General features: G+C 53.1%; 51 protein-coding genes and 1 pseudogene (2 of these 52 only partly in view). 27 read left to right on the top strand and 25 right to left on the bottom strand.

Annotated elements, in window-relative coordinates:
- On the top strand, positions 1 to 444 hold the 3' portion of the coding sequence (locus ACXI0A_RS24755; RefSeq protein ID WP_476146386.1) for a TetR family transcriptional regulator. 165 nt of this gene lie to the left of the window's left edge; only the last 444 of its 609 coding nucleotides appear in the window; its start codon lies off the left edge, out of view; its stop codon occupies positions 442 to 444.
- 7 nt (positions 445 to 451) lie between these two features.
- On the opposite strand, the gene ACXI0A_RS24750 is transcribed toward ACXI0A_RS24755, so the two are convergent.
- Positions 452 to 901, bottom strand: coding sequence for a GNAT family N-acetyltransferase (locus ACXI0A_RS24750; RefSeq protein WP_476146387.1), 450 nt, complete (start codon positions 899 to 901; stop codon positions 452 to 454).
- Between the two features lie 95 nt (positions 902 to 996).
- Positions 997 to 1,218: a hypothetical protein gene (locus ACXI0A_RS24745; protein ID WP_058960781.1), complete on the bottom strand. Its 222-nt coding sequence runs from the start codon at positions 1,216 to 1,218 to the stop codon at positions 997 to 999.
- Between the two features lie 412 nt (positions 1,219 to 1,630).
- Between ACXI0A_RS24745 and fic the strand changes: the two genes are divergently transcribed.
- Positions 1,631 to 2,707 carry a protein adenylyltransferase Fic gene (gene fic, locus ACXI0A_RS24740; protein WP_476146389.1) on the top strand — a complete coding sequence of 359 codons (1,077 nt, stop codon included), beginning with the start codon at positions 1,631 to 1,633 and terminating at the stop codon, positions 2,705 to 2,707.
- A gap of 12 nt (positions 2,708 to 2,719) precedes the next feature.
- On the opposite strand, the gene ACXI0A_RS24735 is transcribed toward fic, so the two are convergent.
- Positions 2,720 to 3,367 carry a DUF1028 domain-containing protein gene (locus ACXI0A_RS24735; protein ID WP_476146391.1) on the bottom strand — a complete coding sequence of 216 codons (648 nt, stop codon included), beginning with the start codon at positions 3,365 to 3,367 and terminating at the stop codon, positions 2,720 to 2,722.
- A 159-nt stretch (positions 3,368 to 3,526) separates the two neighbouring features.
- Here ACXI0A_RS24735 and ACXI0A_RS24730 point away from each other — a divergent pair, with 159 nt between their 5' ends.
- Genes ACXI0A_RS24730 through ACXI0A_RS24710 form a run of 5 tightly spaced genes read left to right on the top strand, consistent with a single transcriptional unit; the run spans position 3,527 to position 9,377 of the window.
- Complete coding sequence (locus ACXI0A_RS24730) at positions 3,527 to 5,077, top strand: ABC transporter substrate-binding protein (protein WP_476146393.1); 1,551 nt, start codon at positions 3,527 to 3,529, stop codon at positions 5,075 to 5,077.
- 21 nt (positions 5,078 to 5,098) lie between these two features.
- Positions 5,099 to 6,046 (top strand): ABC transporter permease subunit, encoded by a 948-nt coding sequence (locus ACXI0A_RS24725; protein WP_476146395.1) that lies wholly within the window; start codon positions 5,099 to 5,101, stop codon positions 6,044 to 6,046.
- Complete coding sequence (locus ACXI0A_RS24720) at positions 6,043 to 7,830, top strand: ABC transporter permease subunit (RefSeq protein WP_476146397.1); 1,788 nt, start codon at positions 6,043 to 6,045, stop codon at positions 7,828 to 7,830. The genes ACXI0A_RS24725 and ACXI0A_RS24720 overlap by 4 nt, the downstream gene beginning before the upstream one ends.
- A complete protein-coding gene (locus ACXI0A_RS24715) occupies positions 7,827 to 8,606 on the top strand; it encodes an ATP-binding cassette domain-containing protein (RefSeq protein ID WP_476146399.1) in 780 nt (259 codons plus the stop codon). Before ACXI0A_RS24720 ends, ACXI0A_RS24715 begins: the two co-directional genes overlap by 4 nt.
- A 9-nt stretch (positions 8,607 to 8,615) precedes the next feature.
- Entirely contained in the window at positions 8,616 to 9,377 is a 762-nt protein-coding gene (locus ACXI0A_RS24710; RefSeq protein WP_476146401.1) for a GntR family transcriptional regulator, read from the top strand.
- Between the two features lie 81 nt (positions 9,378 to 9,458).
- Here the strand turns inward: ACXI0A_RS24710 and malT are convergent, their stop codons facing one another.
- Positions 9,459 to 12,161, bottom strand: coding sequence for an HTH-type transcriptional regulator MalT (malT, locus tag ACXI0A_RS24705; RefSeq protein ID WP_476146403.1), 2,703 nt, complete (start codon positions 12,159 to 12,161; stop codon positions 9,459 to 9,461).
- A gap of 280 nt (positions 12,162 to 12,441) precedes the next feature.
- On the opposite strand from malT, the gene malP reads away from it, so the two are divergent.
- Together malP and malQ are read left to right on the top strand one after the other, a co-directional pair.
- Positions 12,442 to 14,847, top strand: coding sequence for a maltodextrin phosphorylase (malP, locus tag ACXI0A_RS24700; protein ID WP_476146405.1), 2,406 nt, complete (start codon positions 12,442 to 12,444; stop codon positions 14,845 to 14,847).
- Positions 14,844 to 16,913, top strand: coding sequence for a 4-alpha-glucanotransferase (malQ, locus tag ACXI0A_RS24695; RefSeq protein WP_476146407.1), 2,070 nt, complete (start codon positions 14,844 to 14,846; stop codon positions 16,911 to 16,913). The genes malP and malQ overlap by 4 nt, the downstream gene beginning before the upstream one ends.
- Before the next feature lie 144 nt (positions 16,914 to 17,057).
- Here the strand turns inward: malQ and ACXI0A_RS24690 are convergent, their stop codons facing one another.
- The 5 genes from ACXI0A_RS24690 to malK form a co-directional block, all read right to left on the bottom strand.
- The gene (locus ACXI0A_RS24690) at positions 17,058 to 17,927 is read right to left on the bottom strand and encodes an ATP-grasp fold amidoligase family protein (protein ID WP_476146408.1); all 870 of its coding nucleotides are present in this window, start codon (positions 17,925 to 17,927) and stop codon (positions 17,058 to 17,060) included.
- A gap of 5 nt (positions 17,928 to 17,932) precedes the next feature.
- Entirely contained in the window at positions 17,933 to 19,168 is a 1,236-nt protein-coding gene (locus ACXI0A_RS24685) for an oligosaccharide flippase family protein (protein WP_476146410.1), read from the bottom strand.
- A 377-nt stretch (positions 19,169 to 19,545) separates the two neighbouring features.
- Positions 19,546 to 20,460 carry a maltose operon protein MalM gene (gene malM / locus ACXI0A_RS24680; protein ID WP_476146412.1) on the bottom strand — a complete coding sequence of 305 codons (915 nt, stop codon included), beginning with the start codon at positions 20,458 to 20,460 and terminating at the stop codon, positions 19,546 to 19,548.
- Between the two features lie 100 nt (positions 20,461 to 20,560).
- Complete coding sequence (locus tag ACXI0A_RS24675; RefSeq protein ID WP_476146414.1) at positions 20,561 to 21,862, bottom strand: maltoporin LamB; 1,302 nt, start codon at positions 21,860 to 21,862, stop codon at positions 20,561 to 20,563.
- 42 nt (positions 21,863 to 21,904) lie between these two features.
- Positions 21,905 to 23,014, bottom strand: a complete 1,110-nt coding sequence (malK, locus tag ACXI0A_RS24670; RefSeq protein WP_476146416.1) for a maltose/maltodextrin ABC transporter ATP-binding protein MalK — start codon at positions 23,012 to 23,014, stop codon at positions 21,905 to 21,907.
- Between the two features lie 364 nt (positions 23,015 to 23,378).
- On the opposite strand from malK, the gene malE reads away from it, so the two are divergent.
- The 4 genes from malE to ACXI0A_RS24650 all read left to right on the top strand — a co-directional run bounded on the left by malE (position 23,379) and on the right by ACXI0A_RS24650 (position 27,777).
- Positions 23,379 to 24,569 (top strand): maltose/maltodextrin ABC transporter substrate-binding protein MalE, encoded by a 1,191-nt coding sequence (malE, locus tag ACXI0A_RS24665; RefSeq protein WP_476146418.1) that lies wholly within the window; start codon positions 23,379 to 23,381, stop codon positions 24,567 to 24,569.
- A 76-nt stretch (positions 24,570 to 24,645) separates the two neighbouring features.
- The gene (gene malF / locus ACXI0A_RS24660; RefSeq protein WP_476146420.1) at positions 24,646 to 26,166 is read left to right on the top strand and encodes a maltose ABC transporter permease MalF; all 1,521 of its coding nucleotides are present in this window, start codon (positions 24,646 to 24,648) and stop codon (positions 26,164 to 26,166) included.
- 9 nt (positions 26,167 to 26,175) lie between these two features.
- Positions 26,176 to 27,066 carry a maltose ABC transporter permease MalG gene (malG, locus tag ACXI0A_RS24655; RefSeq protein WP_476146421.1) on the top strand — a complete coding sequence of 297 codons (891 nt, stop codon included), beginning with the start codon at positions 26,176 to 26,178 and terminating at the stop codon, positions 27,064 to 27,066.
- A 252-nt stretch (positions 27,067 to 27,318) separates the two neighbouring features.
- Positions 27,319 to 27,777, top strand: coding sequence for an OsmC family protein (locus ACXI0A_RS24650; protein ID WP_476146422.1), 459 nt, complete (start codon positions 27,319 to 27,321; stop codon positions 27,775 to 27,777).
- On the opposite strand, the gene ACXI0A_RS24645 is transcribed toward ACXI0A_RS24650, so the two are convergent.
- Both ACXI0A_RS24645 and ACXI0A_RS24640 read right to left on the bottom strand, forming a co-directional pair.
- Positions 27,778 to 28,863 (bottom strand): diguanylate cyclase, encoded by a 1,086-nt coding sequence (locus ACXI0A_RS24645; protein WP_476146424.1) that lies wholly within the window; start codon positions 28,861 to 28,863, stop codon positions 27,778 to 27,780.
- Positions 28,864 to 28,989: 126 nt separating this feature from the next.
- A complete protein-coding gene (locus tag ACXI0A_RS24640; protein WP_476146426.1) occupies positions 28,990 to 29,889 on the bottom strand; it encodes an EamA family transporter in 900 nt (299 codons plus the stop codon).
- Positions 29,890 to 29,986: 97 nt separating this feature from the next.
- On the opposite strand from ACXI0A_RS24640, the gene ACXI0A_RS24635 reads away from it, so the two are divergent.
- The 3 genes from ACXI0A_RS24635 (at position 29,987) to ACXI0A_RS24625 (ending at position 33,441) form a co-directional block, all read left to right on the top strand.
- Positions 29,987 to 31,321 carry an aminotransferase class I/II-fold pyridoxal phosphate-dependent enzyme gene (locus tag ACXI0A_RS24635; protein WP_476147141.1) on the top strand — a complete coding sequence of 445 codons (1,335 nt, stop codon included), beginning with the start codon at positions 29,987 to 29,989 and terminating at the stop codon, positions 31,319 to 31,321.
- A gap of 141 nt (positions 31,322 to 31,462) precedes the next feature.
- Positions 31,463 to 32,725 carry an MFS transporter gene (locus tag ACXI0A_RS24630; protein ID WP_476146428.1) on the top strand — a complete coding sequence of 421 codons (1,263 nt, stop codon included), beginning with the start codon at positions 31,463 to 31,465 and terminating at the stop codon, positions 32,723 to 32,725.
- Between the two features lie 2 nt (positions 32,726 to 32,727).
- Complete coding sequence (locus tag ACXI0A_RS24625) at positions 32,728 to 33,441, top strand: UTRA domain-containing protein (RefSeq protein ID WP_476146429.1); 714 nt, start codon at positions 32,728 to 32,730, stop codon at positions 33,439 to 33,441.
- Here the strand turns inward: ACXI0A_RS24625 and ACXI0A_RS24620 are convergent.
- Positions 33,438 to 34,637 carry an enolase C-terminal domain-like protein gene (locus ACXI0A_RS24620; protein ID WP_476146431.1) on the bottom strand — a complete coding sequence of 400 codons (1,200 nt, stop codon included), beginning with the start codon at positions 34,635 to 34,637 and terminating at the stop codon, positions 33,438 to 33,440. The two genes, ACXI0A_RS24625 and ACXI0A_RS24620, sit on opposite strands and share 4 nt — an antisense overlap.
- A gap of 270 nt (positions 34,638 to 34,907) precedes the next feature.
- Between ACXI0A_RS24620 and ACXI0A_RS24615 the strand changes: the two genes are divergently transcribed.
- Positions 34,908 to 36,275, top strand: coding sequence for a PTS transporter subunit EIIC (locus ACXI0A_RS24615; RefSeq protein ID WP_476146433.1), 1,368 nt, complete (start codon positions 34,908 to 34,910; stop codon positions 36,273 to 36,275).
- 42 nt (positions 36,276 to 36,317) lie between these two features.
- On the opposite strand, the gene ACXI0A_RS24610 is transcribed toward ACXI0A_RS24615, so the two are convergent.
- The 3 genes from ACXI0A_RS24610 to ACXI0A_RS24600 form a co-directional block, all read right to left on the bottom strand.
- Positions 36,318 to 38,156: a methyl-accepting chemotaxis protein gene (locus tag ACXI0A_RS24610; protein ID WP_476146435.1), complete on the bottom strand. Its 1,839-nt coding sequence runs from the start codon at positions 38,154 to 38,156 to the stop codon at positions 36,318 to 36,320.
- Between the two features lie 137 nt (positions 38,157 to 38,293).
- Positions 38,294 to 38,935 carry an aspartate/glutamate racemase family protein gene (locus tag ACXI0A_RS24605; protein ID WP_476146437.1) on the bottom strand — a complete coding sequence of 214 codons (642 nt, stop codon included), beginning with the start codon at positions 38,933 to 38,935 and terminating at the stop codon, positions 38,294 to 38,296.
- Positions 38,936 to 39,063: 128 nt separating this feature from the next.
- Positions 39,064 to 39,975: a LysR substrate-binding domain-containing protein gene (locus tag ACXI0A_RS24600; RefSeq protein WP_476146439.1), complete on the bottom strand. Its 912-nt coding sequence runs from the start codon at positions 39,973 to 39,975 to the stop codon at positions 39,064 to 39,066.
- 112 nt (positions 39,976 to 40,087) lie between these two features.
- Here ACXI0A_RS24600 and ACXI0A_RS24595 point away from each other — a divergent pair, with 112 nt between their 5' ends.
- Together ACXI0A_RS24595 and ACXI0A_RS24590 are read left to right on the top strand one after the other, a co-directional pair.
- The gene (locus tag ACXI0A_RS24595; RefSeq protein WP_476146441.1) at positions 40,088 to 40,528 is read left to right on the top strand and encodes an ester cyclase; all 441 of its coding nucleotides are present in this window, start codon (positions 40,088 to 40,090) and stop codon (positions 40,526 to 40,528) included.
- A gap of 195 nt (positions 40,529 to 40,723) precedes the next feature.
- Positions 40,724 to 41,641 (top strand): formyltransferase family protein, encoded by a 918-nt coding sequence (locus ACXI0A_RS24590; RefSeq protein ID WP_476146443.1) that lies wholly within the window; start codon positions 40,724 to 40,726, stop codon positions 41,639 to 41,641.
- Between the two features lie 40 nt (positions 41,642 to 41,681).
- Here ACXI0A_RS24590 and ACXI0A_RS24585 read toward each other — a convergent pair.
- Positions 41,682 to 42,732, bottom strand: a pseudogene (locus tag ACXI0A_RS24585) (NAD(P)-dependent alcohol dehydrogenase).
- Between the two features lie 110 nt (positions 42,733 to 42,842).
- On the opposite strand from ACXI0A_RS24585, the gene ACXI0A_RS24580 reads away from it, so the two are divergent.
- Entirely contained in the window at positions 42,843 to 43,274 is a 432-nt protein-coding gene (locus ACXI0A_RS24580) for a winged helix-turn-helix transcriptional regulator (protein WP_476146447.1), read from the top strand.
- On the opposite strand, the gene ACXI0A_RS24575 is transcribed toward ACXI0A_RS24580, so the two are convergent.
- The gene (locus ACXI0A_RS24575) at positions 43,216 to 44,040 is read right to left on the bottom strand and encodes an MmyB family transcriptional regulator (protein WP_476146449.1); all 825 of its coding nucleotides are present in this window, start codon (positions 44,038 to 44,040) and stop codon (positions 43,216 to 43,218) included. The genes ACXI0A_RS24580 and ACXI0A_RS24575 overlap by 59 nt on opposite strands.
- A gap of 103 nt (positions 44,041 to 44,143) precedes the next feature.
- Here ACXI0A_RS24575 and ACXI0A_RS24570 point away from each other — a divergent pair, with 103 nt between their 5' ends.
- Entirely contained in the window at positions 44,144 to 45,034 is an 891-nt protein-coding gene (locus ACXI0A_RS24570; RefSeq protein WP_476146450.1) for an NAD-dependent epimerase/dehydratase family protein, read from the top strand.
- Here ACXI0A_RS24570 and ACXI0A_RS24565 read toward each other — a convergent pair.
- Positions 45,019 to 45,933, bottom strand: coding sequence for a LysR substrate-binding domain-containing protein (locus ACXI0A_RS24565; RefSeq protein ID WP_476146452.1), 915 nt, complete (start codon positions 45,931 to 45,933; stop codon positions 45,019 to 45,021). The two genes, ACXI0A_RS24570 and ACXI0A_RS24565, sit on opposite strands and share 16 nt — an antisense overlap.
- Before the next feature lie 102 nt (positions 45,934 to 46,035).
- Between ACXI0A_RS24565 and ACXI0A_RS24560 the strand changes: the two genes are divergently transcribed.
- A complete protein-coding gene (locus tag ACXI0A_RS24560) occupies positions 46,036 to 47,211 on the top strand; it encodes an MFS transporter (RefSeq protein WP_476146454.1) in 1,176 nt (391 codons plus the stop codon).
- 93 nt (positions 47,212 to 47,304) lie between these two features.
- Here the strand turns inward: ACXI0A_RS24560 and ACXI0A_RS24555 are convergent, their stop codons facing one another.
- Both ACXI0A_RS24555 and ACXI0A_RS24550 read right to left on the bottom strand, forming a co-directional pair.
- Positions 47,305 to 48,126 (bottom strand): Cof-type HAD-IIB family hydrolase, encoded by an 822-nt coding sequence (locus tag ACXI0A_RS24555; protein WP_476146456.1) that lies wholly within the window; start codon positions 48,124 to 48,126, stop codon positions 47,305 to 47,307.
- 137 nt (positions 48,127 to 48,263) lie between these two features.
- Positions 48,264 to 48,902, bottom strand: a complete 639-nt coding sequence (locus ACXI0A_RS24550) for a TetR family transcriptional regulator (protein ID WP_476146458.1) — start codon at positions 48,900 to 48,902, stop codon at positions 48,264 to 48,266.
- An 81-nt stretch (positions 48,903 to 48,983) separates the two neighbouring features.
- On the opposite strand from ACXI0A_RS24550, the gene ACXI0A_RS24545 reads away from it, so the two are divergent.
- On the top strand, positions 48,984 to 49,655 hold the full coding sequence (locus tag ACXI0A_RS24545) for a class I SAM-dependent methyltransferase (protein ID WP_476146460.1): 672 nt from the start codon (positions 48,984 to 48,986) through the stop codon (positions 49,653 to 49,655).
- A gap of 32 nt (positions 49,656 to 49,687) precedes the next feature.
- On the opposite strand, the gene dksA is transcribed toward ACXI0A_RS24545, so the two are convergent.
- Positions 49,688 to 50,107 (bottom strand): RNA polymerase-binding protein DksA, encoded by a 420-nt coding sequence (gene dksA / locus ACXI0A_RS24540; protein ID WP_476146461.1) that lies wholly within the window; start codon positions 50,105 to 50,107, stop codon positions 49,688 to 49,690.
- Between the two features lie 72 nt (positions 50,108 to 50,179).
- Between dksA and ACXI0A_RS24535 the strand changes: the two genes are divergently transcribed.
- Positions 50,180 to 50,407, top strand: a complete 228-nt coding sequence (locus ACXI0A_RS24535; RefSeq protein WP_034822387.1) for a hypothetical protein — start codon at positions 50,180 to 50,182, stop codon at positions 50,405 to 50,407.
- Position 50,408: 1 nt separating this feature from the next.
- Here the strand turns inward: ACXI0A_RS24535 and ACXI0A_RS24530 are convergent, their stop codons facing one another.
- The 3 genes from ACXI0A_RS24530 to ACXI0A_RS24520 all read right to left on the bottom strand — a co-directional run bounded on the left by ACXI0A_RS24530 (position 50,409) and on the right by ACXI0A_RS24520 (position 54,257).
- Positions 50,409 to 51,599, bottom strand: coding sequence for a GTP-binding protein (locus ACXI0A_RS24530; RefSeq protein WP_476146463.1), 1,191 nt, complete (start codon positions 51,597 to 51,599; stop codon positions 50,409 to 50,411).
- Positions 51,600 to 51,780: 181 nt separating this feature from the next.
- Positions 51,781 to 52,992: a zinc metallochaperone GTPase ZigA gene (zigA, locus tag ACXI0A_RS24525; RefSeq protein ID WP_476146465.1), complete on the bottom strand. Its 1,212-nt coding sequence runs from the start codon at positions 52,990 to 52,992 to the stop codon at positions 51,781 to 51,783.
- A 158-nt stretch (positions 52,993 to 53,150) separates the two neighbouring features.
- Positions 53,151 to 54,257 carry an ABC transporter substrate-binding protein gene (locus tag ACXI0A_RS24520; RefSeq protein WP_476146466.1) on the bottom strand — a complete coding sequence of 369 codons (1,107 nt, stop codon included), beginning with the start codon at positions 54,255 to 54,257 and terminating at the stop codon, positions 53,151 to 53,153.
- A gap of 112 nt (positions 54,258 to 54,369) precedes the next feature.
- Between ACXI0A_RS24520 and ACXI0A_RS24515 the strand changes: the two genes are divergently transcribed.
- Entirely contained in the window at positions 54,370 to 54,576 is a 207-nt protein-coding gene (locus ACXI0A_RS24515; RefSeq protein ID WP_476146468.1) for a hypothetical protein, read from the top strand.
- Positions 54,577 to 54,629: 53 nt separating this feature from the next.
- Here ACXI0A_RS24515 and ACXI0A_RS24510 read toward each other — a convergent pair whose 3' ends face one another.
- Entirely contained in the window at positions 54,630 to 55,382 is a 753-nt protein-coding gene (locus ACXI0A_RS24510; RefSeq protein WP_476146470.1) for an IclR family transcriptional regulator domain-containing protein, read from the bottom strand.
- Between the two features lie 381 nt (positions 55,383 to 55,763).
- On the opposite strand from ACXI0A_RS24510, the gene ACXI0A_RS24505 reads away from it, so the two are divergent.
- Together ACXI0A_RS24505 and ACXI0A_RS24500 are read left to right on the top strand one after the other, a co-directional pair.
- On the top strand, positions 55,764 to 56,156 hold the full coding sequence (locus tag ACXI0A_RS24505; protein ID WP_224932814.1) for a RidA family protein: 393 nt from the start codon (positions 55,764 to 55,766) through the stop codon (positions 56,154 to 56,156).
- Positions 56,157 to 56,296: 140 nt separating this feature from the next.
- On the top strand, positions 56,297 to 57,109 hold the 5' portion of the coding sequence (locus ACXI0A_RS24500; RefSeq protein ID WP_476146472.1) for a transporter substrate-binding domain-containing protein. 24 nt of this gene lie beyond the right edge of the window; only the first 813 of its 837 coding nucleotides appear in the window; the start codon lies at positions 56,297 to 56,299; its stop codon lies off the right edge, out of view.

Genomic DNA, 57,109 nt, shown 5'->3' with positions numbered 1-57,109 from the left:
AAAGAGGCGTTGTTCCGTGAATGTGTGCAGCGCTATCTTTCATCTTTCGGTCAGGTGACGGAATGCTTGTGGGATACCAGCCTGACGGGACGCGAAGCCGTGGAAACCTCATTGCGTCGCTCTGCGCAGATGCAGTGCGAGCCAGGCCATCCAACCGGATGTATGGTCGGCCTCGGTGCCATGAGCGCCACCTCCGTCGAACATGCCGCCGTGACCGAACCGCTGACACGTTCACGCGATCGTACCCGAGCCGGAATCACCGCCTCGATCGAGCGCGCTGTTGCCGCGGGCGAACTGAGACAGGATGTTAATGTCCGCGCGCTGGCAGCATCCTTTAGCACTTTCATGTTTGGTTTATCGATTCAGGCGCGCGACGGCGCCAGCATTGAGGAACTTAACAGGGCAATTTCGCAGATGATGTGGATGTGGGATGCGAATAAATAACGTCAGATCAGAGTGTTTTGCTTAAACAAACGGATTCAGTTCGACCAACATAAGGGCCGTAGTTTTCAATCTTCTTAAAGCCGTGTTTGAGATAAAAATCCACGGCGCGACTGTTGATGGCCCGCGTTGAAAGGTTAATTTCTTCGTAGCCTACACTCACCGCCCACCGCTGCAAATGTTCCAACAGCGCCGCACCCACTCCGGATACGCTGCGGTCCGAATACATGCGTTTCAATTCAGCGATGTCATCCGCCAGCGGCCGCAGTGAAGCACATCCTACCGCTCTCCCCTGCTGATCTTTTGCCAACACCCAGTTGGATCGCTTTGCATCAATGGCTTCAGCACTAAAGTGACTTTTGCCGTTGTTCCCGGTAATTGCAGCCAACTCTGAAGAGAGCTGTTCAATCAGACGTTGAGAATCGGGAGCAAAGGGATCGGCGGACTCGATGGTGATCATGATGGGCGGTAAATTCCTGATGCGCGGCGATGACACTCATCGCCTCCGGTTAAACCTGCAGTCAACACGTTAAACCGGAAGCGCATGTCTACCAATTACTTTTGTTGCTGCTGTTTGGCTTCAGCTTCTTTTTGCTTTTTACTCGCCATATGATGGCCCACAACACAGCCTCCTACCGCACCCATCACAGCATGGTGCGCAACATGCCCTGCAGCGGCACCGATCATCGCGCCTTTCAGGCATCCTTGTGCTTCAGCCTGAGCGCTGACGGCTAAAAACAGGCCTAATGTGATAACCAGCTTTGACAGATTTTTCATACAACTGTGGTTCCGAAAAGGGATGAGGCTGAGTACGTTACCGATAAATAAGTCTGAATTCGTGCACTATTCGCTGCGGCGCAGGAAAGATTGAAGGCCGTTTATGAATGGTTGTTGATTGGGGTCTGCGTTTGGTTTTCTTCATTCGCCCATTCATAAACCACACAGGGCACATCGTAATAAAGTGGTCTAACTTTATCTCGCGATGTTACTACCGCCTGGCGAACACTTCCGAAGCCCGTCTGGGCAGAGATTATTTTTTAACGCAGCTCTGGATTTCGACATGTTTACGCCATCGACACGTTTTGACGATATGTCGATAAAATCGATTTTTTTAAACATATGGCCGTGACATGTTTATGGCATCGACATATTATGGCCATATGTCGATAAAACTGGATTTTTTAAACATATGGTCTGGAATCCTGAAGTCCCTTATAACGCATTGCCCTTGCTGCCGCCTGACCTCGAGATCATTGAAACTCGCAAGGTGTTAAAGGCTTGTATCACCGCTCGGGCTGCGGTGGCGGAGTTGAAAACCGCCGGGGAGCTGATTCCCGATCAAGGGTTGCTAATTAACATCTTACCCATGTTAGAAGCGAAGGATTCATCGCGCATTGAAAACATCGTGACCACCAGCGACCAGCTTTTCCAGTATGCGGATCATGATGAAAAAGCCGATCCCTCCACAAAAGAGGCGTTGCGCTACCGCACGGCCCTGTTCGAAGGCTTTACCCATCTCGATGCTTACCCGCTGTGCACCAATACAGCGATAGCGCTCTGCACCAAGCTGCGCGCCGTGCAAAGTGATATTCGCAAAGCTCCGGGTACGGTGTTGCGTGACCAACACAACAACGTGGTGTACACACCACCTGTGGGTGAAACCGCTATTCGTGATTTGATGGCAAACTGGGAACGCTTCATTCATGCCGATGATGATATCGATCCACTGGTAAAAATGGCGATTTCGCATTATCAGTTCGAGTGTATTCACCCCTTCCCTGACGGTAACGGTCGCACTGGGCGAATCCTCAATATTCTGTATTTGATTCAAACCGATCTGCTTTCGCTGCCCATTCTGACTCTCTCAAGGTTCATTTTGGAAAACCGAGACGACTACTACACGCTGCTGCGTGACGTTACCGAGCAGGGTAAATGGGAAGCCTGGATTCTATTTATGCTGGAAGCCGTGCGAAATACCGCCATTTGGACGACGCAAAAAATTGCCATTGTGCGTGCATTAATCACCGAAGTGTCGGCGTACGTACGAGAAAAACTGCCAAAAATCTACTCCCATGAGTTGATGCAAGTGCTGTTTGCACAACCTTACTGCCGTATCGAAAATCTGGTTGAAAGTGGTATCGCTAAACGTCAAACGGCATCCGCTTATTTGAAACAGCTTGTGGAAATTGGCGTGTTGGAAGAGAAAAGCTACGGGCGCGAGAAGCTGTACATGAATACACGCCTGTTGCAGGAACTTAACCACTAAATTGCCGGTGGATTAAGGACATTCTCCTTTTGGGATCCTGGCAAAGAAATCGGCATAACTGGCAGCCTGCTGATGCAGCAATATCTCCTCAAGCGCTGTCAGCGGGGTGTCGGACCAATCGACGCGGGCGTCTACTGAAGCATATTCGCGATCGTGCCAGATTTTCAGTGCCGCAGACTTCATTCCACGGCGATCCCCACCTGCAGTTGCACCCTGTTTCAGTGCCGCCAGCAGTCGCATCTCAAACCTTGTTTCTGGCTGATGAAAACCGACCAGCATGGCGTTGAGCGTCTGTGTGTTAGCCAGCAAATTCCCGCCCACCACGCACTCTCCCTGCTGAACAACACCTTCAAACTCACCACAAAATGTACCGCTCCAATGCGCAACGTCTCCCCGACGATCGATGATCATCACTTGCCGTCGCTCACATTCAATGTCCTGTTCAAGCAACTTCGCCAAGGTTTGATGGGCCGTCAGCCCCTTACGCAGCAAGGTTAAACCATGTAGGCCAAGCAGCGGGTTTGTCATCGCCTGCGTGGCTATTGCGCCCACACCTGCATCTCCGTGTACCACCAGCGCACCAACGGAAGGGCCGGCCGTGGCGGTTGCCACGCCGAGTGCCCCCGTCAGGGGATCTCGCGCCACAATTGAAAAGGTCATATCACCGCCATCTCACAGCCATAAGAAATTTGTAGGGATAAATAATTGGACTGATTTCTATTTATGCGCATAAATTAAATAAAGGCAACGTTGAAATTATCACCAGAGATGAATGGGGACGCTATGTTCAAGAGGCATATTTGGAAAACGTTCAACAGAATGGCTCTTCCCTTCTGCCTGGCGTTAAGCATCATTGGCCAATCACCCGCTCTGGCCGCAACACCTTCCGATGCTCTGCTAATGGGCCAGGTCGCCGAACCGCAATCACTTGACCCGCAGGTGGCGACTGCCGCTAATGATGCCCGTATTCTGGTGAACATTTACGATGGTCTGGTGCGTAACGGGGCCGACTCATTGGATATCGAACCCGCACTCGCCACGCATTGGACAATCAGCGCGGATGGGCTGACTTATCGGTTTGACTTACGTCAGGGAGTGACATTTCAGGATGGCACGCCATTTAATGCAGCAGCGGTGAAGTATACTTTTGAGCGCATGCTGGACAATAAACATCCCGCTCACAATACTGGCCCTTTCCCGCTTTCCTTCTTTTTTTCCTCGATAAAATCGATCGAAGTCGTTGATGAACATACCGTGGTGTTTCATCTCAAAGAGCCGTTTGCACCGCTGCTGTCCAACCTCGCTACGCCAACCGGCTTGATCGTATCCCCCACCGCAGTCGCGAAGTATGGCAAAGATTTTGGTCGCCATCCGGTGGGAACGGGCGCTTTCCGCTTTGGTGAATGGCAAGCAAACCAACGCGTGGTGGTCACCGCCAACAGTGATTATTGGGACGGTAAACCCGCAATACAAAACGTGGTGTTCCGGCCGATTACGGATAACAACACGCGGGTTGCGGAGATGCTTTCCGGCGGAATAGATGCCATGCCGGAAGTACCGCCGGATACCGTCAAACTTTTTGCAGAAAAACCCAATCGGTTTCGCCTTTATCAGACCACCGGTCCACACGTCTGGTACGTGATGCTTAACACTCGCAGCGCGCCGTTCAATGATGTGCGCGTCCGCCAGGCTGTCAACTACGCCATCAACAAACCCTCGTTAGTGGACAATATTCTGCAGGGTTCGGCCGATGTCGCAACTGGCCCTATTCCTTCAGCCTTTAGCTGGGCCTATAACAACGACGTAAAGCCCTATCCTTATGATCCGCAGAAGGCGCGTCAGCTGCTGAAAGAGGCCGGCGCCGAAGGGGCCACGCTGACGTTTTATGTCACTGAAGGCGGTTCCGGCATGTTGGATCCGCTGCCGATGGCCGTTGCTATTCAGGCCGATCTCAAAACCGTGGGTTTACAGGTCAAAATTGAAACCTATGAGTGGAATACCTATCTGGCAAAAGTGAACGCGGGGTTAACCCCTCAGGTACAGATGGCGGAAATGGCCTGGATGACCAATGATCCCGACACGCTGCCGTTCCTCACTTTGCGCAGTGATGCCCTACCCGATCAGGGCGGCTTTAACTCCGGTTATTACCACAATCCTGAAGTGGACCGTTTGCTGCAACAGGCACGCCTGACCACCGATAACGCGTCACGCGCCACACTTTATCGGCAGGTACAGCAAATCGTGCATCAGGATGCCCCGTGGATTTTCGTCGCCAACTGGAAGCAAAACGCCGTGACCTCAACGCGCATCGATCACTTCACGCTGCAACCCAACTTCAATCTGTTACTCAACCGGGTAACGAAACACTAACTGCTGATGAGGAGCCCAAATATGGGGCTTTACCTGCTAAAAAGGCTGTTATCGGTGATTCCGGTGCTGATTGGCCTGTCACTCATTGTGTTTTTGATTATGGCGATGATACCCGGTAATCCTGCACAGGCGCTGCTGGGCGCATGGGCCACGCCGGAAAACGTGGCGCGGATTAATCAGGAGTTGGGGCTGGATAAACCGCTGTATCAGCAATACCTGATCTGGGTCGGAAATATGCTGCACGGTGATTTTGGCCGCTCATATGTACTGAACCGTCCGGTGATTGATGAGGTGATGGATCGTTTCGGTGCCACGCTCATTTTGGGTGGGAGTGCCCTGTTAATCAGCAGCGTTCTTGGATTACTGGCGGGCGTGATTTCCGCCGTGCGTCAGTTTGGCTGGGCAGACAAAACCATCACACTGCTGGTGCTGCTGGGCATCTCCATGCCCTCATTCTGGATTGGGTTGCTGATGATCATGCTGTTTGCCGTGCAACTTCAGTGGTTCCCCGCCTCCGGTATGGTTGCTATTTGGGGAGGCGGTGGCCTAACCGACCTGCTGCATCATCTGGTTATGCCCGCTGTGACACTGGCGCTGGTCGCAACCGGTGTAATCGCCCGCCTTACGCGCACCGCAATGCTGGAAGTACTGCGCCAGGATTATATTCGCACCGCGCGAGCCAAAGGCCTATCGGAGCGCAAAGTCATCTGGCATCACGCTTTTCGGTCCGCGTTAGTTGCGGTTATTCCCGTCATCGGTATTCAGGCCGGATTCGTGCTCGGTGGCGCGGTGTATATTGAGACCGTTTTCCAGTGGCCCGGCTTGGGCGCGATGTTAGTTAAAGCAGTTGCTACGCGTGACCTGCTGCTGGTGCAGGGTGGCGTATTAGTGGCAGCCGCGGCTTACGTATTGATCAACCTGTGCGCCGATATCCTGCAGTCGCTGCTTGATCCGAGGTTAGCATCATGAGCCAGATAACCGTTTCCACACCGACTCGCCAGCGTCCTTCGCTGTGGCGGCTTTTGCTAGCCAACCGACTGGCCGCCATTGGGCTTGGGGTATTGCTGCTGATTCTGTTATTGGTCCTCGCCGCACCACTGTTGCCTCTGGCGGACCCGGATGCCACCGATTTACTGCATCGCCTGTTGCCTCCTTTCTCGCCGGGACATCTGTTGGGCACCGATCCTTTAGGTCGTGACCTGCTGTCACGTCTACTATGGGGGACACGCGTCTCCTTGATTGTCGGCGTAAGCGCGACCCTGATGGCTGCGGTCTTCGGCACGATAATCGGGTTGGTGGCCGGCTATGCAGGCGGTCGCACCGATAGTCTGCTGATGCGCCTTATCGATATGCTGATGGCCTTCCCTTATATCCTGCTGGCGCTGGTGATTGTTGCCGTGTTGGGGCCGAGTTTGATTAATGCGCTGTACGCTATTGCCATCGTCAATATTCCGTTCTTTGCGCGTAATATTCGTGGCTTAACCGTTGGCCTGCGCCAGCGTGATTTTATCCACGCGGCACGCCTGGCAGGTAAAAGCCATCTCAATATTGTTTTCACAGAAGTCCTGCCCAACGTATTGCCCGTTATCGTGGTCACCATGTCGACCACCGTAGGCTGGATGATTCTTGAAACCGCCGGGTTGTCATTCCTTGGACTCGGCGCACAACCCCCTGCCGCCGATTTGGGTTCGATGCTAGGCCAGGGACGCGCGCAGATGTTCAGCGCACCACACGTTTCACTGGTGCCGGGCGTGATGATTTTCCTGCTGGTGATGAGTTTTAATCTGCTGGGCGACGGTATTCGCGACATGCTCGATCCCCGCATGAAATCCGGCCTTCAACTTCGCGCCAGTGCCACCACCGATGTACAGCGTTCTGCTGTACCCGCCGCGGTGCAGGCTCCAGATGCCCTGCTTGAGGTCGTCGACTTACAGGTGGATTTTCTTACCCGTTCAGGTAAACACCCAGCAGTGAAAGGAGTGAGTTTCGCGTTATCTCCTGGAGAATGCCTGGGATTAATCGGAGAAAGTGGTTCAGGCAAGAGTGTCACGGCCTTGTCGATCATGGGGCTGGTCGCATCACCACCGGGTGTGATTAGCCGTGGCGCAATTTATCTGGCAGAAGAAGAATTGCTGTCACTGACGTCAACGCAGATGCAGCAACGACGCGGAGCCCGCGTCGCCTATATCTTCCAGGATCCGCTTACTACGCTGCATCCGCAAATGAGCATTGGTAAACAGGTGGTCGAAGCGGTGTTGGCGCATCAACCTATGTCGAATCGTCAGGCTCACGACAAAGCGCTGTCCCTGCTGGCGAGCGTGGGTATTCCTGATGTCGAACAACGCTTTTCCAGCTATCCACACCAGCTGTCCGGCGGACAACGCCAGCGCGTGGGCATTGCCATGGCTTTGGCTAATGATCCCGACATCATCATCGCTGATGAGCCAACCACCGCGCTCGATGTCACAGTGCAGGCACATATTCTTGCGTTGCTGCAGCAGTTAAGGCGCGAACGCGGTTTGACTCTGCTGTTTATCACCCACGACTTTGGCGTGATTGCGCAAATCTGCGACCGGGTGGCGGTCATGCGGCGCGGTGAAATAGTCGAAACCGGCATTACGCAACAAGTTTTAAGCCATCCGCAACATGACTATACGCGTCGGTTGATCGCCAGCGTGCCAAAACTGGGACAGGGACGTGCGTTTCTTAAGCAGGTTGCGCAGCTCTATTCATCAACCCGGGAGGCCTCATGAATACGGTGCTTGAAGCAGAAAATCTGAGCAAAATTTATCATCGTCGCGGCAGTCTTTTTGCTAAAGCGCAGCATCAGGTTCACGCGGTCAAAAGCCTCTCGTTGCAGCTTGCCAGGGGTGAAACATTAGCGGTGGTGGGAGAAAGCGGCTCGGGGAAGAGTACGCTGGCGCGCATGCTGGCAGGACTTGAGGCGCCGACTTCTGGCGTCATTAAAGTCATGGGGGAACCGCAACCTCAAGGGAGCCGTCGCAAAGCGTCCGGTCGTTTGATCCAATATGTATTTCAGGATCCTCAGGCATCTTTAAACCCTCGCCATACCATTGCTGAGATGCTTGATGCGCCGTTAAAACACCTATGCGGTTACGCAGCGGTGGACAGACAACGTCGCAAGCTTGAGCTGCTTGAAGCAGTAAATATGCCGGCCGATGCACTACACGGTTATCCACATGAGTTTTCCGGGGGCCAGGCACAACGGCTGGCTATCGCGCGAGCACTGGCTGCAGAAGCACAAATTCTGGTATTGGATGAGCCCGTCAGTGCGTTAGATGTGTCCGTACAGGCACAGGTGCTATTGCTGTTGCAACAGCTCAAGCAGCAGTTTGCCCTCTCCTATTTATTCATCAGTCATGATCTGGCAGTGGTGGAAGCCATCGCCGATAGAGTGGCCGTCATGTATCGCGGAGATTTGGTAGAATGCGCGGCGAGTGATGTTCTATTTCGTGCTCCCGTTCATGACTACACGAAGAGTCTGTTGGCCAGTGCGCCGCGCCTTTAAGGTATGAAGATGAAAAATGATTTACCCGAGGTTGCCGAACCAATCCGCCGTAAACGTACCGATGAAATTGTTGATGCCATCAAAGATGCAATCGTGCGGGACAATCTGCAACCTGGCGATCGCTTACCGCAGGAAAAGGATCTCGCCACGCGTTTTGCAGCAGGCAAAAGCACCGTCCGTGAAGCATTGAAATCGCTTGAAGTTCAGGGTTTGATCCGCACCCGTACCGGGCCGGGCGGAGGTGCCTTTATCGAGCCAATGAGCGAAGCGCACGCGATGAGTTTGCTCTCTAATTACCTGTTCACCCGCGAACTGTCGATCGCCAATATTTACACGCTGCGAAAAACGCTGGAGCCATTAGTCGCGGTAAGTGCGATTGAAAATATGGATGCGCAAGGTTTTGAGCAACTGCACCAGCTTATCGCCCTTTACGATCATGAACCCGCCGATGACAGTGAACGCTGGGCACAGCGTATGGCAGAACTGGATTTTCACGCCGTGGTCGCCAGCTATTCTGATAACGTGCTGCTGGCATTTATTTGTCGCTTCTTACAACGTTTACTCAAAGATTTAGCCGTTTGCAAAGACATCTACCAACGCCCTGAACCCGTTGAGCGACGCAAAGGCATCGATTTTCAGTATCAGTTAATCGAGGCAATGCGCCGCAAGGACGCCGCTGAAGTGGAGAAAGTTATGCGCTTGCATATGGAACATGCTGAACAGGCAATGCTGACTTTAGAAGCTTCGCTTGAGGAACGATTTCTGCGTTAAAACTGGGGATTGAGCGTCGAAATTCAGCGGCGTCCCCATGTAACGAATCAGCCGCAAAACTGCTCCCTTAACCTCATCCCCTCAAACATAGCCCATCAGCTTCAGCATGGACTGCGCCTGATGCATCGCTTCATTGCGATGCGTCACGCCCAGCTTCTGATAAAGATTGCGGATATGTGTCTTAATTGTCGTGGCCGCGACATCCAGCTCTCCGGCGATTTGTTCATTACTGTAGCCTGAATAAATTAATCCCAGCACCTGCCATTCGCGCTGCGTCAGCGGGCTGGTACGCACCAGTTCGGGAACATCGGGATGATTGAGTAAGCGGCTGATAAAGCCCTCATCGAAATGGGCGAATTTGTGGCGATGATACTTATTAATTTCATCGAGGATGCGCCGCGCGCGATGCTGATCCATCTCCTCCAGCGTGTTGAGCTGAATAAGCTGACGCAACTGTTGCGCCATCATTTCGCCTTCAATCACGAAGTGGCTGACAAAGCCGGTGCTGCGTGCCAGCTTCAGAGCTTCAATTAACGATTGCTGTGCCTCGGCTTTGCGGTCGGTTTGCCAGTAGATTTGGTTAAGCAACAGCAGATTACGGTTAAGATCGCTCTTTAACTGTAATGCTCGCGCATTCTCATTGAGTTCTTCCAGCACCACTTCTGCCTGCATCAGATTACCCAACAGGATGTGGGCGCGCGCCATGTTACGCCACTGCCCCTGCAGAAAATGGTTATTCGCAAAGGCCGGTTTGTCCGTCTGCCGCATCCAGTGATTAGCGCTCTGCGCATCACCGGTCATTTGCCAGTAAATCACCCGAACCTTATCGGCATTCGCTACCCAGTCACTGTGCAGGTTACCGTTATTCAGCAGATTCTCCAGGCGATTCAGATAACTGCGCGCGTTATCCAGATTGCCGCGAGCCAGTGAACACTGGACCAGCAAGCCCAGACACTGAATCTGCTGCTGAGGTGGGTAGCCTTTCAGCACCTTGATGCCTTCTTTCGCGGCGTGTTCTGCATCATCCAGACGCCCCCAGGCCCACATCAACTGGGCGCGGATGCGCAGTAAAAATTCGTGCAGAGGAAACTGCGCCAGATGTTGCTCGGCCACCAGCTTGAAACCCTTTTCCTGAATCTCCCAGGCGGCTTGCAGAAAGCCCTGGGCGAACAGAATTTCACTTTGCTGAATCAGGCTCCAGAGAGCGTAATGCCAGGCTTCATCGCTGCGCGCCATCTGTTCAGTCTGCCGCATCAGCACTAATGAATTCCCCAACTCGCCTTTGCAGTGCATCACTTCGCCGTGAACCGAGGTTGCCACGATACGGCTGTAGCGGCTCGTTTCCGGAAGTGCCGCTAGAGCCTGTTGCGCCAAACGTTCAGCTTCGTCGGCGTCTCCGTTGTTGATCGCCACCTGCGCACGTACGGCATTAAATTCGCCCTGTAAAACGGTGTCGATCTCGCATTTGCTCGAGTGCTCAAAACGAGCCAGCAGGCTATTCACTTCAGAGAAACGGTGCTGGCTTTGCATTAACCAGGCTTGCAGCAGCACCAGTTTTGGATTGTCCTGCAGCGTTTCCCACGGCAGGGTGTTGAGCGATTTCTCCAGCAGCGCCAGTTCACTTTGATTGAAGAGCGTCCAGGCATGTTCCAGCAGAACATCGCGCAGCATGGCCGCATCACCCGAGGCCAGAGCGTGGTGCAGCGCTTCACCAGGAAATCCTTGCACCATCCAGCTTTCAGCCGCAGCGCGGTGCACCGCAGGTAACTCGGCGGCCAGCTCCCACTGGCAGCGCTGGCGCAGGAAACTGCCAAACAGCGGGTGATAACTGAACCACTGGCCGGAGTCATCCATACGCTGCAAAAAGAGACCTTGCCGCTCAATCTCATCCAGTCGCATTCGTCCGTTATCTTCACCGGTTACAGCAGTGATCAACGCATCATTCATCGAGCGTAATAGCGAACTTTTCAGCAGAAATTGGCGAGTAGCAGCATCAACGTTGTCCAGCACCTCTTCAACCAGATAATCAGAGAGATGGCTGGCATTGATACCCGACAGACGGCGCGCAGAGTGTTGCACCGAGCCGGTTCCCTGACGCGCAGAGAGCGCAATCAGTTGCAATGCGGTAGCCCAGCCTGCCACATCATCACACAGGCGTTCACTTTCCGCGCAGGGAAGTGGAGCTTCGAGGCGGCAATCAAAAAACTGCTTCGCTTCCTGATGCGTAAAGGCCAGTTGCTGGCTGCCCAACTCCAGCAGTTGCTCGCGCACGCGTAGGTTGGCAATCCCCAACTGCGGCAAGTTGCGCGACATCACCACCAGCGTGAGGTTATCGGGCTGATGACGCAGGAAGAAACGCATCGCCTCATGTATTGCCGGGTTCACGATATGGTGATAGTCATCCACGATCAGCCACAGCGGTTTTTTCCACTCGGTCAGTTCGATAAATAGCTGCGCAAACAGGGCGTTGAGATTCACATACTGACGCTTATGCGCCAGCGTTTCGCTGCGTTTGCAACCGCCTTGCGTCGCTTGTTGTAAGGCGGCTATCAGGTAATCCGCGAATCGCTCCGGCTGGTTATCCCCTTCATCTAGCGAATACCAGCCAAGATCGCGTTTATCCGCGGCCCATTGTGCGACCAGGGTTGTTTTCCCATAGCCTGCCGGACTGGTAATGAGTAAGAGTCGATATACAGCAGCTGCGGTCAGCTTGTGCAGCAGTCGGTCGCGCGTGACAGTACTTTCAAGACGTAAGGGACGACTCAGTTTTGAAGGAATCAACATGAACGCACGCTTCTCCATTAACGTTTAACGCATCATTTTTTTACGCTTCGTAATTATTCGTCATACACGTTCAGGGATTCGGTAAGGTAATGCAAGCGAACGCATAAGGGATGCTTTACAAAAGCGATTGAAGTCACACTCCTGTCACACTTTCGGAACTCCCTCACCCTCTCCACCCTCCTCATCCTCCCCTCTGAATTTAATGCAGGAGGAGGAGCGCCGATCGCCGCGCAGGCAAACTGACTCGCATATCTCCTTACCCCAACAGGATGCCCTTACCATGACACAGCCTCAGTTTGACTCTGCCCATTTTTCCGCGGCGCTACAGCGTCAATGGCAACGCTTTGGTCTTAACGGCGCACATGAAATGACGCCGCAGCAGTGGTGGCACGCCTTAAGTGGTGCGCTGGCTGAACAACTTGCCGCCGTTCCCTCTAAGCAACCGACCGCCGCGCCACAGCGTCACGTTAACTACATCTCGATGGAGTTTCTGACGGGCCGCCTGACTGGCAATAATCTGATGAACCTCGGCTGGTATGACGCGGTAAGTGATGAGCTGGCTGGCTCTGACATCTCGCTCAGCGCGCTGCTGGAGCAGGAAACCGACCCGGCTTTGGGTAACGGCGGATTGGGCCGACTGGCCGCCTGTTTTCTCGATGCCATGGCAACCACTGGCCAGCCCGCGATCGGTTACGGCCTGAATTATCAATACGGTCTGTTCCGTCAAAGTTTTGTTGAAGGAGCCCAGCAGGAGCAACCAGATGACTGGCAGCGTGATCATTACCCCTGGTTCCGCCATAACACGGCGTTAAACGTTCAGGTTGGCTTCGGTGGCAAAGTCACGATGCAGAACGATGTCGCACAATGGGAACCGGCATTAACGTTACAGGGTGAAGCCTGGGATTTGCCCGTCGTGGGATATGGCAACGGCGTAACGCAACCTTTGCGCCTGTGGCAGGCTGGGCACCCGCAACCGTTTGATTTGCAGCGCTTCAATAACGGTGACTTTTTGCGTGCGGAACAACAGGGCATTGAGGCCGCCAAACTCACCAAAGTGCTCTATCCCAATGACAATCATCAGGCGGGAAAGAAACTGCGCCTGATGCAGCAGTATTTCCAATGCGCCTGTACAGTCGCCGATATCCTGCGACGTCATCAACAGGCTGGCCGCTCCATTGAGAGCCTGCCTGATTTTGAAGTGATCCAGCTCAACGACACCCATCCGACGCTGGCAATCCCCGAACTGCTGCGTTTGCTGTTGGATGAGTATCACCTGTCATGGGAAAGCGCCTGGCACATCACCCAGCGCACCTTTGCCTACACTAACCATACCTTGATGCCGGAAGCGCTGGAGTGCTGGGATCTTCGCCTGGTGCGGTCACTGCTGCCGCGTCATCTGATGATCATCAATCTGTTGAACACGCAGCTGAAAACCAAAATTGAGGCCCGCTGGCCTGGCAATGAGGCCATCTGGGCAAAAACGGCCCTGATTCATCTGCAGCAACTGCGGATGGCAAATCTCTGCGTGGTGAGCGGCTTTGCGGTGAATGGCGTGGCGGCACTGCACTCGAAGCTGGTGGTGCAGGATCTGTTCCCGGAGTATTACGCGCTGTGGCCTGAGAAATTCCACAACGTGACCAACGGCATCACACCACGCCGCTGGATCAATCAATGCAACCCGGCGCTGGCGGCACTGATCAGCCAATCGCTAAAACGCCCCTGGGTTAATGATCTCGACGCCCTTATCGATCTTGAACCACTGGCGGAGGATGCCGCTTTTCGTGCCGAATATCGCGCTATCAAGCAACAGAATAAACTCGCGCTAACACGCTGGATTGCTGAGCAGACTGGCATCAAAGTGCGTCCTGATGCGTTGTTTGATGTACAGATTAAACGTCTGCACGAATATAAACGTCAGCACCTGATGCTGCTGCACATCATTGCGCTGTGGCAAACGCTGGTAAGCGATCCGCAAGCGAATCGGGTGCCGCGTGTGATGCTGTTTGGTGCGAAAGCCGCACCGGGTTACGCGTTGGCCAAAAATATCATCTTTGCCATTAACAAAGTGGCGGCGATCATTAACGCCGACCCGCGCGTGGGTGACCGCCTTAAAGTGGTGTTCCTGCCTGATTACAACGTCTCCGTGGCTGAGCGTCTGATCCCGGCAGCGGATCTCTCCGAGCAAATTTCGACTGCAGGGAAAGAAGCGTCCGGCACCGGCAATATGAAACTGGCGCTAAACGGTGCGCTCACCATCGGCACGCTGGATGGGGCGAATGTGGAAATTGCAGAGCAGGTTGGCGCAGAGAACATCTTTATCTTTGGTCATACCGTCGAGCAGGTGACAGCATTGAAACAGTCTGGCTATGCACCGGCCGTATGGCGTAAACACGATTCGCAGCTGGATGGCGTGTTAACCGCGCTGGAAGATGGCACCTTTAGCGATGGTGATGTGACTGCGTTCAATGACGTAGTGCAAAGCCTGGGTGCGGCAGGCGGCGATCCTTATCTGGTGCTGGCTGACTTCCGTCACTATCTCAACGCGCAGCAGGAAGTTGAAGCCTTGTGGGCCGATCCGGATGCCTGGACGCGTGCAACGATTTTGAACACAGCACGCTGTGGCATGTTTAGCGCCGACCGCGCCATCCGTGATTATCAGCAGCGTATCTGGCAGGCCGCACGATGAAACCGACCCATCATCTTGAATATGCGGCGGAAGCGCTGATTGCCACGGATTACATCGATGCGCACGGACGTGCGCAACTGGTGCCGCACCAGACACGCCAGCGGATACTCGGGCTGATGCATCAGCCCAACACGCCTGCCTCGCCTTTGCCGCCAGCAGTGGTTTTGCGCCAGGGTGAGCCAATGCAGGTTTATCCAAACCTCGATGCAACAGCCGAGTGGCAACTGAGTAGCGAATCCGGGCAGTGCTGGAAAGGCCAATGCGCTCCCGGTGACGTGCTTGATCTACCCACTCTTGAGGCGGGCTATCATTCACTGACGCTGCACCAGAACGAGCGTCAGTTCCATTGCAGGCTCATCATTGCACCTTCGCGCTGCTTTGAGCCTGATGCTCTGCTGCAGGGAGAGTCGTTGTGGGGCAGCTGTGTTCAGCTCTACACGCTGCGTTCCAATAACAACTGGGGCATCGGCGATTTTAGCGATCTGCGCCAGTTTATCGATGAGATGGCTCAACGTGGCGGTGCGTTTATCGGGCTGAACCCTTTACACGCGCTGTTCCCTGCCGAACCTGAAAGCGCGAGTCCTTACAGCCCCTCTTCGCGTCGCTGGCTGAATATTCTCTACATTGATGTCACGGCGGTGGCGGATTTTCAATACAGCGAGGCCGCTCAGGCCTGGTGGAGAGATCAGGCTACGCAACAGGCGCTGCATGACGCCCGAAAGGCCGAATGGGTGGATTACCGTGCGGTTTCTTACCTGAAGCTGGAGGCATTAGGTTTTGCCTGGCAACAGTTTAAACGCCGTGCCTCGGACGAGGCCCAGGCTAAGGACTTTACGGCATTTGTAAAAGCCGGTGGCGATAGCCTGTTATCGCAGGCCCTGTTTGATGCACTGCATGCTGAGCTGCGACGGCAAAATCCTGCGCATCACGGCTGGCAGACCTGGCCTGAGGCGTTGCAAGATCCTCACAGCGCGGCTGTGCTGGCTTTTCGCATTGAACACAGTGATAAGGTACGTTTTTATCTATGGTTACAGTGGCTGGCCACCCGCCAATTCTCAGCCTGCTGGCAGGCTTCTCAACAGCTGCAAATGCCGATTGGGTTGTACCGCGATCTCGCCGTGGGTGTCGCGGCAGATGGCGCAGAAACTTGGTCAGAGCGGGCGCTGTATTGTCTGGAAGCCAGTGTCGGCGCACCGCCGGATATTCTCGGACCGCTCGGGCAGAACTGGGGGCTTCCCCCGATGGACCCGCAGGTTATGGCCGCGCGTGCCTATGAGCCCTGGATCAGCCTGCTGCGCGCCAATATGCATGATTGCGATGCCTTACGCATTGACCATGTGATGGCACTTCTGCGGCTGTGGTGGATCCCTCAGGGTGAAAGCGCCGCTGCAGGCGCCTATGTGCAGTATCCGCTGGATGATTTACTGGCGATTCTGGCGCTGGAAAGTCAGCGTCATCGCTGCATGGTGATCGGTGAGGATTTAGGCACGGTACCGGCCGCCATCGTCGATAAGCTGCGAGATAGCGGCGTTTACTCTTATAAGGTGCTTTATTTCGAGCAGGTTTCTCAACGGCGTTTTCGCTCTCCCGCTCAGTGGCCTCGCCAGGCGATGGCGGTCGCCACCACGCATGATATGCCAACGCTGCGCGGCTGGTGGCAGAGTGATGACTTAAAACTGGGCAGTGAGCTAGGTTTGTATCCCGATAAAGTGATCCTTGCCGGCCTGTATCGCGATCGTCTGGCCGCAAGAAACGCCTTATCCAAGACCCTGGTGCATGACGGGCTGCTTCCTGCGCGTCTCCGTTTTAATCGTGGCAGCGCGCGTATGAATCGCCAGCTTAACCAATCCATCCACCGCTATTTAGCGGGGACGCAGAGTGCATTATTAGGACTACAACCGGAGGAGTGGTTGGATATGGCTAAGCCGGTTAACGTGCCTGGCACCGTCGATAGTTATCCAAACTGGCGCCGTAAACTCAGCGTAACGCTTGAAGAGATGTTTGCCAATCCGATGGTGAATAGGTTGCTGGCAGAGATTAATCAGGGCCGTAAAGCGAGTAAATAAGCAGTGAACAAGCGATAGCGCGAATAGCATTTAGCTTGAACGCTAATCTAAGGGCTGCATTATGCAGCCCTTAAACTTGCCATATGGCGGAGATTCATCAGCGTGACACACCCATAAGATGCGGCTTATCACGCTCCAGGCAAATCACAATCTCAGCTGGCCGCCCAAAATAGCATCGGCTTCCTGCAGGCTGACATCCAATCCTGCTGACGGGGTAAATGTCAGTTCCCCAAAGATAACGTCACCATTGAGCAGGTAGAAATCAGCGCGGACGAATTTGAAATCCGTCGCCAGCTTCATTGCATAATGCTTCATTTTTAAAAAGCCATCCGGCATTTCTGGCAGGTCGTTTTTATTGATCAACTTCACAGTATCTTCGAATGGTAACGGGTTCCAGTTCATATCAAAGTAATAGAACTTAGGCGTGCCTTTCTCGCGACCGACGCAGACCATCACCGCATAGGGCTTACCGTTGAAACAGTAAAATTTATAATCATCAGGGAAACCACCGCGATCGTTCTCAATGTACTTTTCACACAGAATCTTTCTCTCGATCTTACGGTATTGCGGCTCAACAAAATGCGAGGAGAAATCCTCACTGAGCCACTTACTCAGTTGCTTATTGGTTTTCTCAATATTCAAAGATGATTTGTCACTGCAGATGATGTTGTACCCTGCTCCGTGATTACACTTTAATGCAAATCTTTCGGGTAAGGCAGCATAGTCGATATCCTGAGGGTTATCGTAAACGCCATACATTTCATTGAGAATTTCACCGCAACCTTTGGCTGCAATGTATTCCCTGACCTTGAATTTATCGGCGCACTGAGTGTAAATCTCGTTATTGAACTCATTAAACTTAAGCCACTGAATCTTTTCATTAAAATTAGTGGGGTTGGATAAGTTAAGCTTCTTTTTAAATTTAATGTAGTAATGGGCTTTAGCGCTAAACTCTGGTGAAATACTCGCGCTAAATTTAAGTGCTGATTTTACTGTGTGTTTTATCATTCTCATTGATATTATCTCGGTTTAAAAATGTTGAGGTGCATTTTGATGATTGTTTTATTCTTGAAAAAATAATTCAGTAACGTGCAAGACAAAATTTCAACAATCAAAAAACAGTAGGCTGCGCCATTAATCCCGAAGGCTCTAATCATCACCCAGGAAAACGGCACAGTTAATACACAACATAAAAACATCTTCTTAGCCAAATAGTTGTATCCGGACTCTTTGATCATATATCGATAACAAATAGTTCCCAGAGATGAGAACATCGTGCCAATAATTATTATGGGAATGATTTCGACTGAACCCATATAATTATTGCCATAAAGCAAATGAATAAAATAATCGCCAAACAGATAGAATCCACCCAGTACGACAAACGACAGGAATATCACAATGCGATTGATTTTATTGAGTAATTCATCCACAGTCAGTTGATTTTTCTCACTGTAGATTTTTGAGAAGAAACTCGTAATCAAAGATAAGACCACAAAGGACCAGGCACCTCCTATGGTTAACGCTACGCTATACACTCCCAGATTCGAGTAAGAAATCATTTTTGCGAGAAAAATACTCGATATCTGAGTGTAAACATCCGCCGATATGCTGGATAAGATTAACGCCCCACCGGTGTACAGCATATGCCGGTTATACATCCCTGCACCTTTACGGCTATCATCCACTTTCGTGGTGTATCTAAAATAGATAAGACGCATGATATAAGGGACGAGAGGGATGATAACGATTGGGATGGTGAAGTAGTAAATGGGCAATTCAAAGTGCGAGATGTAAAATCTCGCCAGCAGAGCCAGAGATAAGCCGATCACATTGGTGATCGTATTTATTTTTGATTTCAACTGCGTGTTGTTGTAGATGGAAAAAAAGTCCATCACGATATAGTAGGTGGCAATGCAGTTGGCTACGCCAAAGATGAATACCGTTGGGTCAGTAAAGAAATACAGGTAAGTCAGGACGGAAATGGATGAAAGGAGAAAGAAGAAACGCCGTTGGTTCTGCGTGTGCATGGCTAAAGCAATGCCTGATCTGGCTTTTTCGCTCATGCGTTTGAAAATGATATTTTGGCCGCCAAACCACGATAGCGTCTGCACAAAAATGAACAGTGAGGTCGCTATGTTGATTTTGCCAAAATTATCAGGCCCAACGTACTTAGCCATTAATGAATTAATGTAAATCAGCCCAATGATGTTGACTGATTTTTCCAGCATAATCCATATTGCGTTAGAATACATTTCACGTCTCACATAAACATATGTTAAGTAATTGCAGTTATGCTTGATTGATAACTTATGCTCGAGATAACAATTTAATATGCCCCGCTGGTATATTTATCTGCTAAATGGTTATATAGTCAAATAACCGTCACATTCACTCTTTACTGTTCGCTTTCATTTTATTTGGTCGATACTGTGACTGTTTACAGAAAAATAGTGAAGGGGTTTGCATTCAAATCAGATTAATAGCAAATAAACCTATAAAACAGATCCATTTATAAGTGAAGCTTTATGGGCAGGTAATACATTTGTGAATATGTTTATTATTGAGCGTGAAATAAAAAAGGTGCGCCGTAGCGCACCAGGTGGGGCAATTCAGCACTGTCGGGATTAACTCATCCCTTGCCTTTAACACTGCTGATAAAGGTTTGGCGCGCCGAGGTTGACCCCAGGCGCTCCGCCTCGTCCAGCAACTTGAGGGCTTTATCAATATTGCCCTGTTCAACTGCCTGTCGAATGCTCTGGTTAAAGTAGCTGTCTGTCTCTTGCACCATCGGTGCCTGCTTCACCACGGGAGTGGGACGCACATTGTTTTGCACCACCGGCTGCGTATTTCCGACGGTGACAGGTGCGGATGCCGAAGAACCAAACAGTGGCCCAACCAGAATGGACGCGGTGGAACTGGTTGAGACTTTTAGCTTGAGTTTTCCCTCGCGGCTGTGGCGAGCAATCGGATCGGGAATGTCAGGAACCGCGTGTCCCGTACCTTTTGCATAGGCTTTAGCCGGGTCCATCAGTGTGGTGGTTTGTGAAAGATCCTGTTCGGTGGTGAATACCAGAATATAAATCTTCTGCTGGCCCAAAGCGGGGGTCAGTTTCATCACCCCTTCCAGACGATCGGCGCTCATCACACCCGGTTGCTGATAGGTGAAGAACCGGCTTGGGAACCACGCCGCAGGACGCATATTCTCATCCAATACCAGCACGTTTGGCGCATAAACCTGATTATTCGTAACTTCACTGCTCAATGTCACCGTCAGCTCACCCTGGTTAGCGGGCAAGCTGTACGCGGCAACGGCACCGGTTATTTCATCTGCGTTAAGCTGCTCACTATTTTGCGTGAGCACACCACTTTGTGCGCGAGAAGTGTCGACAGGTTGCCAGTTAAGACGCAGCAACTTTTCAGTGGAGATTGCCGGAGCTGCAGAGAGATCCTGCGGCACCAGATTGATATCAGCGAGCGTCGGGAGGCTATAACCGGTCATGAGCACAGCGCTCAGGCACAGTGCAGTCAGCGTTTTTCTTTTCATTTTTAGTCTCTTCAAGCTGGGCAGGTAACCGCCATGGCCAGGCAATGGCGGCGGCTACCTGCAATTCAGGGAAGCTAATCCGGCATCAATCAGCGATGGCTTACCACCAGATCTCCATTTGCGCGCCGAAAGTCCACTCATCGTTATTACCACGGCTGTTGGTGAGAATGCCGTTGCCGCTGCTGTCATTGGAGGCGAATGTAGTCAGATCACCCGAGCTGTCTTTGTTGTAACCCCACTTCTCATCCCACTTGGCATAAGTGGCGAACAGCCGCAGCGCAGGACGTGACCAGATGCTGTCGCCAGCCTGCCACTGCTGGGCCAGCGTGACTTTATACTGTCCGTTGCGTTCGCTGACCTGCTGTGACTTGACGTTGTCGTAACCGACTTCCAGCAAGGTGCTCATGATCGGTGTCCACTTATACATTGGACGCACGCCCACGGTGTACCACTCGGTTCCCCGGTTGTTATCCAGATCGATGTTCTGATACATCGCGACGTACATCAGATCCCAACGGTCTGCCAGCGAGATCGCACCGTGATCCAGCACGCGATACATGCTGCCGTTGTTATTAATGTTGGTGCCCTGCGGCAAGCCTTTGCCCTGCGAGGTCAAGGCATCGGTGGCGTATTGCAGTACAAATTTGTTATAGCCTTTCAGCATGCTTTGCGTGTGTTCGGCGGTGAACATCCAGCCATCTTTCGAGGCGCCGTCCTCAATACGGTAGCCGTCACGTGCGTTGGCACGGCCGTAATCCACACCCAATTCCAGCACGCCGCCAGGGTTGGTTTCTAAACCTGCCAGGCGCACATCGAATACATCGTTGGCCGTGCTGGTGGCGTAATCGCGGATTTGATCGCTGGAGAAGGTGTATGAGCCACCCGCTTCTGATGAGCGTGTTGCCGCAAAGGAGAGTTTACCGAAGCCGAGGTCGACATCTTCCAGACCGGCGCCCGGACCGGAAATATCCCAGTAGTAGAAGTCGATCATGTGAACATCATGGCGCTGGTAGAAGCGTTTACCGGCCCAGATAGTGGAACCCGGTAAAGACTCAATCAGGTTTTTACCTTTCACGTTCGCTTCACGGAATGCCGGTGAGGTGGCTTCCCAGTCATTCTGTTGCGAAACAGAGTAGGCAACGTTGGTATCGAAATAGAAACTCTTATCGCCCTCCTTCCACACTTCCTGACCCAGCTTCAGTTCGGCATAAGTTTCGCATTCGTTACCGAGGCGGTATTTACTTTGAGCACCCGTTGCCTGGAAGCACTGTTGCTCGCCGCCACTGCCGGTCCAACCGATGCCTGAACGAGCATAGCCAGTGAAATCCACCGCCATTGACGGGGCTGAAAGCGTGCCCGCAGCGATGGCAATCGCGACGGGGAGTTTGCGCAGAGTTAACATTTTCTATCTCCTGAGGTCATTGCTTTTATTGTTTTTACAGCGCTACACACCGGGTTCCTGATGTAGCCTGCGACAGGCGCTCCCGTCCTCACGGAACAGGTGACAGCGCTCCGGTGGCAGGCCGATGCCCATCAGGGCGCCCTCTTCTACCAGCACGACGTCATCCTGGCGGTAGACCAGGTTGTGACGAATGGCGGGAATCTGGATATGGATTTGCGTTTCGTGGCCCAGTTGCTCGACGACCTGCACTTCACCGACCAGGGAGATGTCGGCGATATCGCTGGAGAGCAGATGCTCAGGACGGATGCCGAGCGACATGTTGCTGCCCACCTGCACATCGGTGCTCTCTACCGGCAGCCAGACCAGCTGATCGTTAGGCAGCCTGACCTGCACCTGATCGATAGCGGTGGCGGTGACTTTGACGGGCAGGAAATTCATACGCGGCGAGCCAATAAAGCCCGCGACAAAACGGTTGGCAGGATAGTGATACAGTTCCAGCGGCTTACCGACCTGAGCAATGCGCCCGGCGTCCAGCACCACGATCTTATCTGCCAGCGTCATGGCTTCGATTTGATCGTGGGTGACGTAAATCATGGTGCGTTTGAGTCTCTTATGCAGACGCGAGATTTCAATGCGCATTTGCACACGCAGCGCGGCATCAAGGTTTGAGAGCGGTTCATCAAGCAAAAAGACGCGCGGTTCGGCCACCAGCGTACGTCCGATAGCCACTCGCTGACGCTGCCCACCCGACAGCGCTTTCGGCAGCCGTTCCAGCAAATGCGCCAGTTGCAGCAACTCAGCAACCTGATTGACGCGCTGCTCAATCTCAGCGCGTTTTACACCGGCCAGCTTCAAACCGAAGGACATGTTTTCAGCCACGTTGAGGTGGGGATAAAGCGCATAAGACTGAAACACCATGCCGATACCGCGTTCTGCTGGCGGCACCTCATTCATGCGTTTGCCGCCGATCAGCAATTCACCGCGTGTGATGGTTTCTAAACCGGCGATCATGCGTAACAAGGTCGATTTGCCACATCCCGAGGGGCCGACAAACACCACAAATTCCCCTTCAGCAATGTCCAGGTTGATCTGCTTTGATACCTCAACATCGCCCCAGGCTTTGGTGACATCACGAAGCGCAACGTTCGCCATTCTGCTTTTCCTCTTAACTTGCTCACTCTGACCGGCATACCAGCCAGCAGACTCCGGTGAGCACTATGCGCAGCTGTACACCACGCGACATCCTCCACCGCTGCGCCTTTTTCTGGGGGATGAGCCAGGAGGAGGAGATCGACATGCCTGCGGGCGGCGGCGGGCTTTGAGGGCTTTTTTTGTGATCGATAACGCAAACCTGATGTAGCAAATGTGTGCGTAACAGCGTGATAGCGCGGGGTTTTGTTACCGCGATCACGTATTGAGGGCGGCAGGCGTAGAGCGCGGGAGGATGAGAAGACAGCGTGAATGATCACAATGTGGCGAGTTAAAAAATTTCCGCTTCCGCTAACAGGATGGAGTTATGACGATGAAAACTGGTGCACGCATTCTTGCTCTTTCAACCCTTACCGCCGTGTTGTTCTCGACCAGCGCAATGGCAAAAATCGAAGAAGGTCGGCTGGTCATCTGGATTAACGGTGATAAGGGCTATAACGGTCTCGCTGAAGTCGGCAAAAAGTTTGAGCAAGACACCGGTATCAAAGTCACGGTTGTGCATCCGGACAAAATGGAAGAGAAGTATCCGCAAGTGGCAGCAACGGGTGATGGCCCAGACATTATTTTCTGGGCACATGACCGCTTTGGCGGCTATGCCCAATCCGGGCTACTGGCTGAAGTCACTCCCGATAAAAGTTTCCAGGATAAGCTGTTTCCCTTCACCTGGGATGCCGTGCGTTACGATGGCAAGCTGATTGGCTATCCTGTTTCCGTTGAATCACTCTCTCTCATTTACAATAAAGATCTGCTGCCGACCCCGCCGAAAAGTTGGGAAGAGATGGCTGCCGTTGATAAGCAGCTGCGCGCTAAAGGCAAGAGCGCCATCATGTTTAACTTGCAGGAACCTTACTTTACCTGGCCATTGCTGGCTGCCGGCGGAGCTTACGCTTTCAAACCGACGCAAGGCGGCTATGACGTCAAAGATACTGGCGTCGATAATGCTGGTGCGAAAGCGGGAATGCAGTTCCTGGTCGATCAGGTCAAAGCCAAAATGCTGAATGCCGATACGGATTATTCCATCGCGGAAGCCGCCTTTAATAAGGGACAAACGGCGATGACGATTAATGGCCCCTGGGCGTGGAGCAACATCGACAAAAGTAAGATCAATTATGGTGTGACAACCCTTCCAACCCTGAATGGCAAACCTTCTAAAACCTTCGTAGGCGTGTTAAGCGCGGGTATCAATGCCGCCAGCCCGAACAAGGAGTTAGCCAGGGAGTTTCTCGAGAATTTCCTGCTGACGGATGCAGGACTGGATGCAGTTAACAAAGACAAACCTCTCGGCGCCGTGGCGCTGAAATCATTCCAGCAGACACTCGAAAAAGACCAACGTATTGCCGCCACCATGAGCAACGCGCAAAACGGTGACATCATGCCCAACATCCCACAGATGTCTGCATTCTGGTACGCCATGCGCACGGCCACACTGAATGCCCTCAGTGGACGTCAGAGCGTGGATGCCGCGTTAAAAGATGCGAAAGCGCGCCTCGAAAAGTAATCCCTCTTTTGAGCCGACTCACGTCGGCTCACCACTGGTTGTTGAGGAACACCGAATCATGTCAGGAAAACCGAAAATGGAACGATCCAGCCTGCTGCTGAAAAGCGTTCTTGTCGGGATCTGTTGTCTGCTGGTCGGCTACCTTTTGGTGCTGATGTATGCACAAGGGGAGTACCTGTTTGCGCTGGTGACGCTCATCGTCAGCGCGATAGGGATTTGGATTTACGCCAATCGACGCGCGTATGCCTGGCGCTATGTTTATCCGGGTTTAGCCGGTATGTCGCTGTTTGTCCTGTTTCCGCTGGCGTGTACCGTCGCCATCGCTTTCACCAATTACAGCAGCACCAACCAACTTTCGCAGGAACGCGCGCAGCAGGTGTTGTTGAGCCGCCAGTTTCAGGATGGTGCGGGGCTAAATTTCGCTCTCTACCCTGTCGACGACCGTTGGCAGCTGGTACTTAGCGATAACAACAGCGGTGAGAGCTATGTTTCTGCACCGTTCAACTTTGCCGGTGTGCAACAACTTAAATTGGTCGCAGCAGCTTCACCCGCAACGACCCGCGCCACCCTCAAAATCATCACGACTCACCGACAAGCGCTGAGCCAGATTACGGCACAACTACCGGATGGTCGTGAGTTGGTGATGAGTTCATTACGGCAATTTTCCGGCACGCGCCCGCTCTACCAGTTAGGGGATGATGGCGCGTTGAAGAACCAACAAACCGGTGTGCTGTATGCCGCCAATGCACAAACAGGCTTTTATCAGCAGTTAAATGCCGACGGCAGCTTCGGCAGCGAGAGGCTTAGCCCGGGTTTTACCGTTAATGCAGGTTGGCAGAACTTCATCCGCGTATTTACCGACGAAGGCATCCAGAAACCTTTCCTCGCCATTTTTGGCTGGACCCTGCTGTTCTCACTGGTCACGGTGGTGCTGACCGTGGCCGTGGGCATGGTGTTGGCTTGCCTGGTGCAGTGGGAAGCCCTGAAGGGCAAAGCGGTTTATCGCGTAATGCTGATTCTGCCATATGCGGTGCCCGCCTTTATCTCCATCCTGATTTTTAAAGGTCTGTTCAACCAAAGCTTTGGCGAAATCAACGTGATGCTCAGTGCGCTGTTTGGTGTGCAACCCGCCTGGTTTAGCGATCCCACACTGGCGCGCACTATGCTGGTGATAGTGAATACCTGGCTGGGTTATCCCTACATGATGATTTTGTGCATGGGATTACTCAAAGCGATTCCCGATGATTTGTATGAAGCCTCGGCAATGGATGGTGCAGGACCGCTGCAAAACTTCTTCCTGATCACTCTGCCGCTGCTGTTGAAACCCCTGATGCCGCTGATGATCGCCAGCTTCGCTTTTAACTTTAATAACTTCGTGTTGGTGCAACTGCTCACCAACGGTGGCCCCGATCGTCTGGGTACGACGACGCCAGCGGGTTATACCGATTTGCTGGTCAACTACACGTGGCGTATCGCTTTTGAAGGCGGTGGCGGTCAGGACTTCGGGCTGGCGGCGGCGATTGCCACCCTGATCTTCCTGTTGGTGGGCGCGTTGGCGGTGATTAATTTGAAAGCCGTGCGTATGAAGTTCGACTAAGGAGTCGTTATGGCAATGGTACAACCCAAATCACAACGAATGCGGCTGCTGCTGACACACTTGCTGCTGCTGACATTTGTTGCGGCAATTCTCTTCCCGCTCTTAATAGTGCTGGCCATTTCACTGCGTTCCGGCAACTTTGCCACCGGCAGCCTGATTCCTGAGAACATTTCGTGGGAGCACTGGAAGCTGGCATTAGGCTTTAGCGTGACCCATGCGGATGGTCGCGTCACTCCGCCGCCTTTCCCGGTGCTGTTGTGGCTGTGGAACTCGGTCAAAATTGCCGGCATTAGCGCGCTCGGTATCGTCGCGCTTTCCACCACCTGCGCTTACGCGTTCGCCCGCATGCGCTTCGCCGGACGCGCCAGCCTGCTGAAAGGCATGCTGATTTTCCAGATGTTCCCTGCCGTGCTGTCATTGGTGGCGCTGTATGCACTCTTTGATCGGCTGGGGCAATATGTGCCCTTCCTGGGATTAAATACCCACGGCGGTGTGATATTTGCCTATCTGGGCGGGATTGCGCTGCACGTCTGGACAATTAAGGGCTACTTCGAAACGATCGATGGATCGCTGGAAGAGGCGGCAGCACTAGATGGCGCAACGCCGTGGCAGGCCTTTCGGCTGGTGTTACTGCCGCTTTCGGTGCCAATTCTGGCGGTGGTATTTATCCTCGCGTTTATCGCTGCCGTCACTGAGGTGCCCGTGGCTTCGCTGCTGCTGCGCGATGTTAACAGCTACACCCTTGCGGTCGGCATGCAACAGTATCTCAATCCGCAAAACTATCTGTGGGGCGATTTTGCCGCCGCCGCTGTGCTTTCTGCTATTCCCATTACCCTGGTGTTCCTGCTGGCACAGCGCTGGCTGGTGAGCGGGCTAACCGCCGGAGGCATCAAGGGATAACGACTTCATCAGAGTAGTGCCACTGCTTCCTCAATATTCACTGCTATTGAGGGTTTTTGGCGGCCTTCGGGCCGCTATTTTTATCGCCGCGCACTGGATCTCAGCCATCGCCAAATCTCGTTTTAAGTTATGAAAATCATTAGTTTAAAAGAAATCGTTAGGGGAAATATTACAGGGTGAGGAATGTTCTTGCCTGGTTTGACGCTGAACATTTACATTAAACGCCGATCACCCATAAAAGGAACTTCAGCTATGGCACGGGAACACCACTATCACGTCACGGTCCGCTGGACCGGCAATCGCGGTACCGGAACCTCTTCTTACACGGCTTACGATCGTAACAGTGAGATGCTGGCAGACGGCAAACCTACAATGCCCTTGAGCGCCGATCCGGCATTTCGCGGCGATGCCACGCGCTGGAATCCTGAAGAGTTACTGCTCGCATCGGCCTCAGCCTGCCACAAACTGTGGTATCTGCACCTGTGCGCGGACGCGGGAATTGTGGTGGAAGATTATGAGGATGCGGCGGAAGGCACCATGGTGGAAGGGGCGCGGGGTCGTTTCACGCAAATCACACTGAAACCTCGCATTACGCTGCGCGATCCGGCAGATGCGGACCGCGCGCGTGAGTTACATCATCAGGCACATGAGGCCTGTTACGTGGCAAATTCACTCAACTTCCCGGTGAACTGCGAACCGACGTTTGCCTGATCAGGCGGCGCCGGCCAACGGTGGTTGCGGCGGTTCCCACAGTCGCACGCCATTACGTCCGGCGCGTTTCACCTCGTATAACGCTTCGTCCGCATGGCGCAACCAGTGACGTAATGATTCCGCATTGGATGCAGAGGCAATACCAATACTCACCGAGCAGTGAAACTCCGCTGACGCCGGCAGGCGCACCTGAGCAATTTTTTCTTTGAGTCGGTTCGCCAGTGCCACCACCGATTCATCGGTCGCATGATGCACGATAACGCCCAGCTCATCGCCACCGAAGCGCGCGGGAATATCCTGCAAGCCCACGTGATTGCGTAACAGCGCCGAAATCTCCGCCAGCAAAAAATCCCCGGCTTCATGGCCCCAGGTATCGTTCACCGACTTGAAGTAATCGAGATCCATCAGCAACAGATAGCCCGCACTTTCACCACGACGCGTGCTGAGAAATTCACTCTCCAGACGACGCTCAAACAGCCGACGGTTGGGAATTTCCAGACCAGGGTCCATCAGTGCAATGCGTTCCAGTTCGCGGTTTCGTTTACGCAGTTGCCAGGTGAGATTGTAAGACGTCACGCTCAACACCAGCATGTAGCAGGTTGCCAGCGGTAACGTCAGCCAGACGGTTTGCGCACTGAATGCGAGATGGACCCCCGCCCCATCTACCAGCCAGACCATCACAAAAGCACAAAGGAAAGCCTGCATGGCCGCGATCAACTGCGCTGCGCCCCCTGCTGCGTAACGATCCGAGGCCAGCACCGCCATAATGATAAATGACGGCAAAGGGCTGAGCGCCATCAGCGCCACCCAAATCCCACCAAATGCCGCGTCTAGCGTTAAGTTATTGCGTTCAGTACCGGTTGAATCCTCTGCACGCAATGCCCGGCGATAAGCAACCCACGGCCAGACAAACGCATTGGTAAATAACAGGGCGCTGAACGCCACACCGCGATCCATCTCCATCAATACCGAGAGAATCGGGAAGAAACATAAAATTGTGCCAAGCTGGCGCATGATAAACATACGACGTACGAAGCGCTGCGAACGCCGCTTCAGATGGCTATCATCAGGTGAGTAATAATTCATTCACTGGAAAAGTCTGATCGACAAGAAAAGCAGTTTAACGGGAAAAACCGCGAGCGGAGCGGTTTATTTTAAGAATATTTACCTTGCGCTTAACAACTGCACAAGGATCGTTAGGATTGTGTAAAGCTATCGCCCAAATTTACGTGCAGCGACCAAACAACCTACAACGGCTGCCGTCACTACCAGCATCGATGGATTAACGGATTCATGAAGTAACCAGGCTGAGAAGATGAGGCCAAAGAAAGGCTGTAAAAGCTGCAGTTGTCCTACGCTGGCGATCCCCCCTGTTGCCAGCCCTTTATACCAAAAGATAAAACCAATCAGCATGCTGAACAGCGATACATAACCCAATCCCCACCACGCAGACGCCTGAACCGACTGGAAACTGCCGGGTGCAGTCATCATGGTTGCCAGCAACATAGCAGGCAGTGAAAGTATCAGTGACCAGCATATAACCTGCCAGCCGCCCAGGCGACGAGAAAGCATCGCCCCTTCCGCGTAACCCAGACCGCAAACTAATGTTGCAGCGAACATCAAGAGATCACCGGTCAGTGATGCCGCTGCGCTGTGCACCAACGCAAACCCCATCACTAATAGACAGCCGAGAGTTGAAAATAACCAGAATGCTTTTCGCGGTCGCTCGCCTCCGCGAATCACAGCAAAAAGTGCGGTAGACATTGGAAGCAATCCAATAAAAACGATGGAATGTGCTGAGCTGACATGTTGTAACGCCAGTGCAGTGAGCAAAGGAAAACCTATCACGACACCCAACGCGACAATCAGCAATGAAAAAAGCTGCCCGAATGCAGGTCTGCGCTGTCGAAGAACTAAGATGAGCAGGACCGCTAACATTCCTGCAATTGAAGCGCGCATAAAAGTCAGGAAAAAGGGGTCAAAACTTTGTACCGCCACGCGCGTAGCCGGTAACGACCCACTAAAAATAATCATCCCGATGAATCCACTCATCCATCCTTGTAATCCAGCATTGCTAGCGTGACACACCCTTGTATTACTGCTTCTTGCCATAAACGCCACCTTGATTCATTCACTTACCCACCGTTGACGCTGCAAAGCGTAAATGACAGCATTAAAGACAATCAAAAAATTGTCATGGATACATTGGATGAAGGCTCGCTACAAAATCATCGTTGATGAATTAGCCAGCGCGATACAGCTCGGCCATTTGCCCGCAGGGACACGATTGCCCACGCACAGAGCACTGGCCAGCGAGCGAGCTATCTCTTTAGCCACCGCAACACGTATCTATAGTGAGTTGGAATCCATGGGATTGGTGAGAGGAGAAACCGGTCGGGGAACCTTTGTCAGGGAAATTTTGCTTCCCCCGGGATTGGGCGTTGATCAACAACGAGTGGCGCCGGATGTGCTGGATCTGAATTTCAACACCCCTTCCCTGCCAGAGCAGGCTGACCGTCTGCGCAGTGCACTGCGACAACTTGCAACACGCGGTGACATCGAATCGCTATTACGTTATCAACCCTATGCCGGACGTCTCAACGATCGTGAAGCGGTTGTCTCTTACCTGAACAATATGGGACTTTTGTCGCAAGCCGAAAACGTTCTGATGGTCAACGGCGCGCAACACGGTTTAGCAATAACCGTGATGGGATTATTGAGACCGGGTGACGTTGTCGCGGTGGACGCACTGACTTATCCAGGCTTCAAAGTGTTGGCCAGCCTTTACCATCTGGAGTTGGCGCCTATCCCGATCACCCCTGCTGGCCCTGATCTTGCGGCTTTGGAAACACTTTGCCAAAGCAGGCGGGTTCGCGCTGTTTACACCATGCCTACACTGCATAACCCGATGGGCTGGGTGCTCAGTAGCGATCAAAGAAAAAACATCAGCGCAATCGCCCGAAAATACAATTTACTGATCATTGAAGATGCGGCTTACGCTTACCTGGATCAGGCAGCGCCAGCCCCCCTGGCATATTACGCCCCTGAACGGACGATATATGTCACCGGATTTTCTAAGAACGTGGCAACGGGTTTACGAGTCGGTGCAGTAGTGTGCCCCGCAGATCACCGCGATGCACTGGAACGCGCGATTCGCGCCACAAGCTGGAACACGCCCGCATTAATGACTTCCATCGTCTGCGACTGGTTGCGAGAGGGATACGTCGCACAACTTGAGGAAGAGAAGCGAAGAGATGCCGGACAACGTCAAACCCTGGCGCGAAAAATCTTGCAGGTTTTTACCTGCTATGGCCATCCGAATGCCTATTTTATCTGGATTGTGTTACCCGATGAGGCTCGGGCGGAGCGCGTGGTGAAGCGCTTGCTGCAGCATCGAATTTCCGTATCAACCGCAGAGCCTTTTAGTACCTCGACGACCGTGCCGCAGGCTATCCGACTGGCGCTGGGTTCTGTAAGCCTGCATGATTTGCAATCGGCACTGATAAAAGTAAAGGAAGCGATTGATTACGAAGAAGGTTTGTAAGACGAATCGTGGTTTTCAGCCACTCAATCAGTGAGAACTTTGAACCCACAGCGATTTTTAGCAGCCGATTAGCACCAGCGGTTGTCACACCAGCGGCTTGCCCGCAGGATGTTCACTGCCCCCTGCTTATAGGAAAACATCATGTCTCTTTCTGCGGCACACAAGCGCGTGCTCATCGCCGGATCGGTTGGCAATTTTATTGAGTGGTATGAATTTGCCGTTTACGGTTTTATGGCCACGCTAATGGCTAAAAACTTCTTCCAGCTGGAGGGAGAAAGTGCCCTCACCAGTCTGATTCTGACTTATGCGGCATTCGCCGTGGCCTTCTTTTTCCGACCTTTAGGCGCGGTGGTGTTCGGCAGGCTGGGCGATCGTTATGGACGCAAACCGGTGCTGATCGCTGTGTTGATATTGATGACGCTCGCGACCGCTGCGATCGGTCTGGTGCCGGTTTATGCCTCCATTGGGGTTGCCGCACCGCTGCTGATTACCGCGTTACGCATCCTGCAAGGCTTGTTTGCGGGCGGAGAATACGGCGGCGCAGTTTCGCTGATGACGGAGTTTGCGCCGCCTGGCAAACGCGGCTTTTACGGAGCATGGCAGTCTCTGACCGTGGCGTTTGGATTACTGGCGGGCGTGGCCGTGGTGGCGGTTTTGCCGTTGATCATCGGAGACGCCGCGATGAGTGACTGGGGCTGGCGCATTCCTTTCCTGCTTGCACTGCCGCTAGGCGCCATCGCACTTTGGCTGCGTTCAGGCTTAGAAGAGTCTCCACAGTTTGCGCAAGCCACCGAGGCAGAAAGCGCGTCGGTCGGCGCCACTGCGCGTGCCATTGTGCTGGGTATCGGACGACTGATGGTGTGGTCCGCGGCGGGTTATACCTATCTGGTGATTATGCCGACGTATCTGCAGGCTGCGCTGCATACCGGCTTCAATCAGGCGCTGCTGATTGCGGTGATTTCTAATCTCGGTTTCGCGGCCACTATCCTGCCTGCCGGTATTCTGAGCGATCGCGTGGGAAGGCGCGCCGTAATGTTACTGGCGACGTTTTTATTGCTGGTGCTGGCCTTCCCGCTGCTGAAAGTATTGCAGGACCCACAAAACGGCTTGCTGATCAAGGCGGCGGTGGTGTTTGTGGCCGGGGCATTGGTCGGCATGCTTGCAGGTCCGGGGCCCGCGATGCTGGCGGAAATGTTCCCGACGCGCGTGCGCTACACCGGGCTCGGATTAGCTTATTCGCTGTCGAATGCGCTGTTTTCTGGTTGCGCGGGGCTGATTATTACCGGTTTGATGAAACAGACGGGCAATGCGGATATTCCGGCATGGTATGTGATGGGTACGGCGCTGGTGAGCTTTGTCGCGCTGTGGACATTGAATAAAGACGATCACCGCAGGCCGTTATAACCATGAAGAAAAGGGAATTTATCACGCAGGATCTGCTGAGCAAGATCTACCAGACTGCCAGCGTACCTTTGCAGAAATTGCCAGCGGAGCGCGAGTTGGCAGAGGAGTATGGCGTGTCTCGCTATACCATCCGCGAGGCGCTCAAGAAACTGGTGAGTATTGGCATCGTTCGTATTGTGCAGGGTTCAGGGATTTACATCAGCGAAAATGCCCGAAGCAATCCGCTGGTTTACAACTCGATTACTGAAAAGCGTTTTGATCAAATGCGCTACCAACTGCTTAGCCTGCACAAGCGATTACCTGATAAAGAGCAGCAACAGGTATTTGGCATCGATGGCAATGCGTGGCTGTGGTATTTCTGCCGACTGCGTTATGTCGAGGAGCGCTGTACGCAAATTGAGACCTCATGCTTACCCCTGGCGCGTTTTCCCGACCTTAACCAACGTGTAATTGAAAGTTCTCTGCAACGCTATGTCATCGCGAAAGGTTACATCCCTTCGCACTTCCTGACGCACTATCAGGCGGTGAACGTGGATAAAGAGCAGGCGGCACAACTCGGTTGTAAGCGAGGCACCGCTGCAATGAAAATAACCAATCGCGGAATCTTAGCGGGAGGCGAAGTGTGGGTGCAGAGCGAAGTGATCGATATCCACTACGAATGCACCTACGTCACGCCGTTCAACGCCGATAATCTGCGCTTTCGCAGTGGAGATTAAGGCGTGTGGATGGCGCCATTGGGCAGCCGACTCTGAGTCCACTCGTGCGCGCGATAGACGACGGGAAATTGTGCCAGCGCCGCTTCATCGACCTGAATGCCAATGCCTGGACGATTAACGGGGTACATGTAACCGCCCTCAGCATGTAAGGCATTCGGGAACACCGCCAACGTGTTTTCTTGCGGCGGAATAAATTCCTGAATCGCCGCATTATGAAGATGGATGTTGAGATGCGTATTGACGGCAACGCCCACTGGCGTCATGTCTGGCGGCCCATGCCACGCCAGACGCACACCAAATGCCTGACACAGTACTGCCAGCTTAAGCGCAGGGGTAATGCCACCTATTTGTGACACATGGCAGCGGATAAAATCGATTTGTCGATTAACAATCAGGTCATGCCATTCAGCGGGATTGTTAAATAACTCACCCAGCGCCAGCGGCACGCTGCTGTGAGTACGAATTTGCGCTAACCAGCCACTCTGTTGCGGTGACACAATATCTTCCAAAAACCACGGCTGATAGGGTTCCAGCGCTTTCGCCAGTTGGATCGCCTGCTGCGGAAACAGCCGCTCGTGCACATCATGCAGGATGTGAAAACGCTGCCCATACTTCTCCCGCAGCGCTTTAAACATGGCGACCGTGTTCGCCATATATTCATCTTGATCGTAATAAGCGCCGGGCGTGGGTTCACGCGTTTGATGCAGATCTTGTGGCGTGCCGCCATAAAAACCCAGTTGGCAGCGAATATAGCGATATCCCTGTTCCAGCAGCGCATCCACCTGCGGGAACAGTTCATCCATGCTCTCGCCCGCTGCATGACTGTAGACGGGAATAGCATCCTTAGATTTACCGCCGAAAAGTTGATAGAGCGGCATATTCGCCAGTTGCGCTTTGATATCCCAAAGAGCCATATCGACGCCCGCAATGGCGTTATTCATCACCGGACCATTTCGCCAGTAAGCGTTGACCTGCATCATCTGCCAGAGATCTTCGATATGGTTACCATCGCGCCCCATCAATAGCGGTTTGAGATACTCATCCACCATAGTTTTCACCGCCAGCGGGCGCTGCTGAAAAGTGGCGCAGCCATAACCCACAATATTCTTGTCTGTGGTGACTTTAACCAACACTAAGTTGTGACGGTCTGGGCGGGTGATAAAGCATTCTACGTTGGTGATCACGGTGGGTGTCATGGTCGCTCCTGACGGCTGACTGAATAGCGAGTTCAGTGACCATTATTTCCGCGCTTCTGCCCTCTTTTCCAGCACTTTATTTTGGTCTGAATGCAGGCGGTAAATGACAATAAAAACAGACCAATTTAACGCTTATTGGGCAACAACCCCTCATGTGAGTTGATTCTGTGAGTAGCATCACTTTTTATTGGTTTGTTTATGTCGGACGCCTTCCCGTAGACTTTCACCGCAATGACCTTGCCCATATCAGGGCCGAGAAGGAGCGGGAAAATGAGTAATCCAACCATAATTGATACGCTGATACAGGCTGTTGGCGGTCGAGATAATATCAATAAAGTTTGGCACTGCATGACCCGCCTGCGTTTTGATTTAGTGGATGATGCGAAGATCAATCAACAAGTGATTACTCAGTTGCCTGGTGTGCTGGGTGCTCAGCTGCAAAGCGAGCAGTTTCAGGTCATCATCGGCCCGCAGGTGAATCACTGGTTTCAGCAAATCAATGGTGATGTGGCTGCTACGCCTCAGCGTGAGCAACCGGCCAAGGCGCAAAAAGGGCTTATCTCGCTCTTTATGGATACCGTCTCTGGCGTGTTTGGTCCCATCGTGCCAGCCATCGCCGGTGCCGGGATGATTAAAGGCTTGCTGGCCGGTTTCATTGCCATGCAGTTGCTATCGGCGAAAAGCGATACGGTGATCGTGATCGACTTGATTGCCAGCGGGGTGTTCTGGTTTCTGCCCTTTTTTCTCGCCATCTCCGCCGCAAAGATGTTTAAGACGAATGAATATTTAGCGGCAGCGGTCGTGGCCTGTTTGATGTACCCCAGTTTAATTGATGCGGCAAAACAGCTGGCAAGTGGTGCTCCCGGCGCCGTACAGGCTTACTGGTTTGCCGGTGTTTTACCGGTCTCGGTGTTTAACTACGCATCGAGCGTCATACCGGTGATTTTCTCCGTGCTGGCGCTCAGTTATATCCATCGCGCCGTTGACCGCATCATGCCGCAGGTACTGAAAACCGTCTTCACTCCAACCCTGACACTGTTTATCACTGCCCTCGTGGCGTTGGTGGTAATTGGTCCGGCGGGGATCTGGTTAGGGAAAGGATTGGCATGGTGCATTCAGGGACTCTTTGACACCTCATCGGTGCTGGCGGGATTGATTGTCGGCGCTATTCGTCCGGTGGCTATCCTGACCGGAATGCACCACGCCATGACGCCGATTGCGTTGCAAAACTTCAGTGAGCATGGCTATGACATGCTGATGCCGATGATGTGTATGGCTAACATGGCTATTGCAGGGGCGACCTTTGCTATCTGGTTCCAGAACCGTCATCGCGAGGATCGCACCGTCACGCTGTCTGCGGCGATTTCTGCTTTGCTGGGGATTACCGAACCGGCACTGTTTGGTGTGTTGACGCGCGAGAAACGCGCTTTTGTGGCCGCGACCATCGCCAGCAGCATCGCTTCAGCATTCATCGCATTCTTTGGCGTGAGGTTGTTTGGCTACATTCTTTCCAGCATTTTTAGCTTGCCGGCGTACATTGGCCCCTGGTTCCCCTATGCCATTAGCGGCGTGCTTATCTCGTTAACATTGTCGTTTAGTCTGACGCTGTTACTGGTCAGGCGTCAGCCGGAGATGTGACGTCACGAAGAGGCACACCGGTTAGGCGTGCCTCTTGAACATTTAGGCTTGTCGAACGCCCTGCAAGCGGAACTGCGACACTAATCTCTCCAGCATCATCGCCTGCTCTTCCAGCGAGTTTGCCGAGTGCGAGGATGCACTGACCAGTGTGGCGTTTTGCTGGGTAGTGGTATCGAGTTCACCTACCGCGCGAGCAATTTGCTCAATACCCCGGCTTTGCTCATCGGAAGCAGCAGAAATCTCCTCCATGATCTCATTCACGCGGGCAATGCTGCCGAGGATTTGATCCATAGTTTCACCGGCACGCGCCACCTGCTGATGACCATTGCTGATGCGGCTCACCGACTCACTGATCAACTGTTCGATATCTTTTGCTGCACCTGCGCTGCGTTGTGCCAGATTGCGCACTTCGCTGGCGACGACCGCAAAACCGCGGCCTTGCTCACCGGCACGGGCGGCTTCAACGGCAGCGTTCAGTGCCAGAATGTTGGTCTGGAAGGCAATGCTGTTAATGACGGCAGTGATATCCGCAATTTTCTTCGAGCTGTCCGAGATATCGCCCATGGTGCTCACTACATCGCGTACCGCTTTGCCGCCCTGGTTGGCATTATGCGAAGCTTCTGCGGCGATCTTGCTCGCCTGTCGGGCATTTGCGGCGTTGTTTTTAACGGTGGCCGTGAGCTGCTCCATGCTGGCAGCCGTTTCCACCACCGCCGCTGCCTGCTGTTCAGTGCGGGATGACAAATCCAGGTTGCCCTGGTTAATCTCGCTGGCGGCTTGCGACACGCTGCTGACGCTACTCAACACATCCCCAATCATGCTGCGCAAACGATCGTTCATCCGCCCCATCGCCGACGTCAGCTTACCGAGCTCATCGTGTCGATCGGTGGCGAACTGCGAGCTTAAATCGCCGCTGGCAATGCGCTCCGCCAGCTCAAGGTTGTGGAACACCGGGCGCGTAATCTGACGGATGATGTACCACGCCACCAGCACGCCAAACAGAATGGCCAGCCCACCGATCAGCAACGACAGCGTAGCTGAACCGTTCGCCAGTTCATCATTGCGCGTTTTAACGATAGTAATGATCTTTTTGATCGCCGCGCTGCTCTTATCACCCGCCACTTTTACCGTGTCTTCTGACGCGCGCAGCTGACCGTAGCTATCGGCAGCTTGCAGGCTGAGATCTTTGAAACGTTCCGTGTCCTGCCACAGCGCGTTGAAACCGCCCTGCTGCTCCGGTGGCAACTGAGCCAACAAGGCTTTCATGCCCTGATCGGCCTGCTGGAAATGGGTTTGCAAGGTATTGCGCAGAGTATCAGTGACATTGAAGCGCAGCGCCCAGGCTTCTTCACGCACGTTGCTGATAGCAAATAACAGTTCGTAAATCTGGTTGGTCAACTCAGGATTGGTCACCGGTGTGCGGATCAACTGCGTGTAGCGCGATGTCATATCCTGCTGACTCAGGGAATCGAGCTGTGCACGCTGGCTATTCAGCTGCTGCGTGGCTTGCGTCATCGCGCGAATGCTGTTCTGGAAGCTGGCGAGATGGGTATCCAGTTCATCCACCAGCGCGCGGGCATTGTCTGTCCAGGAGAGTTGTTTGGCTTCGCGATTGAGCTGTTGGGCATGCGCCACGTAATCAGCCATCACTTTGCCCGATTTATCATCACCATAGAGATATTTGAGGCGGTTAATTTTGGCCTGGAACACCTCAATGTTGATGTCGTAAATCAGATTGGTTTTCTGGTAAATATCGTGAATCGCATTGAAGCGCTGCACGCTAATTCCAGTGGCTAACGCCACCAATAGCAACACAATGCCAAATCCTGCTGACAATTTTCGGGTGATGCGTACATTACGTAAACGGGATACCAGCCCCATGTTCCCTCTCCTGCGAATGTTGTTTTTGTAAATTCTGGTAAGGGAGTTATCGGAGCGAAGCGGGATTTGTTTATCGCGGAGATCACAAAAAAGCGATTACAGGATGTTATGCGCCGCCGGGCAGCGGCGCGAGCAGGTTATCGCGCGGATTGCGGGGCTAACTGGCTGATAAACAGGCCTGCCGCACTCACCGCATCCACCGAGATTTTGCCGAGTTGCTGGCGAATGCTGTCGCCAAGCGCGATGGTGGAGAAACCGGTGCAGGAGAAGGCGATCACTTCGATGCCCTCGCGATAGAGACTATCGGCGCAGGCCAGGGCGGCGGCGCGACCTTCGGCAGTTAGCAAGTCCGTGGTGTTCAGCACCCCTTCCGGACGCGCATAACGCACTGATTCACCCAGCAGCTGGCGGAAAGGTGCCGGTGCCACCGCGCCAATGCCCATCACGGCCACAGGACGCTTCAACATGCGCGCAATACTTGCCGATGCCGAACCGGCGCTGATCACCGGAATCGATACCGCATCACGCAGTGCCGCCAGGCCCGGATCGGCCGCGCAACTCAGGAACAAGGCATTGCAACCGTCAGTTTCCAGTTGCTGGCCAAGCACCACGATCTTTGGCACCGCCAGTGCTTCACTGGCATCATCGAAAATGCCTTTGTGCTGATCGGGAATCGCCCGGCTAATGGCGTTAATGCCATATTCCTGATGAATCAGTCGGCCATGCTCTTCGACAAAGTGCTGATCTGGATGGGTTAATACGCGGATGATGCCTAACATGAGGTGTCACTCCTGGTGTGAAGTTGAAGGTGTTTGCTCAAGCAATGCTGTTTTAATTGTGCACAGTAAATTGGCAGGTTTGAACCGTGGAGACAACTGTTGCCTGCCGTCATTCATAAGTCTTTTAACTACAGCAAGCTTCCTGCGTCGCTCATCACCCCGCGTAACCAACGGTGTGCTGCACTGTCCTGCGTCCTGCGGTGCCAGAGCAAATCAAAGGGGATCGAAGGTAATTCTATTGGCGGTTTACACATCACGAACCGATCTTGATGGCCCGATGTCGTCGCCACGCGGCTCAGCACCGTCGCCACATAATCCGTGCCGGGCAGCAAATCAGGTACGGTAAACATGGTAGGCAAAGTCAGGCTGATGTTGCGCGCCAATCCCTGCTCCCGCAGTTTTTGATCCACCAGCCCATATCGGTTGCCTTCCGGGGAGACGAGGATATGTGGCATTGACAGAAATGCCCGCAGGTTCATCTCTTGATGCGCGATGGGGTGATCGCTTCCCACCAGCGTGACAAAGTCATCGCGCAGTAGCGGTTGCGAAAGAATACGGTTCTCGGCTTTGGACGGCGGCACGCCTACAGCAACATCAATTTTCCCCGCATCCAGCAGCGCAACGACCTCATCACGATCGATAAAGTAACGCACATGGATGGTGCAATTGGGTGCCAACGCCGCCAGCTTTTTGGTCAGTGCGGGCAACAGCACGTGCAGCGGGTATTCGGTGAGGCCCAGGGTAAAGCTGCGCTGCTTGTCATTGGGATCAAAGTCCTCCGCCGGCTTCATTAAATGACGCACCTGCCCTAACGCATCAGCCACCGAGATCGCCATTTCCTGCGCCTTTGCCGTTGGCAGCAATCCCTCCGCGCTGCGGATAAACAATGGGTCATCAAATACGCGACGCAAACGAGCCAGCGCTGCACTCATCGCGGGTTGGCTTACGCCCGCCAGCGCCGCTGCTTTCGTCACGTTGCGCTCCATCATCAGGGCGTTAAAGGCCACCAGCAGGTTAAGATCGAAACCATCAAAATTCATATTTTGTATATTGCTCTATACCAATCATTTGTTGGATTGATAGTGGCAGCTTCGGGAATACTGCACAAGCCGGTGAGATGCACCGCTAACTTATTTAAAGAAGGTTTCCGCTATGTCCGTGACACAACAACTCGACCAACGTCTGCAAATAGAACGCGCGGCCGTAGAAAATCTGTACCGTGCGTTTAGTGATAAGAATCCAGACCTGCTGGATCTGGCGGTGACGCCAGATTGGAATGATATTCCGTTGGCTCCAGGTCAAGGACCCGGCCCAGAAGGGTTTAAACCGGTGCTGGCAAGTTTTATCGCCGCTTTTCCGGACATCAACATCATCGTGCACGACATGCTGCAGGAACCGGGCAAAGCGGCGGTGCGTGCTGAAATCACCGGAACACATCAGGGTGAATTTTTGGGTATCGCGCCAACCGGTCGCCGCATTAACGTTCGCCTGCATGAGTTTCACTTGCTGAACGGCGAACGCGTCACGACCACCTGGCACATGGAAGACTGGATGGCGCTATTCCAGCAGATTGGGCAGTTTCCAGCTCCGTAAAACAAGCATTTCAGTTAGTGAATAGATAATCGCGGAAATTCGCTGCCTCGTTAGTCACTAATGATGCAGCGGAGAGTTGGGGACAACAACAAACATCCGACGATTGAACTGTGATCATCTGCGCGGTTTAAGCCAGGCATAATCTTCCGCTGCTATGCTTGGCATCAGTCGTTAACAGTATTCACAGGCGGAACAATGAAAGTCGTGTTATGTGCGTATCACGAGATGGGATGTGCGGCGCTGGAGAGCTTGCAGGAAGTGGGATTCGAGGTGGTGTGCGTCTTCACTCACGCAGGTGCACATCAGGAAAACAGTTTTTTTGACTCGGTTGAAGCCATGGCGCTGCAGCTGAAGATCCCGGTGTTTTGCCCGGACGATATCAACACGCCAGAATGGATTGCCAAAGTCACCTCGCTGCAACCCGATGCGATTCTCACGCTGTCCTATCGACAAGCCCTCTCCCCCGCATTGATTGCCACTGCCAAAAAAGGCGCATTCAACGTGCACGCTTCGCTGCTGCCCACCTATCGCGGACGGGCGCATCTTAACTGGGTGATTATCCGTAATGAGCGTGAAACCGGGGTGACGCTGCATCGCATCAATGATGTCCCAGACGGTGGCCCGATACTGGCGCAGAGCCGTGTCGTTATCACCGATGAAGATGAAGCGCTGTCTCTCCATCGCAAACTGGTGCGCACCACGCGCGAACAATTGCCAGGCTGGCTACGCGCTCTGCGGGCGGGTAGTTTGATTGAGCGTGCGCAGGATGAAAGTCTCGCCAGCGAACCGGGGCAACGAAAGCCTGAGGATGGGCAGATTCACTGGCATCAATCTGCCGATGAGATTCATGCTCTGATTCGCGGCGTCGCTTATCCGTGGCCAGGTGCGTATAGCCTGATGGGAGAGCAGCGTTTTACCGTGTGGAAAAGCCGCGTAATTACCCAGCCGCATCAGCACGCACCGGGCAGCATTATTTCCATCGATCCGCTTTATATCGCCTGTGGCGAAAATGTGCTGGAAATTGTCGCGGCGGGATTATCTCATCACGACAATTTCAGTGCGGCGCAGCTGATGCAGCACTTCTCGCTGAACGTGGGAATGCAGCTGAAGTAATTTTGAGCTGGCGATTTCAGGCTGAAATCGCCAACTTTTATCACCAGCGAGTCGCTGCCATATCAATCACAAAGCGATACTTCACATCGCCTTTCAGCATGCGCGCAAAGGCATCTTCAACCGCTTCACCGGCAATCAATTCGATATCTGCCGTGATGTTGTGCTCTCCGCAGAAATCCAGCATCTCCTGCGTCTCTTTGATGCTGCCGATGGATGAGCCACTGATGCTCAAGCGACGGAAGACCATCGGGGTGACGTCAGGTGCCTGATGCGGTTGTTCTGGAATGCCCACCAGCACCAAACGGCCATTGGTTTTTAAGGTCGCGAGGTAAGGATCGAGATCGTGGGGCGCGGAAACGCAGTCGATAATGAAGTCGAGAGAGGTTTGCGCCGCCGCCATCTGATCGGCATCGCGCGAAACCACCACTCGGCTGGCCCCAAAGACGGCGTGCATCGGCACCTTTTTCTGGTGAGGTGGTAAACAGCGTGACTTCCGCACCCATCGCGCTAGCCAGTTTCACCGCCATATGGCCTAAGCCACCTAAACCGACCACGCCAACTTTGTCACCTGCCTGCACCTTGAAGTGACGCAGCGGCGACCAGACGGTGACGCCTGCACACAGCAGTGGCGCGACCCCCGCCAGCGGCAGGTTCTGTGGCACTGACACCACAAAATGCTGATCGACTACCACATTCTGCGCGTATCCGCCCCAGGTACTGTCGCCGGTGTGTTTATCAATCCCGTTGTAGGTGGCGGTAAATCCGGCTTCGCAGTACTGCTCTTCCTGCTGCTGGCAGAAATGGCATTCGCGACAGGAATCGACCATCACGCCAACACCTACCACATCGCCAATCTTGAAGTTTGTGACCGCCGCACCGGTTTCACGCACGCGACCGACAATTTCATGGCCCGGCACCAGAGGGTAGCGGCTCACCGCCCATTCGTTACGCGCCATATGCAGATCGGAGTGGCAGACGCCGCAATAGAGGATATCGATTTTAACGTCCTGCGGTTGCAGTGGACGCAGCGCGATCTGGCTGGAGACTAAAGGTTTTGCCGCGTCGTGTGCGACTAATGCGTTGATTTTCATGGTGCCTCCGCAAGGTGCTGGCGTTATTGAGTTGAAGGCGGCAGACTATAGTCAACGTGGTGCAAAAATGATAGTAGTCACTATTTGGTGACCATAAAGGAGCGAGACTGATGCCAGCCTGGGTTGACGGTAAACTGGTTTTTTATGCGGATTCACCGCCGCGTCGCTTGATGGACCTGTTCTCGCAGAAATGGAACAGCATGGTGCTGCATGCGCTTTATCACTGGCCGGGACAGCGTGCGCGCACCGGGGAACTGCAGCGCAGTTTGCAGGGTATTTCGAAGAAAATGCTGTTTCAGACACTGAAAGAGCTGGAGCAGCGCGGACTGATTGCCCGCCACGTCTATGACGTTATCCCGCCCAAAGTGGATTACCGCTTAACACCGCTGGGACAGACCTTCGCAGCGCCGATTGAGCAGATGTACCAGTGGGGATTGGATAATCAGGCAGCGTTGGATGCGATGGAAGCTCACTTACAAGCGGCTACGGACGCGCCATCAGACGCGCCACCGTCTCCCGATCCCTCGGCAAGCGTGGGTTAAACACCACCAGACTCAAACCGGGCTTACCCTCAACGGCGAAGGTGCTGTATTCCAACTCCAGCACACCTTCGTCTGGCAGCCACAGTTGCTTTATCCCTTCGCCATGCTGACTCACCTCTTGCGATTGCCACAGCTGTCGGAAGGTTTCACTCATCGCGCTGAGTTCTTCCACCAGCGCGCGCACATGCTCGCTGGCACCGGTGCGCGCCACGTCGGCACGGAAATTTGCCACCATACCGCGCGTGACCTGATGCCAATCCGGCAGACGCTTTTTCATCTCTTCGTTGCTGAACATCATCAGCAGAATGTTGCGCTGTTCCGGCGGCAGCTCGGCGTAATCCACAAACACCCTGGTTGCTGCGTGATTCCACGCCACCACCTGCCACTCGGCAGTTTTCACCAGTGCAGGCGTGTGCGTCATGCTGTCGAGGACGCGTTGCAACGAGGGGGAAACATCCACGCCCGCCTGCCAGGTGACGCCCGGCAACCGATTTTGCGCCAGCAGAAACAAGTGATCGCGCTCGGCGGCAGTTAATTCCAGCGCTTTAGATAATCGTTCCAGCACCTCTTCGGAAGGTGCTCCGCCTCGGCCCTGCTCTAACCAAGTGTACCAGGTTGTGCTGACGCAGGCGCGCACCGCCACCTCTTCCCGGCGTAATCCGGGGGTGCGACGGCGCAACAAGGGATAACCCAGTTTGCCGGCATCCAGCCGCTGACGGCGTTCGCGCAGGTAGTTACCGAGGAGATTGTCGTCTTGCAAGATCATGGCGTTATCCTGTTAGTGCATATACCTGTATAAGCTCACGACTTTTCGCCGCGCCGCAGACTTTTATCATAGTGCTTCAACAGCCAGAGATGGGAGTACGAATATGCGACTTTTTGTGACCGGCGCGAGCGGCTTTATCGGTTCCGCCATCGTAAAAAAACTGCAGGCACGCGGAGTGGATGTGCTTGGACTGGCGCGCAGTGACGCGTCGGCTGAGAAACTGCACCAGCAAGGTGTGCAGGTGATTCGCGGCGATTTAGAAGATATCGCCAGCCTGCGCAGCGCCGTTGAACAGAGTGACGGTGTGATCCATGCAGGCTATATCCATGATTTCAGCCGCATGGATCACGCAGCGGCTATCGATCAGCAGGCGATTCTGGCGATGGGTGAAGTGCTGGCCGGATCCAATCGTCCATTAGTGGTGACCACCGGCACCGCGTTGGTGTCGCCAGGGCGTCTCGCGGTTGAGCAGACTCAACCGGTTTCCGGCGGACATCCTCGCTCTGATTCCAACATCGCCGCTCTCGCGCTGGCGGATAAAGGGGTGTGCATCTCGCTGGTGCGCCTGCCGCCAACGGTGCACGGCGCAGGGGATCACGGTTTCGTGCCGATGATCATCAATATGGTGAAAGAGAAAGGCGCGGCGGTGTATATCGGGGATGGCGCGAATCGTTGGCCAGCGGTGCATCGTGATGATGCGGCTGAGTTGTTCTGCCTCGCCGCCGAGCACGCCGAAGCCGGGACGATTCTTCATGCGATTCAGGAGGAAGGCATCGCATTTCGTCAGATCGCCGAAACCATTGGCGCAGGTTTATCGCTGCCGGTGAAAAGTTTGACGCTGGAAGAGGCGAAAGAGTGGCTGGGCTGGATGGCGTTCTTTGCTTCAATCGATAACCCCGCTTCCAGTGAATGGACGCGCCAGACATTCAACTGGCAGCCCACCGGGCCGGGGTTGCTGCAGGATATGCGCGAGGCGGGTTATTTTTCTCGTTGATTCCGCACCGCCTCTTGCAGGAAATCAATAAACACGCGGCTTCTTGCGGGAAGAAAACTACGTTCCTGATAGAGCAGCGCAATCTCAAGGGGTGCGGGAGCGAGTTCAAGCTCAATCACTTCTAACTGCCCACTACGAATATAAGGCTCACAAGCCTGCGCTGAAAGGATGGCAAACCCGATGCCTTTCAGTGCAGCTTGCATTGCCATCTCACCACTGTCGACACGGAAAGGACTCAGCACATTGATGTGTCGAAATCCTTTGCCAGTGGTTAGAAATTGCCACGCTTGCCCCTGAAGTGCACTAACGGTGGTGATACAGGGCAGAGCCAGCAATTGTTCTGTTTGCGTAGGTCTGGCGTATTTTCGAAGTAAAGTCGGTGCCGCAACAATATGGCAGGGCAATGAAGCCAGCGGTCGGGCTATGACATCACTGCTGGCGCGCGTGCCGCGACTGATATCGATAACAACATCGCAATCATCCCACAGTGCCTCTGCTCCCAGCAGACTGGTAGTGCAATGGAGTTCAATTCTGGGATATCGCAGTGCAAAGTCAGCCAAAAGATTGCCGAAGATCACCGGTCCTACTCCATTCGGCAAACACACGCGAAGCAGGCCTTCAGGCTCAGTTTGCGCGTGGCTTAATCTGGCTTCCGTCTCATTCACCGAGTCCAGCAGTGGTCGCATGCTGTCAAAAAACAACTGCCCTGCCTCGGTAAGCTTCATTTGACGCGTGCTTCGCTGTATGAGTCGCATCCCTAATCGTTCTTCCAGCTGGGAAATCTGACGACTCACATTTGATGCGGGTATATTCAAAGCACGTGCGCCGCCAATAAAACTGCCTTTCTCTGCAACGGTGACGAATACCCTCAAGACATTTAAATCGATTTTGCTGCGCATCCATCATCCCATTTTTGATAATTAATCATCCTATTTTATATCTCTAATCATAGTGATGCACGGGCAATAGACTAAGCCTCCACTAACTTGATGGAGAAAACTATGAACCTCTCTAGCCCTGCATTGGGCTCATCCGCCGTGATGCGCATCGCTTTAATCATCGCGTTTGTACAGTTCACAAATGCACTTGAGTACATGATGTTCAATCCATTGTTCGTCTATATGGCATCTCATTTTTCAGTGCCTGTCACTTATTCAGGTTATGTCACAGGCACTTACACCCTTGCTTCAGTGATATCCGGCTTATGTGTTTGGAAATGGATTAATCGCGTGAGCGCCAAACAATTTTTACTTTGGAATATGGCGCTTTTGGGAGTTCTGACGGTACTGATCACATTTACGAGCAGTTATACCTTGCTCTTGCTTCTGCGATTTATGGCGGGCTTAGCGGGAGGAACAACAATGGGCGTCGGAATGAGTTTGTTAATCAGCCTCGCGCCAGCGGCGTTACAAGCGCGGATGATTGCCACCGTCATCGCCTCTTTCTCTGTAGTGAGCATTGCAGGCATGCCGGCGATGCTGTTTTTGAGCACACATTTCGGCTGGTGTAGTGCACCAAGACTTATTAGCTTGCTGTGCCTGGTGTGTTTAGGGCTTATTGCCCGATTTATTCCTGATGTCGAGAGCAATGGTGTGAATCAAGCATTGATGACACTGACGCCAGAGTGGTTGTTTTTTGCTAGCGGAAACGCCGTCGCGCAATTTACACCTATGCTCATCATCCCTGCATTGGTGCCGATGCTGACCCAACACATGCAGGCTCTCACCGCTTCTCTGCCCACTCTGTTTTTCATTGGTGGCATCGCTGGGTTGTTAGCGACAAAACTCACCGGAAAACTGTTGGCTATCTCGTCCAGCTACAAATTAGCGGTTATCTCAACGCTGATATTGCTGGTCAGCATCCTGCTACCTGTTACAGGTCTACACGCCAGTGGACTTTTTATTGGGCTATTTCTGGGTGGAGCTTATGGGCGATTAGTGGTGGTGTCTTGTGTGACAGCGAAGTTTCCCGATAAGACAAGTCGTGCTGGCTTCCTGACTGTGCAAACGGCGCTGATGTCACTGAGCACCACTCTCGCCTTTTTTCTTTCAGCTATGACCTTTGAAGAGGCATCACTGTTGCCGGTCATGTTCCTGATACTGGCGATAAGCAGCGCATTACTCTTACCCCCAATGGTCAAGAGTATGGAGAAGAGGCTGGCCCGACGCGGAATCTGAAGTGATAAACGTGGCGGCAAAATCTATCTGATATCCAAGTGGAGCTTTAACTAAAGATAAATGTGATAAACCCTGCCGCTATACTTTAATGAGTTAACTAAACGGCTCTTCACGCGCCAGCAAACGCGCAATCACGTTCAACGCACCTTCGTCGTTGTTGCTGTCGGTTTTATAACGCGACACCGATTTCACAGCGTCGGCGGCATTGGCCATCGCGAAGCTGTAGCAGGCCTGACGCAGCATTTCGAGGTCGTTGGCGCTGTCGCCAATCGCCAGCACTTCGCAATCATCGATGCCCCATTTTTCCTGCAGCAGCGCAATACCGTGCGCTTTGTGGCAACCAGGGATGATCAGATCGACAAAGCCAAAGCCGCTGGAGACCGGATGCATGATGTTCTCAATCGCGCCCAGTTCCGTATGTAACCGCTCCATCAGAGCATCAACACCTTCATGTGCCAGGTTCAACGAGAACTTAAAGATGGTGTCATCGATATCGTACAGGTTGTCGCGTATTTCCAGGCGATGATAGTGATTCGCCAGCATCGCAATGACGTCTTCCGGCATCGAGGTGTGCACATAAGCGCCGTTGCGACCGCACACAACGGTGCTAATGTCCGGCTCTTTGGCCAGAATATCCAAAATTTGATGGACACGTTCTGGCGCCAATTCACCGCAGAAGATCTCTTCATTGCTGTCTGACACCCAGGCACCGTTCTCGGCGACAAAGGCGATTTCATCTTTGATATCCGGGAAGTAGCGTTGTAACTGGTAATACTGATTGCCACTGGCGACCACAAAACGAACGCCCTTCTCTTTCAACAAGGCGTACTGGCGCGCAAAACGCTGGGCGTTGTACTGTTTGTTGTCGTCGAGAAAAGTCCCATCCATATCCACCGCAATCATTTTTACTGCCATCTTGCTCTCCCGTATCGTTTGACCAGCATTCCATCCAGCTGTGAAAAGGTTTTCATAGAGCTTACTCGCGGTGTGGATTAATGAGAATGGTAATAATGAGATTGTTAACCGCTTTCAGAGATTTCCAGTGCCATGTTTTACTGCAAATCCGCCCCTTTTTCCCTGATCCAGACACAGAACATGTCTGCCATATCGTGCGCGTAGTCCTGAATTTCTACCTCAGAGCGCGGCGTTTCGGAAAAATGCTTGCCCACGTTACCCAGTGTGCTGTTGATCAGGTCCGCAGCGCGCAGACGTTGTTTCTCTTCCAGATTGGGCAGTAACTCACGCAGAAACTCACTCACCACGTTTTCCCCCGCCGCACGCGCCGCCGCCACTTCCGGAGCATCGCGATACAAGGGAGCCGCATCGTTGAGCGCGGTGCGCATGGCGGCTTCTTCACATTCGGAGTGTAAAAAAGCGAGCGTGAGTTGATGCAGACGTTCACGTGCGGGTACAGCCCGATCGCGCAGGATCGATCCTAAAAGATCGCCGGTGCGTTGCCATTCCTCGCTTTGCAATTGGAAAAGAATAGCCGCTTTATTGGGAAAGTATTGATACAGCGATCCAATACTCACACCCGCCCGTTCTGCCACGCGTGCCGTGGTAAATCGCGTGGCACCCTCCTGCGCTAAAACCTGAGTAGCGGCTTGCAATATTGCGGAAACCAGCTCGCTGGAGCGCGCTTGCTGCGGACTTTTTCTCTTTGAAATCTTATCGTTACGATTTTCAGCCACTTGTCGCTCCCGAACACGAATAGTGAAATGCGAATGATTCATCGTATTCTGTTCGCACAGATTAATCCACGGAGAATCATCATGAACACCTTAACTTCCGCGCCACTGGCGCCGCTGCTGAATTACCTGTTTGAGCTGGCAGACAATCTATCGCATCCGACTAATGAGGCGTTTCGCGTAATGTCCGATGAAGAGCAACATCGCCTGCTGCAAAGCAAAACCGATTACCTCGAACTCTATGGCCACCTGAAAGATGTCCCACTGGCGGTGTCGCGTGAAACCGGCAAATTGCTATACATGCTGGCGCGCAGCAGCAAGGCGCGTGCAGTGGTGGAGTTTGGCACCTCATACGGGATCTCAACGCTGCATCTGGCGGCCGCAGTGCGTGATAACGGCGGCGGGAAGATCATCACCAGTGAGTTTGAGCCGGGCAAAGTGGCACTGGCACGTAATCATTTTGCCGATGCGGGCGTCAGTGATTTGATTGAAGTGCGCGTGGGCGATGCGCTGCAGACCTTAAGCAGCGAGCTGCCAGTTTCAATTGATATGTTGGTGTTGGATGGCGCGAAAGCGATTTACCCTGAAATACTGGCGTTGGTTGAGCCATACTTGCGTCCTGGCGCGCTGATCGTCGCCGATGATGCCGATTTCAGCCCGGAATATCTCGAACATGTACACAGCGAGCGTGGCTATCTGTCGCTGCCCTTTAACGACGGCGTTGAAGTGTCAATGTGGTTGGGGCGTTCACAGTAATCAGCACCCAGAGCCTGCGCTCTGGGTGACTGTTATTTGCGGTACTGCGCTTCAACCCGCTCCTGATTAATCTTCGCATCAATTGAGAGTTCCGCTGTTGGGCGCAATAACAAACGCGCCAGGCCAATCGGATCGCCCGTCTCCCGACAGAAGCCGTATTCACCCTGATGGATACGCTGCATCGCCGCTGCGATTTTGGGTATCAGGCGGCTTTCACGATCAATCTGCCGAAACAACAGACGCAGCTCTTCCTCACGTAGCGCCTTGTCGGCCTCATCTCCTTGCTGTTCATTGCGCTGCAGTTGTGTTTTCAGATAGTCGATGTGATCGAGCAGTTCCTGACGCTCAAAACGTAATAAGCGCAAAAAGAAATCACTTTGGTGAGCATTCATATACGCTTCGGGCGGCATACTCAGGAGGTTTTGCTGCTCCGCTGCTGTGGGTTTGGTCATGTTGAAATTCCTTAACAGCCCTGTGTTAATGTTATATCGTCACATTTCAAATCATTCATTGAGGTTGCTGCGATGAAGACCACTGTTCCTCTGTTGCTTATCGCCATAGCATCGGCAAAAGCAGGTGCCTTTCAGGCAAAGATTGATACGTTAAAACTGGCGCAAAAGCCGGATACCGCAGTGGCCAACGTCGATTTGACGCAGCCTCTGGCGACGGCAGAAGTGCATGCGGCGTTGTTAAAGCCCGTATCCGGCTGCCAGTGTCCGTTCTGTACGCAAATGCGCGCGCTAGCCGGCTAATTCAGGCCGATACACGCGCGACTCGCTGCGGCCAGGGATCGGCAAATTCACCGCCGCTTTGCCACCATGCAATCTCCTCTTCATTGAGAAAGCAGCGTTTCAGGGCGGCGCTGAAGGCTTTCACTTCATCCGGCTCACCAATCACGGTTAAACTACAGCGTCGATCGCCAAATCGCCCCGGCATTTTTGCCACTGCCAGTTCGACCGCCGCGCGCTCCTCTGCCGTTAGCGGACTATCACGATGATTCAGAATTCCCGCTTTCCAGTAACTGATAAATTCCAGACTGATACTGCCGGTAGCCTGATTCCACAACAGTGCCAGGTCATCCCGCGTCGGCAGCCAGAAAAAGCCTTTACTGCGATAGATGCCCGCGCCCATAAAGTGATGGCAGGTATCCCACAATCGCTGCGGATGGAATGGACGATCGTCGTGAATCACTTCGGAAGTCATTTGCCACGCGCCGGGATCAATGACATCCACCTCATCCGCTAATTCTTCAATTAACTGCGCGACCCGTCCGAAATCGTAGGACGGCATCGCCATGAGTTCGCTCAGCAGCAGGTTTCCCCGGGATACCGCCATCACTGCCACATAGGGATTGAGCGGATGAATGGCCTGGGCTATTCGAGTAATGCAGGAAGACGGCAACCGATCATTTTTGGTGAGCAGCAGATGGCTGCAAAACATGATTTGTTCTGCCAGCAGATTCTCGATACGCCGCTCGTGACGAGTCAGATTGGCTTGCAAACGAGGAATCAGCGCCTCGCCCTGCTGGTAATCGTCGTTTAGCATCACGCTGTCGACCAATGATAAGAATCCGTTGAGTTGCACCTCGGCATGGTCGCGGAAATAGCGCACCAGCGGCAACGGATGGCTGCTGCCAGAGGTTTCCAGCAGGATCAGGTCCGGACGATGCGCATTGAGCATCGACGCCAGCGAGGCATTGAGTTTTTCAATGCCGCTTCGGCTGCTGATGTTGTCGGCCGAGAGCGTGATGAAATTGTGTTTACTGGTGTTGACGATTTCAGTGTTGGCAATCAGCACGCCATCGACGTCCAGTTCGCTCATATCATTGACGATGACGCAGACTGCAAGTTGCTGTTTATGAGCCTGAATCAGCAGGCTTTTTAATAGCGTCGTTTTTCCTGCACCGAGAAAACCGTTGAGAATGGTGAGGGGGATTTTTTGCATCGTGACCTCTTGCTGCCGCAGCATTTTTTGGTCGCCATAAATGGCGCCCCTACGAATACCCGGAGGAGTAACGCAGGGTGCGCATTTATCACTGTTACCTGTGTGCCGGGTTAAAAGTGTTACCTGTGTGCCCGGTTTTAATCTTTATCCATCAACGCACAGAAAGATTTATGGCCTGTCATTAGTGAAACCAGGGGTCAAACGGGTCCGGATATTCGGCCCAGTTTTCCGGCCCCTGCGCCATCTCTTCATCAGTCAGCAGCGCATTCTCCAGCTGGCTGCGCAGACGGGCTTCATCCATCTCAATACCAATAAACACGATTTCCTGCCGCGCATCGCCGGTGCCCTCGACCCAGTTCTGCATGATGTATTCCAGCGTTTCTGGATCTTCTGGCCAGCGCTCTTTCGGCGCGCTTGCCCACCACATGCCCGCCAGGCCCTGACGCGTCACGCCACCGGCCTGTGACCATGAACCGGCATAGCGCGGGCGGCTGGCGAGCCAGAAGAAACCTTTAGACCGCACCACACCTTTGAGATCACCTTCGATCACGCTGGCGAAGCGGGTGGGATGGAAGGGACGACGCGCGCGAAACACGAAGTTGCGAATGCCGTACTCTTCGGTTTCTGGCGTATGTGAACCGCGCAGTTCTTGCAGCCAGCCGGGTGCTTGTGAGGCCGCTTCGAAATCAAATAAGCCAGTGTTTAGCACCTGATCCAACGGCACTTTGCCAAATTCAGAGGTGACAATGCGTGCGCGCGGATTGAGCGAGTAAAGGATTGCCAACAAACGGGCTTTTTCCGCTTCATCAATCAGATCGGTTTTGTTCAGAATCAGCACATCACAGAATTCAATCTGATCCACCAGCAGATCCACCACCGTGCGTTCATCTTCTTCACCCAGCGACTCACCGCGGGATTTGATGCTTTCGTTGGATTCGTAATCGCGCAGGAAATTAAAGCCGTCCACGACCGTGACCATGGTGTCCAGAGCAGCGACTTCCGACAGGCTCTGACCGTCTTCATCGGCAAAGGTAAAGGTTTCCGCCACCGGCAGTGGCTCGGAAATACCGGTGGATTCGATCACCAGGTTATCAAAACGGCCATCTTTTGCGAGACGATCCACCTCCAGCAGCAGATCTTCACGCAGCGTGCAGCAGATGCAGCCGTTGCTCATCTCCACCAGCTTCTCATCGGTGCGTGACAACTCCGCCCCGCCCTCACGCACCAGGGCGGCATCGATATTCACTTCCGACATATCGTTGACGATCACCGCCACGCGGCGACCTTCGCGATTATTGAGAATGTGGTTAAGCAGCGTGGTTTTGCCTGCACCGAGAAAACCGGAGAGAACAGTAACCGGCAACTTTTTAAAATTCGGGGATAATGATGACATTGCAACTCCTTCAACATGACAAATGCTGCTGCGGTGACATGCCACAGCCAACGTTATAATTGTTATGTTATAACATAACAAATGCTGTTGTCATTGCGTCGGAGTAAGATTGTTGCGTGAGGCTAAAAAAACGGGCCTTTACGGCCCGCTAGTCAGCATTACTTGTTGTCGGGATAGCTCAGATCGATCGCTTCATCCGGCAATTTGGTGAATTTTTTCACGATGGTACGGAAATCAGCGTTCGGCGTCAGGTCGGCAAACTGTTGCGGGTAAAGGTCTTTTGCCAAAATTTCCATCCCCACGATGTTGTAAGGGTGGTTATAGAAATGATGGTACACGCCATAAACGCGGCCATTTTTCACCGGCTCGATCTGTGCCAGACCGGTACGTTTTAGCAGCGTCTGGAAAGTGGCATTCACCTCTTTCGGCTGCACGCCGTAACCAAATGGCAGCACGTTGGTGTTAGGACGTTTTGAACCGGTCATGATGTAAACATCCGGTTTCATTGCAATAATTTTTTCCAGAGCGATAAAACCAACGTTGCCCGGCAGCAGCTCGGAACCAATATTCTTACCGCCTACGGCTTCGACTAATCCGCCCCAGCCATTGTGACTATGAGTGAAGCAGCAGTTATCGCTGTTACCGGCAATCGGCTCGATAAACACGGTAGGTTTGTTCTTCACCTCAGCGACGCCTTTAGTGATGCGATCGAATTTCTGCTGATAAAAATCGGTGTAGGCCTTAGCCTGGCTTTCACGGTTTAACACTTTGCCCAACAGCGTTACGCTCGGCGCGGTGTTTTGTGCCGGATGCAGTTCATAATCTACAAACACCACGGGAATATGCAGATTGCTCAGGGTACTCAACACGCCTGATTGTTGCAGCGCCGGCTTGGCACGCAGTTGGGCAATCATCAAATCCGGTTTCTGCGCCAGCACGCTTTCCAGGTTCACCTGACCCTGGTCGCTGAATCCCATATCAACAATTTTGGTCGCTTCTGGCCATTTGCCCTTCAGCAGATCCCAGGTTTGGGTGTCTTGTTTCTTCGGCAGGTTATTCCACGCCACCACACGCTTGAACGGGTCATCACGATCCAGCAATGCCAGCGTCAAGATATCGCGGCCATCCTGCAGGATGATGTGTTGCGGTTCTTGATTGATGGTTTGCGTGTGGCCGTCCATGTCGGTGACGGTCAGCGGGTAAGTGGTGGCCGAAGCCGCGGTGGAAGCCAGTAACCCCATTGCCAGTAGCAGGCGCGTTTTCATCCTAAAACTCCATGGTAAAAAGAATAGTTATTATTATCAATTACCTTAACACAACCTTAAGGGGCGAAAATAAACGCCAGAACAATGGGTTGTAACCGGATATTAATGCTGAGTGAAGAGGGTTGGATGGTGGATAGTGGATGGTGGATGGTGGATGGTGGATGGTGGATGGTGGATGGCGGATGGCGGATGGCGGATGGCGGATGGCGGATGGCGGATGGCGGATGGCGGATGGCGGATGGCGGATGGCGGATGGCGGATGGCGGATGGCGGATGGCGGATGGCGGATGGCGGATGGCGGATGGCGGATGGCGGATGAATTATCCGTTCCCTGCTGGCAGCGTGCAATCCGCCGCCGCAGGGAAATGCGATTCAGGTGAAATCGGACAGCTTCTGCCCTGAGGTAATGAGTTCCTGCAATAACATCTGCCGGCGCTCTTGTGGCGTATCACGGCTGACCATAAAGCAGATGGCGGCAACGGCCTGGCCGCTGCGAGAACGGATCGGCGCGGCCATGCAGCAGGTAAAGCTTTCAGAAAGGCCTTCCGTCATGCAATAGCCCAGTTTGCCCGCATGATGGATCTCATTGAGAAAAGCCTGTTTATCGAGAATCTGCCCGCTGGCAAGCCGGTAATCTTCTTCAGGAATCAAATCGAGGATCGCACTATCAGACCAATTGCTCAGCAGTAAGCGACCCGTAGCAGTCCAGGTGATTGGCACGCGCACGCCGATATCCGAGGTGATTTTGAACGGATGCGCATTGCTTTCGGAAAGCACCACGGTGTACTTGTTGCCTTCCAGCATGCAAAGCTGCACGGTTTCGCCATGCCGCGCCACAATCTCCACCATCAACTGATGCGCGCGACGGATCAGATCGTTATGCGCCATGTAATCCGCACCGTAATAGTGCATCTCGCGACCAAAGAACACCGCACCCTCTGCATCTAACTCCACCAGTCCGGCTTCACTGAGCAGGCTGACCAATTCATAGACGCTGGATCGAGGTGCGCCGGTGGCATCGATCAAATCCCGCATCGCCATCGGCTGACGGGCAGTATGTAACTGACGGAAAATATCGATAACCCGGTCAACACCTCGCGCCCGTGACGGTTTTTCATCCGGCATACGCTCACTCCCCTGTTGCATTGGTGCGATTGGAATACATGAAAAAAGAAAGCATCATACACCCCAACGCAACAATTACCCATCCCCGTAAAAACAAAAATATAGTTACTGCCGTTATATTATGGCGATCTATTTTGGGGCCTCATTTTGGCGCAACGATTTTTCTCTGACATTTAAAATGTTCGACAAAGGTCACATTCTTATTAAACGAAAACATTCAAAGAGATTTATTTTGCGATCCCGATTGCATCACAAAAAATTAAATAGCCGATCACATATTGCAAAAGCAAATCCACTGTGCAAATCTTGCCCTATCCGGTATTGCAGATTCATGTCTGATATATCGGACAAACTAACCACTACAGAAATGAGGCAATTTGCATGACGATAAAACGTTATGGCATTGAAGGCGGCACCGGCACCGGTGGGCAAAAGCTACCCTTCGCCCGTGCGGTAGAGGCTGACGGCTGGCTGTACATCTCGGGCCAGACGCCGATGCGCGACGGTGAAGTCGTGGAAGGCGGCATCATTGAACAGACGCAGTTAGCCTTTGAAAACTGTCTCGACATCATGCGTGAAGCGGGCTATCGCGTGGAAGATGTGGTACACGTCACGGCGGTGTTAACCGACGCACGCTACTTCAGTTCCTTTAATAAAGTATTCAGTGAGATATTCAGCGGAAACCCACCGGCGCGTATTTGTAGCGTGCAGGATTTAGTGGTCGACTGCAAAGTGGAAGTGGATTTCAAATGCTTCCGCGCCGATCGTAAATAATTATTACGATTAAAACAGGCTGGCGTATTTTTAATTTCTTCGCCCACACCAGGACAGCCTGTTATTAATTGATGCTTTTCATTTAGCTGTGAAATATCGGTGAAAGCCGTCTCGTCTAAATTTTATAAGAGAGCATAGAAATGAATACTACATCGCTGAAATTCAGTGCCAAAGCCGTTGCCGGTGCGCTGGTTTTATTGGCTCTGGCAGGGTGTACGCCCACAGAAGAAAAAAAAGAAGCGGGTGCAGCGCCGCAATCGGCTCTGCAGAACGTGCTGCAACGCGGCACGCTGCGTGTCGGTGACTGCCTGAGTTTTGCCCCCTTTGGCTTCTATGACAAAGACGGCAATCCGGATGGATATGACGTCGATCTGGCGAAGGCGCTGGCTAAAGAGATGGGCGTGAAGCTGGAGATGGTGAATACCACCAGCGCCAACCGAATCCCGAACCTGCAAACCAATAAAGTCGATGTGGTGTTCTGTAACTTCACCCGCAATCTGGAACGCGCCAAAGAGATCGGCTTTACCAACCCATATGTGGTGGCGAGTGAAGCGATGCTGGTGCGCAAAAACAGCGGCATCCAATCTGCCCATGATATGGCAGGCAAGACTATCGCCACCGTTAAAGGCTCCACTAACGGTGATGAAGTGCGCAACCTCGGCATCGACGTGAAAATTCAGGAATACGACTCATCACAAGCCGCAATCCTTGCCGTGAAACAGGGTCAGGCCGATGCGATGATCGAGGATAACAACTTCCTTGCGTATCAGGCCAAGCTGGACCCTACGCTGACCGTGACCAACGAAGCGCTGGTGCCGCTGGAATACAACGCCTTCGGTGTGAAACAGGGCGATCAGGTATGGACCAACTATCTGAATGAGTTCCTGTTTGAAATTAACGCCTCGGGTGAAAACGCCCAGCTGTACCAGAAATGGTTCGGTAGCAAGCCGCGT

This window comes from Pantoea sp. C1E2, assembly GCF_056491465.1.
Note: the sequence above shows the minus strand (reverse complement) of the source record. Positions and strands in the feature narration are given on the sequence as shown.

Coding starts and splice junctions, on each gene's coding strand:
- ACXI0A_RS24750 (WP_476146387.1), bottom strand. CDS start 901: ATGATCACCATCGAGTCCGCCGATCCCTTTGCTCCCGATTCTCAACGT.
- ACXI0A_RS24745 (WP_058960781.1), bottom strand. CDS start 1,218: ATGAAAAATCTGTCAAAGCTGGTTATCACATTAGGCCTGTTTTTAGCC.
- fic (WP_476146389.1), top strand. CDS start 1,631: ATGGTCTGGAATCCTGAAGTCCCTTATAACGCATTGCCCTTGCTGCCG.
- ACXI0A_RS24735 (WP_476146391.1), bottom strand. CDS start 3,367: ATGACCTTTTCAATTGTGGCGCGAGATCCCCTGACGGGGGCACTCGGC.
- ACXI0A_RS24730 (WP_476146393.1), top strand. CDS start 3,527: ATGGCTCTTCCCTTCTGCCTGGCGTTAAGCATCATTGGCCAATCACCC.
- ACXI0A_RS24725 (WP_476146395.1), top strand. CDS start 5,099: ATGGGGCTTTACCTGCTAAAAAGGCTGTTATCGGTGATTCCGGTGCTG.
- ACXI0A_RS24720 (WP_476146397.1), top strand. CDS start 6,043: ATGAGCCAGATAACCGTTTCCACACCGACTCGCCAGCGTCCTTCGCTG.
- ACXI0A_RS24715 (WP_476146399.1), top strand. CDS start 7,827: ATGAATACGGTGCTTGAAGCAGAAAATCTGAGCAAAATTTATCATCGT.
- ACXI0A_RS24710 (WP_476146401.1), top strand. CDS start 8,616: ATGAAAAATGATTTACCCGAGGTTGCCGAACCAATCCGCCGTAAACGT.
- malT (WP_476146403.1), bottom strand. CDS start 12,161: ATGTTGATTCCTTCAAAACTGAGTCGTCCCTTACGTCTTGAAAGTACT.
- malP (WP_476146405.1), top strand. CDS start 12,442: ATGACACAGCCTCAGTTTGACTCTGCCCATTTTTCCGCGGCGCTACAG.
- malQ (WP_476146407.1), top strand. CDS start 14,844: ATGAAACCGACCCATCATCTTGAATATGCGGCGGAAGCGCTGATTGCC.
- ACXI0A_RS24690 (WP_476146408.1), bottom strand. CDS start 17,927: ATGAGAATGATAAAACACACAGTAAAATCAGCACTTAAATTTAGCGCG.
- ACXI0A_RS24685 (WP_476146410.1), bottom strand. CDS start 19,168: ATGTATTCTAACGCAATATGGATTATGCTGGAAAAATCAGTCAACATC.
- malM (WP_476146412.1), bottom strand. CDS start 20,460: ATGAAAAGAAAAACGCTGACTGCACTGTGCCTGAGCGCTGTGCTCATG.
- ACXI0A_RS24675 (WP_476146414.1), bottom strand. CDS start 21,862: ATGTTAACTCTGCGCAAACTCCCCGTCGCGATTGCCATCGCTGCGGGC.
- malK (WP_476146416.1), bottom strand. CDS start 23,014: ATGGCGAACGTTGCGCTTCGTGATGTCACCAAAGCCTGGGGCGATGTT.
- malE (WP_476146418.1), top strand. CDS start 23,379: ATGACGATGAAAACTGGTGCACGCATTCTTGCTCTTTCAACCCTTACC.
- malF (WP_476146420.1), top strand. CDS start 24,646: ATGGAACGATCCAGCCTGCTGCTGAAAAGCGTTCTTGTCGGGATCTGT.
- malG (WP_476146421.1), top strand. CDS start 26,176: ATGGCAATGGTACAACCCAAATCACAACGAATGCGGCTGCTGCTGACA.
- ACXI0A_RS24650 (WP_476146422.1), top strand. CDS start 27,319: ATGGCACGGGAACACCACTATCACGTCACGGTCCGCTGGACCGGCAAT.
- ACXI0A_RS24645 (WP_476146424.1), bottom strand. CDS start 28,863: ATGAATTATTACTCACCTGATGATAGCCATCTGAAGCGGCGTTCGCAG.
- ACXI0A_RS24640 (WP_476146426.1), bottom strand. CDS start 29,889: ATGGCAAGAAGCAGTAATACAAGGGTGTGTCACGCTAGCAATGCTGGA.
- ACXI0A_RS24635 (WP_476147141.1), top strand. CDS start 29,987: ATGAAGGCTCGCTACAAAATCATCGTTGATGAATTAGCCAGCGCGATA.
- ACXI0A_RS24630 (WP_476146428.1), top strand. CDS start 31,463: ATGTCTCTTTCTGCGGCACACAAGCGCGTGCTCATCGCCGGATCGGTT.
- ACXI0A_RS24625 (WP_476146429.1), top strand. CDS start 32,728: ATGAAGAAAAGGGAATTTATCACGCAGGATCTGCTGAGCAAGATCTAC.
- ACXI0A_RS24620 (WP_476146431.1), bottom strand. CDS start 34,637: ATGACACCCACCGTGATCACCAACGTAGAATGCTTTATCACCCGCCCA.
- ACXI0A_RS24615 (WP_476146433.1), top strand. CDS start 34,908: ATGAGTAATCCAACCATAATTGATACGCTGATACAGGCTGTTGGCGGT.
- ACXI0A_RS24610 (WP_476146435.1), bottom strand. CDS start 38,156: ATGGGGCTGGTATCCCGTTTACGTAATGTACGCATCACCCGAAAATTG.
- ACXI0A_RS24605 (WP_476146437.1), bottom strand. CDS start 38,935: ATGTTAGGCATCATCCGCGTATTAACCCATCCAGATCAGCACTTTGTC.
- ACXI0A_RS24600 (WP_476146439.1), bottom strand. CDS start 39,975: ATGAATTTTGATGGTTTCGATCTTAACCTGCTGGTGGCCTTTAACGCC.
- ACXI0A_RS24595 (WP_476146441.1), top strand. CDS start 40,088: ATGTCCGTGACACAACAACTCGACCAACGTCTGCAAATAGAACGCGCG.
- ACXI0A_RS24590 (WP_476146443.1), top strand. CDS start 40,724: ATGAAAGTCGTGTTATGTGCGTATCACGAGATGGGATGTGCGGCGCTG.
- ACXI0A_RS24580 (WP_476146447.1), top strand. CDS start 42,843: ATGCCAGCCTGGGTTGACGGTAAACTGGTTTTTTATGCGGATTCACCG.
- ACXI0A_RS24575 (WP_476146449.1), bottom strand. CDS start 44,040: ATGATCTTGCAAGACGACAATCTCCTCGGTAACTACCTGCGCGAACGC.
- ACXI0A_RS24570 (WP_476146450.1), top strand. CDS start 44,144: ATGCGACTTTTTGTGACCGGCGCGAGCGGCTTTATCGGTTCCGCCATC.
- ACXI0A_RS24565 (WP_476146452.1), bottom strand. CDS start 45,933: ATGCGCAGCAAAATCGATTTAAATGTCTTGAGGGTATTCGTCACCGTT.
- ACXI0A_RS24560 (WP_476146454.1), top strand. CDS start 46,036: ATGAACCTCTCTAGCCCTGCATTGGGCTCATCCGCCGTGATGCGCATC.
- ACXI0A_RS24555 (WP_476146456.1), bottom strand. CDS start 48,126: ATGGCAGTAAAAATGATTGCGGTGGATATGGATGGGACTTTTCTCGAC.
- ACXI0A_RS24545 (WP_476146460.1), top strand. CDS start 48,984: ATGAACACCTTAACTTCCGCGCCACTGGCGCCGCTGCTGAATTACCTG.
- dksA (WP_476146461.1), bottom strand. CDS start 50,107: ATGACCAAACCCACAGCAGCGGAGCAGCAAAACCTCCTGAGTATGCCG.
- ACXI0A_RS24535 (WP_034822387.1), top strand. CDS start 50,180: ATGAAGACCACTGTTCCTCTGTTGCTTATCGCCATAGCATCGGCAAAA.
- ACXI0A_RS24530 (WP_476146463.1), bottom strand. CDS start 51,599: ATGCAAAAAATCCCCCTCACCATTCTCAACGGTTTTCTCGGTGCAGGA.
- zigA (WP_476146465.1), bottom strand. CDS start 52,992: ATGTCATCATTATCCCCGAATTTTAAAAAGTTGCCGGTTACTGTTCTC.
- ACXI0A_RS24520 (WP_476146466.1), bottom strand. CDS start 54,257: ATGAAAACGCGCCTGCTACTGGCAATGGGGTTACTGGCTTCCACCGCG.
- ACXI0A_RS24510 (WP_476146470.1), bottom strand. CDS start 55,382: ATGCCGGATGAAAAACCGTCACGGGCGCGAGGTGTTGACCGGGTTATC.
- ACXI0A_RS24505 (WP_224932814.1), top strand. CDS start 55,764: ATGACGATAAAACGTTATGGCATTGAAGGCGGCACCGGCACCGGTGGG.